Source organism: Bernardetia sp. Wsw4-3y2 (assembly GCF_037126295.1).
GTDB lineage: Bacteria > Bacteroidota > Bacteroidia > Cytophagales > Bernardetiaceae > Bernardetia.
This window is the reverse complement of record NZ_CP147017.1, coordinates 3,166,417-3,224,087: the sequence shown is the minus strand read 5'-3', so window position 1 is coordinate 3,224,087 and position 57,671 is coordinate 3,166,417. Positions and strand designations below refer to the sequence as shown.

General features: G+C 31.2%; 50 protein-coding genes (1 of these 50 running past the window's edge). 26 read left to right on the top strand and 24 right to left on the bottom strand.

All coding sequences use genetic code 11. The features are described 5' to 3' along the window. The first annotated feature begins 69 nt into the window (after positions 1-69). The 3 genes from V9L05_RS13145 (at position 70) to V9L05_RS13135 (ending at position 3,884) form a co-directional block, all read left to right on the top strand. A complete protein-coding gene (locus V9L05_RS13145; protein ID WP_338812346.1) occupies positions 70-1,413 on the top strand; it encodes a dihydroorotase in 1,344 nt (447 codons plus the stop codon). Between the two features lie 137 nt (positions 1,414-1,550). After that, on the top strand, positions 1,551-3,569 hold the full coding sequence (locus tag V9L05_RS13140) for a TonB-dependent receptor plug domain-containing protein (RefSeq protein ID WP_338812345.1): 2,019 nt from the start codon (positions 1,551-1,553) through the stop codon (positions 3,567-3,569). Between the two features lie 75 nt (positions 3,570-3,644). Next, positions 3,645-3,884, top strand: a complete 240-nt coding sequence (locus tag V9L05_RS13135) for a hypothetical protein (protein WP_338812344.1) — start codon at positions 3,645-3,647, stop codon at positions 3,882-3,884. A 123-nt stretch (positions 3,885-4,007) separates the two neighbouring features. On the opposite strand, the gene V9L05_RS13130 is transcribed toward V9L05_RS13135, so the two are convergent. Further along, positions 4,008-6,986: an AsmA-like C-terminal region-containing protein gene (locus V9L05_RS13130; RefSeq protein WP_338812343.1), complete on the bottom strand. Its 2,979-nt coding sequence runs from the start codon at positions 6,984-6,986 to the stop codon at positions 4,008-4,010. A gap of 154 nt (positions 6,987-7,140) precedes the next feature. Between V9L05_RS13130 and V9L05_RS13125 the strand changes: the two genes are divergently transcribed. Together V9L05_RS13125 and V9L05_RS13120 are read left to right on the top strand one after the other, a co-directional pair. Next, positions 7,141-7,557 carry a hypothetical protein gene (locus V9L05_RS13125; RefSeq protein WP_338812341.1) on the top strand — a complete coding sequence of 139 codons (417 nt, stop codon included), beginning with the start codon at positions 7,141-7,143 and terminating at the stop codon, positions 7,555-7,557. A gap of 254 nt (positions 7,558-7,811) precedes the next feature. Then, positions 7,812-8,132, top strand: coding sequence for a hypothetical protein (locus V9L05_RS13120; protein ID WP_338812339.1), 321 nt, complete (start codon positions 7,812-7,814; stop codon positions 8,130-8,132). A gap of 199 nt (positions 8,133-8,331) precedes the next feature. On the opposite strand, the gene rlmN is transcribed toward V9L05_RS13120, so the two are convergent. Beyond that, a complete protein-coding gene (gene rlmN / locus V9L05_RS13115) occupies positions 8,332-9,411 on the bottom strand; it encodes a 23S rRNA (adenine(2503)-C(2))-methyltransferase RlmN (protein ID WP_338812338.1) in 1,080 nt (359 codons plus the stop codon). A 916-nt stretch (positions 9,412-10,327) separates the two neighbouring features. Beyond that, positions 10,328-10,864 carry an O-acetyl-ADP-ribose deacetylase gene (locus V9L05_RS13110; RefSeq protein WP_338812336.1) on the bottom strand — a complete coding sequence of 179 codons (537 nt, stop codon included), beginning with the start codon at positions 10,862-10,864 and terminating at the stop codon, positions 10,328-10,330. Between the two features lie 581 nt (positions 10,865-11,445). Here V9L05_RS13110 and V9L05_RS13105 point away from each other — a divergent pair. The 4 genes from V9L05_RS13105 to V9L05_RS13090 all read left to right on the top strand — a co-directional run bounded on the left by V9L05_RS13105 (position 11,446) and on the right by V9L05_RS13090 (position 14,468). Further along, the gene (locus V9L05_RS13105; protein ID WP_338792803.1) at positions 11,446-11,949 is read left to right on the top strand and encodes a hypothetical protein; all 504 of its coding nucleotides are present in this window, start codon (positions 11,446-11,448) and stop codon (positions 11,947-11,949) included. 105 nt (positions 11,950-12,054) lie between these two features. After that, entirely contained in the window at positions 12,055-12,963 is a 909-nt protein-coding gene (locus V9L05_RS13100; RefSeq protein WP_338792804.1) for a hypothetical protein, read from the top strand. A gap of 153 nt (positions 12,964-13,116) precedes the next feature. Continuing rightward, complete coding sequence (locus tag V9L05_RS13095) at positions 13,117-13,524, top strand: hypothetical protein (protein ID WP_338812333.1); 408 nt, start codon at positions 13,117-13,119, stop codon at positions 13,522-13,524. Positions 13,525-13,628: 104 nt separating this feature from the next. Then, positions 13,629-14,468 carry an MBL fold metallo-hydrolase gene (locus V9L05_RS13090; protein ID WP_338812332.1) on the top strand — a complete coding sequence of 280 codons (840 nt, stop codon included), beginning with the start codon at positions 13,629-13,631 and terminating at the stop codon, positions 14,466-14,468. Between the two features lie 464 nt (positions 14,469-14,932). Here V9L05_RS13090 and V9L05_RS13085 read toward each other — a convergent pair whose 3' ends face one another. Further along, positions 14,933-16,123, bottom strand: coding sequence for a homogentisate 1,2-dioxygenase (locus tag V9L05_RS13085; RefSeq protein ID WP_338812331.1), 1,191 nt, complete (start codon positions 16,121-16,123; stop codon positions 14,933-14,935). Positions 16,124-16,459: 336 nt separating this feature from the next. On the opposite strand from V9L05_RS13085, the gene V9L05_RS13080 reads away from it, so the two are divergent. After that, positions 16,460-17,593, top strand: a complete 1,134-nt coding sequence (locus tag V9L05_RS13080; protein ID WP_338792808.1) for a lysylphosphatidylglycerol synthase transmembrane domain-containing protein — start codon at positions 16,460-16,462, stop codon at positions 17,591-17,593. A gap of 279 nt (positions 17,594-17,872) precedes the next feature. On the opposite strand, the gene V9L05_RS13075 is transcribed toward V9L05_RS13080, so the two are convergent. Together V9L05_RS13075 and V9L05_RS13070 are read right to left on the bottom strand one after the other, a co-directional pair. Further along, on the bottom strand, positions 17,873-19,867 hold the full coding sequence (locus V9L05_RS13075) for a SpoIIE family protein phosphatase (protein WP_338812330.1): 1,995 nt from the start codon (positions 19,865-19,867) through the stop codon (positions 17,873-17,875). A gap of 201 nt (positions 19,868-20,068) precedes the next feature. After that, a complete protein-coding gene (locus tag V9L05_RS13070; protein ID WP_338792810.1) occupies positions 20,069-20,851 on the bottom strand; it encodes a tetratricopeptide repeat protein in 783 nt (260 codons plus the stop codon). Positions 20,852-21,000: 149 nt separating this feature from the next. On the opposite strand from V9L05_RS13070, the gene V9L05_RS13065 reads away from it, so the two are divergent. The 3 genes from V9L05_RS13065 (at position 21,001) to V9L05_RS13055 (ending at position 23,518) form a co-directional block, all read left to right on the top strand. Continuing rightward, positions 21,001-21,420, top strand: coding sequence for a hypothetical protein (locus tag V9L05_RS13065; RefSeq protein ID WP_338812328.1), 420 nt, complete (start codon positions 21,001-21,003; stop codon positions 21,418-21,420). A 125-nt stretch (positions 21,421-21,545) separates the two neighbouring features. Continuing rightward, entirely contained in the window at positions 21,546-22,607 is a 1,062-nt protein-coding gene (gene yihA / locus V9L05_RS13060) for a ribosome biogenesis GTP-binding protein YihA/YsxC (protein WP_338812327.1), read from the top strand. Positions 22,608-22,822: 215 nt separating this feature from the next. Then, positions 22,823-23,518, top strand: coding sequence for a DUF5606 domain-containing protein (locus V9L05_RS13055; RefSeq protein ID WP_338812326.1), 696 nt, complete (start codon positions 22,823-22,825; stop codon positions 23,516-23,518). 89 nt (positions 23,519-23,607) lie between these two features. Here the strand turns inward: V9L05_RS13055 and V9L05_RS13050 are convergent, their stop codons facing one another. Beyond that, on the bottom strand, positions 23,608-24,183 hold the full coding sequence (locus tag V9L05_RS13050; protein WP_338812325.1) for a hypothetical protein: 576 nt from the start codon (positions 24,181-24,183) through the stop codon (positions 23,608-23,610). Between the two features lie 37 nt (positions 24,184-24,220). Here V9L05_RS13050 and V9L05_RS13045 point away from each other — a divergent pair, with 37 nt between their 5' ends. Further along, positions 24,221-25,258, top strand: a complete 1,038-nt coding sequence (locus V9L05_RS13045) for a hypothetical protein (protein WP_338812324.1) — start codon at positions 24,221-24,223, stop codon at positions 25,256-25,258. A gap of 193 nt (positions 25,259-25,451) precedes the next feature. Then, positions 25,452-26,171 carry a metallophosphoesterase family protein gene (locus V9L05_RS13040; RefSeq protein WP_338812322.1) on the top strand — a complete coding sequence of 240 codons (720 nt, stop codon included), beginning with the start codon at positions 25,452-25,454 and terminating at the stop codon, positions 26,169-26,171. 20 nt (positions 26,172-26,191) lie between these two features. On the opposite strand, the gene V9L05_RS13035 is transcribed toward V9L05_RS13040, so the two are convergent. Continuing rightward, positions 26,192-26,530 carry a hypothetical protein gene (locus V9L05_RS13035; protein WP_338812321.1) on the bottom strand — a complete coding sequence of 113 codons (339 nt, stop codon included), beginning with the start codon at positions 26,528-26,530 and terminating at the stop codon, positions 26,192-26,194. Positions 26,531-26,754: 224 nt separating this feature from the next. Here V9L05_RS13035 and V9L05_RS13030 point away from each other — a divergent pair, with 224 nt between their 5' ends. Both V9L05_RS13030 and V9L05_RS13025 read left to right on the top strand, forming a co-directional pair. Further along, a complete protein-coding gene (locus V9L05_RS13030; protein WP_338812320.1) occupies positions 26,755-30,162 on the top strand; it encodes a UvrD-helicase domain-containing protein in 3,408 nt (1,135 codons plus the stop codon). Positions 30,163-30,345: 183 nt separating this feature from the next. Next, positions 30,346-31,284 (top strand): hypothetical protein, encoded by a 939-nt coding sequence (locus tag V9L05_RS13025; RefSeq protein ID WP_338812318.1) that lies wholly within the window; start codon positions 30,346-30,348, stop codon positions 31,282-31,284. 113 nt (positions 31,285-31,397) lie between these two features. Here V9L05_RS13025 and mgtE read toward each other — a convergent pair whose 3' ends face one another. Together mgtE and V9L05_RS13015 are read right to left on the bottom strand one after the other, a co-directional pair. Next, positions 31,398-32,750, bottom strand: a complete 1,353-nt coding sequence (gene mgtE / locus V9L05_RS13020) for a magnesium transporter (protein WP_338792819.1) — start codon at positions 32,748-32,750, stop codon at positions 31,398-31,400. Between the two features lie 132 nt (positions 32,751-32,882). Beyond that, on the bottom strand, positions 32,883-34,727 hold the full coding sequence (locus V9L05_RS13015; protein WP_338812317.1) for a chloride channel protein: 1,845 nt from the start codon (positions 34,725-34,727) through the stop codon (positions 32,883-32,885). Positions 34,728-34,889: 162 nt separating this feature from the next. Between V9L05_RS13015 and V9L05_RS13010 the strand changes: the two genes are divergently transcribed. From V9L05_RS13010 to truA, 6 genes are all read left to right on the top strand, one after another. Continuing rightward, positions 34,890-35,144 (top strand): hypothetical protein, encoded by a 255-nt coding sequence (locus V9L05_RS13010; RefSeq protein ID WP_338812316.1) that lies wholly within the window; start codon positions 34,890-34,892, stop codon positions 35,142-35,144. A gap of 17 nt (positions 35,145-35,161) precedes the next feature. Next, positions 35,162-35,566, top strand: a complete 405-nt coding sequence (locus V9L05_RS13005; RefSeq protein ID WP_338812315.1) for a hypothetical protein — start codon at positions 35,162-35,164, stop codon at positions 35,564-35,566. A 174-nt stretch (positions 35,567-35,740) separates the two neighbouring features. After that, a complete protein-coding gene (locus V9L05_RS13000) occupies positions 35,741-36,973 on the top strand; it encodes a cysteine desulfurase (protein WP_338812314.1) in 1,233 nt (410 codons plus the stop codon). 86 nt (positions 36,974-37,059) lie between these two features. Further along, positions 37,060-37,911 (top strand): MBL fold metallo-hydrolase, encoded by an 852-nt coding sequence (locus tag V9L05_RS12995; RefSeq protein ID WP_338812313.1) that lies wholly within the window; start codon positions 37,060-37,062, stop codon positions 37,909-37,911. Continuing rightward, the gene (locus V9L05_RS12990; protein ID WP_338812311.1) at positions 37,898-38,620 is read left to right on the top strand and encodes a 2-phosphosulfolactate phosphatase; all 723 of its coding nucleotides are present in this window, start codon (positions 37,898-37,900) and stop codon (positions 38,618-38,620) included. The genes V9L05_RS12995 and V9L05_RS12990 overlap by 14 nt, the downstream gene beginning before the upstream one ends. A 78-nt stretch (positions 38,621-38,698) precedes the next feature. Beyond that, the gene (truA, locus tag V9L05_RS12985) at positions 38,699-39,475 is read left to right on the top strand and encodes a tRNA pseudouridine(38-40) synthase TruA (protein ID WP_338792826.1); all 777 of its coding nucleotides are present in this window, start codon (positions 38,699-38,701) and stop codon (positions 39,473-39,475) included. A gap of 2 nt (positions 39,476-39,477) precedes the next feature. Here truA and V9L05_RS12980 read toward each other — a convergent pair whose 3' ends face one another. From V9L05_RS12980 to V9L05_RS12925, 12 genes are all read right to left on the bottom strand, one after another. After that, the gene (locus V9L05_RS12980) at positions 39,478-39,924 is read right to left on the bottom strand and encodes a hypothetical protein (RefSeq protein ID WP_338792827.1); all 447 of its coding nucleotides are present in this window, start codon (positions 39,922-39,924) and stop codon (positions 39,478-39,480) included. Between the two features lie 28 nt (positions 39,925-39,952). After that, the gene (locus V9L05_RS12975; protein ID WP_338812310.1) at positions 39,953-41,617 is read right to left on the bottom strand and encodes a VWA domain-containing protein; all 1,665 of its coding nucleotides are present in this window, start codon (positions 41,615-41,617) and stop codon (positions 39,953-39,955) included. Positions 41,618-41,707: 90 nt separating this feature from the next. Then, entirely contained in the window at positions 41,708-41,992 is a 285-nt protein-coding gene (locus tag V9L05_RS12970) for a hypothetical protein (RefSeq protein WP_338812309.1), read from the bottom strand. Between the two features lie 48 nt (positions 41,993-42,040). Further along, positions 42,041-42,646, bottom strand: a complete 606-nt coding sequence (locus tag V9L05_RS12965; RefSeq protein ID WP_338812308.1) for a gliding motility lipoprotein GldD — start codon at positions 42,644-42,646, stop codon at positions 42,041-42,043. Between the two features lie 281 nt (positions 42,647-42,927). After that, complete coding sequence (locus V9L05_RS12960) at positions 42,928-43,698, bottom strand: NRDE family protein (RefSeq protein WP_338812307.1); 771 nt, start codon at positions 43,696-43,698, stop codon at positions 42,928-42,930. Positions 43,699-43,824: 126 nt separating this feature from the next. Beyond that, positions 43,825-44,712, bottom strand: a complete 888-nt coding sequence (sucD, locus tag V9L05_RS12955; protein WP_338792831.1) for a succinate--CoA ligase subunit alpha — start codon at positions 44,710-44,712, stop codon at positions 43,825-43,827. Positions 44,713-45,073: 361 nt separating this feature from the next. Then, positions 45,074-45,829 (bottom strand): SDR family oxidoreductase, encoded by a 756-nt coding sequence (locus V9L05_RS12950; protein WP_338812306.1) that lies wholly within the window; start codon positions 45,827-45,829, stop codon positions 45,074-45,076. Between the two features lie 90 nt (positions 45,830-45,919). After that, positions 45,920-46,804, bottom strand: coding sequence for a helix-turn-helix domain-containing protein (locus tag V9L05_RS12945; RefSeq protein WP_338812305.1), 885 nt, complete (start codon positions 46,802-46,804; stop codon positions 45,920-45,922). Positions 46,805-46,924: 120 nt separating this feature from the next. Further along, on the bottom strand, positions 46,925-47,548 hold the full coding sequence (gene def, locus V9L05_RS12940) for a peptide deformylase (RefSeq protein WP_338812304.1): 624 nt from the start codon (positions 47,546-47,548) through the stop codon (positions 46,925-46,927). Positions 47,549-47,942: 394 nt separating this feature from the next. Further along, positions 47,943-49,070: an outer membrane beta-barrel protein gene (locus tag V9L05_RS12935; RefSeq protein ID WP_338812303.1), complete on the bottom strand. Its 1,128-nt coding sequence runs from the start codon at positions 49,068-49,070 to the stop codon at positions 47,943-47,945. Continuing rightward, positions 49,003-49,989, bottom strand: a complete 987-nt coding sequence (locus V9L05_RS12930; RefSeq protein ID WP_338812302.1) for a hypothetical protein — start codon at positions 49,987-49,989, stop codon at positions 49,003-49,005. Before V9L05_RS12930 ends, V9L05_RS12935 begins: the two co-directional genes overlap by 68 nt. 95 nt (positions 49,990-50,084) lie before the next feature. Next, entirely contained in the window at positions 50,085-50,693 is a 609-nt protein-coding gene (locus V9L05_RS12925; RefSeq protein ID WP_338792837.1) for an RNA polymerase sigma factor, read from the bottom strand. Positions 50,694-50,986: 293 nt separating this feature from the next. On the opposite strand from V9L05_RS12925, the gene V9L05_RS12920 reads away from it, so the two are divergent. Next, entirely contained in the window at positions 50,987-54,793 is a 3,807-nt protein-coding gene (locus V9L05_RS12920; protein WP_338812301.1) for a SpoIIE family protein phosphatase, read from the top strand. 172 nt (positions 54,794-54,965) lie between these two features. On the opposite strand, the gene cobC is transcribed toward V9L05_RS12920, so the two are convergent. Both cobC and V9L05_RS12910 read right to left on the bottom strand, forming a co-directional pair. After that, positions 54,966-55,595 carry an alpha-ribazole phosphatase family protein gene (cobC, locus tag V9L05_RS12915; RefSeq protein WP_338812300.1) on the bottom strand — a complete coding sequence of 210 codons (630 nt, stop codon included), beginning with the start codon at positions 55,593-55,595 and terminating at the stop codon, positions 54,966-54,968. A gap of 28 nt (positions 55,596-55,623) precedes the next feature. Further along, the gene (locus tag V9L05_RS12910) at positions 55,624-56,103 is read right to left on the bottom strand and encodes a hypothetical protein (RefSeq protein WP_338812298.1); all 480 of its coding nucleotides are present in this window, start codon (positions 56,101-56,103) and stop codon (positions 55,624-55,626) included. A gap of 198 nt (positions 56,104-56,301) precedes the next feature. Here V9L05_RS12910 and V9L05_RS12905 point away from each other — a divergent pair, with 198 nt between their 5' ends. Together V9L05_RS12905 and V9L05_RS12900 are read left to right on the top strand one after the other, a co-directional pair. Then, on the top strand, positions 56,302-57,201 hold the full coding sequence (locus V9L05_RS12905; protein WP_338812297.1) for a mechanosensitive ion channel domain-containing protein: 900 nt from the start codon (positions 56,302-56,304) through the stop codon (positions 57,199-57,201). A gap of 95 nt (positions 57,202-57,296) precedes the next feature. Next, a protein-coding gene (locus tag V9L05_RS12900; protein ID WP_338812296.1) for a phosphatase crosses the window boundary here: on the top strand, positions 57,297-57,671 show its beginning. It continues 567 nt past the right edge of the window; only the first 375 of its 942 coding nucleotides appear in the window; the start codon lies at positions 57,297-57,299; the stop codon falls past the right edge of the window.

Here is a 57,671-nt window from a genome sequence, read left to right as displayed (position 1 = left end):
TTCAAATGAAGCTGTCAACGAGGGTTAAAAAAATAGTTGAGTAACCTATAATTAACTCAAAATAAACACATGAAAAAATCCATTTTAATCCTAAACGCCAAGCTCATCAACGAAGGAAAAATCGAAGAAAAAGATATTTTTATAGAAAATGGAAGATTTAGCCGTATCGAAAATAATTTATCTAATCTAAAAGCTGATACAGTCATTGATGCAAAGGGACAATATGCAATGGCAGGCGTAATTGACGACCAAGTGCATTTCAGAGAACCGGGGCTTACCCAAAAAGCACAAATTTATACAGAAGCAAAAGCAGCTGTTGCAGGGGGAACAACTACTTTTATGGAGATGCCAAATACAAAACCTCAAGCTCTCACTCAAAAATTATTAGCTGACAAATATGAAATTGGTGCAAAAGATTCTATCGCTAATTATTCGTTTTTTATGGGCGTTTCGAATGAAAATTTAGAGGAAGTTTTGAAGACAGACAAGAATAATGTGTGTGGTCTGAAAATATTTATGGGTTCTTCTACTGGCGATATGCTCGTCGATGATAGACAGGTTTTGGAAACTATTTTTAGTCAAACTGATATGCTTATTGCTACGCATTGCGAAGACGAAGCAACTGTAAAAGAAAATGAAAGACTTGCAAAAGCAGAATATGGCGATGATGTTCCGATGCGTTTGCACCCAGAAATTAGAAGTGTAGAAGCCTGTTATAAGTCGTCTAGTTTGGCAGTAGAACTTGCCAAAAAATACAATACTCGTTTGCATATTTTGCATATCTCAACAGCAAAAGAATTAGATTTATTTACTAATAAAATTCCTTTAGCAGAAAAGCGAATTACAGCAGAAGTTTGTGTTCATCATCTTTGGTTTGATGCTGTAGATTATGCAAAGTTAGGTTCTCAAATCAAATGTAATCCTGCCGTAAAAGAAGCTCAAAATAAAGATGCGCTTTGGAAAGGACTTTTAGATGACCGTTTGGATATCATTGCAACCGACCACGCACCCCACACATGGGAAGAAAAACAGGGAAATTATTGGAATGCTCCTTCTGGAGTTCCTTTGGTTCAGCATTCTCTTTTGATGCTTTTGGAAGCGTATAAGCAAAATAAAATCTCTCTAGAAAAAATAGCTGAAAAAATGGCTCATGCGCCTGCAATTTGTTTTCAGGTAAAAGAGAGAGGTTTTGTAAGAGAAGGTTATTTTGCTGATTTAGTTCTTTTTGACTTGGAAAAAGCAACTGTTGTAACAAAAGAAAACTTAGAATATAAATGTAATTGGTCGCCTTTTGAAGGAAATACGTTTGATTCTCAGATTACACATACAATTGTTTCGGGACATTTGGCATATCAAAATGGAGAATTTGATGAGAGCGAAAAAGGAATGAGAATTAGTTTTGATAGAAACTAGAAAGTCATCAGTTAATTTCAGTTATATCGACTTTTAATCTAAACCAAAAAGGAATTTAATTTATTAAGTTCCTTTTTTGTTGTATAAAACAAAAAAATCTTTAAATTGAACGACTATCAAATTTACAGAAGTTGCTCATGAACACTAAATTTATAAATAAATTATTTTTTGCATTTTTATTTTGTTTAACTCAAAACTCCCTTTTTGCCCAACAAACTTCAGATTCACTCAATTATGAACGCTATAAATTTGCCTTAGAAGAATTAGAACAGGATTCGACAGATAATTTGATTACACTTGCTACTCAAACTACACTTCGCTTACGGGATGCGCCTAGTGTGGTAAGTGTGATTACTCGTGCTGATATTGAGGCAATGAATGCAAGAGATTTATCGGATATTTTGCGTCATATTCAAGGTTTTGATTTTGGTGTTGATGTAAATGGTGTTGTGGGAATAGGGTTGCGTGGCAACTGGGCGCATGAAGGCAAAATTTTATTAATGATTGATGGATTAGAAATGAATGAACTTATGTATGGAACTACACAATTAGGTAATCATTTCCCACCTTCTCTAATTGAACGTATTGAAGTTATTCGTGGTGCTGGTTCGGCTATTTATGGAGGCTTTGCAGAATATGGTGTTATCAATATTGTTACAAGAGGAAGTGAAAACTTGAATGGTTTGCAGATTAGTAATACATTAGGAAAAGTAAAAAATAATAATGATAGAAATAGCCCACTTCGTCAAAATCTCACAGCTTCTTTAGGACGTTCTTCTATTGATTGGAAAGCATGGGGAAGTATTTTTAAAGGAAATGCACTGAGAAGTAATCAGTTTTTTATAGATGGCTTAGGTAATAAAGTTGATATGAGCCAAAACTCTCTCATCGAAACTTTTACTGCTCAAGTAGGAATCAACTATAAAAAATTAGAAATAAGAGGTATCTGGGATGATTACAGAAATAATACAAAAATAGGATTTGCTTATGAAGCTCCCAATAGATTTCAACGTATATTTCAAACAGGAATTATAGATGCAAAGTATATAATTAAAGTAAATGAAAAACTGACTATTACTCCTCGTATTTCCTACACATTTTCTCGTCCTTGGGCTTTTCTGAGTAGAGATACTGTTTATTCAGGTGTATTTTCAAGGGAGTATACTCAGCGTTTTCGTTCTAATCTAATAGGAAATTATCGTCCTAGCTCAAATCTAATTTTCACTTTAGGAAGTGAGTTTTGGTATGATGCAGCGTATGATGATATTATTTTTTTTAATGAAAAAAATTATATTGAATTTAATAATGTTGCTTTTTTTAGTCAGATTTTATGGAAAACAAAACTAGTAAATATTACAGCAGGAGCTAGATATGATAATCATAGCTTTTATCCTTCTACTTTTGTTCCTCGTTTTGGACTTACTAAGTCATGGAAAAAACTGCATTTAAAACTCTTATATAGCAATGCTTTTCGTGCGCCAAGTGTACAAAATATCAATTTGAGTATTAATCAAAGCATAAAACCTGAGCGTACTACAGTTCTAGAATCTGAAATTGGATATATTTTCTCCCCTAATTTTTCAACAACACTTAATTTTTATGATATTACTACCAAAGACCCAATTATTTATTTTGTAGAAAGTAATACAATAGAAGGTTATAATAATGAAAAAGAAACTGGAACACGAGGGGCAGAATTAGAACTTCGTTATAAAGGAAAAAAAGGTTTTGTAGAAGTAACTTACTCCTATTATACAGCTGCAGGAAAAACAGTAGTGAATACCTCTGCTGTAAGTGAAGATAAAAATCAACTTTTAGGACTTGCACCTCAAAAACTTTCTATTTGGGCAAATCATTCTATTTACAAAAGTCTAAAACTCAATACTTCTTTAGTTTGGCTGAGTAGTCGTTATGCGTATAATTCTGAAACTCAAGATGGAGAACTACTTTTGAAAAAATTTGATTCAAATACACTTTTCAATATTTCGTTTATGTATAAAGATTTTTTGAGAAGTGGAATTAATGTTTCTATAGGGATTCAAGATTTATTCAATCAATCGCCTCCTTTTATGCAGCCTTATGATGGCGCACATACCCCTTTACCAAATCTTTCAAGAGAGTTTATTTTCAAAATTAATTATGATGTAAATTGGTAGTTTTTGCAGTTACCAGTAAGTAGTAATCAGTTACCAGTTGAAATTCAATAGTATTTAGAATTTAAATAAAAATAGATGGACAATAGAACAAATGAAAAAGCGATATTCAGAACTCTACATTTAATTTTGGAAACACAGAAGATGATAGAGTTTTACGAATCAGATTCAGAATCAGAAAAAGATTATTTTAAAATAAGAGCTAACAAAGATATGCTCAAAAATCTTATCAGAGATATAAATGATGATTTGTTGCCTTATAATGTTGGCTTGTTTTCGTTAAATCTAGATGTTGATACAAAACAAAATAGATATTAAATAACACTACCAATTGAAATTGAATAGTACAGATATTTTTTAGAAAACAAAAATCCATTATTTACTCAAAGAATAAATAATGGATTTTTTCATAAACAATAATTAAATGTTAATCACTAAAAGTTACTTCTTTTTGCCAAAACCTCCCAAACCTTTTAGTTTGTTTTTTAGGTCTTCTTTTGCTTTTTCTATTGGATTTGTTGTCTTGGTAGAATCAGCTTTTGTAGATTTAGTAGAATCAGTCTTCGAATCATTTTTATTTCCAAAGAAATCATTTAATAACTCTTTTCCTGTTTTGGTAGCTTCTTCTTTGAGTGTTTGAGTTACCTTAGATTTGATTTGAGATTTAATAGCCGAATTATCCATGGCTACACTTGGGCTATTGTATGTTCCTCCAATATTGAAAAACAAAGGAATAGTAGAGTTTTCAATATCTTCTGGTTTGATATTTACCAATCCACTTACTAACGAAAGAGCTTCTTCTTTTGGAACATCTACCTTTAAATGAAAATCAAGTCCTCCATCTAGTGCTGTTGTTCCTCCAATAGTAGATTTATAACCTGCAAAGTTCAAATCGAAAGGTTGAATTTTCATTTTTCCATCTTCAATTTTGGTTTGCATCACTACATCTTTTAAACGACTATTTTTGAGTTTTGGCATATTTGCAACAGCAGCTAATTTGTTGATAGAAGGATTATCTTTCATCATTGCATCAACAATTTTCATCATTCCACCTCCTGAAAGTGTTGCCATATCTGGCATCATATCCGATTTTAAAAGTCCTGTGATATTGAAGTTATTAAGAGAGAATTTTCCATCCAAACTTTCTGCTAAAGGAGCAAAGGCTTTTGCTGTAGAAAAAGTTTTGAATGCTTCTCCAATATTTGCCTCAATAATATCCAAATCAAAAGAGAAAATAGGACGAGCCAAATCTTTGCTACTATAAAGTCCACTGGTTCTGAATTTTCCTCCAACAGCATCAAAAGTAAGGTTATCCATTCTGACTTCACCATCTTTTACACGCACCAAACCACGCATATTATTAAGAGTCATATTATCATACAAGACTTTTTCAATTGTTGCATTGAATGTAAAATCAATATCTTTTGGTACTTCTACTACACCTGTTTCATCTTCAACAGTTGTTGGGTCGTCTGTTTCTGTCATCCATTCATCAACATTAAATTGATTTGAAGTAAGATTCATATTTCCACGAATTACAGGCTTTCCTTCTTGAAAACCTGCCATAGCAAGCGCATAAGCAATATAATTTGAAAGTCCACCTGTAAGAGCAATATCACTTTTCCCTAAAAATCCTTGAAAAGAATCCAAAATCATTTGCTGAGGTGTAAAACTCACTTTTGCATTTGTGATTTTCATTCCTTGTGGCAAATCTACACTTGTAAATACCAAATTCTGTACAGACAAATCTCCACTTGTCGGAAGTTGATCATATTTTTCAGCATCTAAAGCAGCCGTTGAGCCTTTTGTTTCGATATCGACTTTTATTAGACCTGTAACAGTCATATCTTCTAAAGGGACAATTTTAGTAATTGTAGCCAAATCTAATTCACCTTTTATCATCAGATCATACACAAGATTTTCAACTCCTTCTGTATGTCCACTAACTGAAAAAGGTTTTCCTTCTACTTGCATTGTGATTTTTTCTAAATCGACACGCATATTTTCCATTTGTCCAGTTGTGTTTTTGGCGTGTGCTTCTACTTCAAGATTTTCAATCGGAATCGGATAAGCAAGTGATTTGACATATCCATTTTTCAATGTCATATCTGCATCAATGGTAGGAATACGGTTTTGAGCTTCATCATAAACTCCTTTTGCAAGTAATTTTAGATTATACAAACCTTTTATTTCTAAGCTGTCCATTGGATAAATTTCTGCCAGCTCAGCAAGATTTACTGTTGCATTTATGTTTGCATCAATATCATATTTTTCTAATCCTTGAATTCTAACTTTTCCATTAATTGGGTTTTTGCCCAAATTCATTCCAAATGTTTTTATATCAATAACTGTATTATTCAAATTTGCTGTAGTGTTTACAACCTGCATATCAACATTTACATTTTCTACTGCCGTTGGAAGTTCTGGGTATTTGAAATACCCATCTTTTATCAAAAGTGAAATATCAAACTCTGGGTATAATTCTTTCTCTGAATTAAATTCTCCTTTTGTCATTCCTTTAAAAACAAACTCTCCTTTTGCTTCCAAACCTTCATAATCTTTCAAAAATACAGGGGGAATCAAAGAAAGCAGACTTTTAAAGTTTGTCTCAGGAGTAGAAAAATTCAAATCCATCAGAATAGAAGCCGTATTTTCAGGCATACTCAACCATCCATCCATTTTCAAAGGCAAATCATTTACTTTAAATTCATTTTCTTTGAAAGTAAATTTCATGTTTTTCATATCCATTTCAAGCGTTGCATCAGCCGAAACAGGTCTATGAGCAATATAAGCCACATTTTCAAAATTAATGTACAAATCATTGATTGTCGTATTTGTACTCAAATCATACTTATCAGTCGTAATGTTTCCACTTCCTGTGTGATTTAAGCCTTCAATAATAGCAATCATTTTCAAGGTATCATCTTGGTAACGGATTCTTCCATCACTAATATTCCATTTTTCTAATCCAATTTCGAAAGCTGCTGTATCTGCTGTTGTGGTTTCTTCGGTTGCTGTGCTTTCATAAATATCGTAGCTTGCTCGTCCATCTTTCAAAACACGAACATTTACAAGAGGTTTGTCTGCATAAATACTATGGATTTCGACTTTATCTTTAAAGACTGACATAAAATTAAGTGCAAGCTCAAAATTATTAGCAGCCAAAAGAGTATCTCCTTCAAAAGGCGCACGATTAATTACACTAATATTTTCTAATTGCACGGTCAGTTTTGGAAAATGACGCAAGATAGAAATATCAAAATCTCCAAATTTTACATCTGCCAACACCTGCTCACTAGCAACTTTCTCTACTTTTGCTTTGAGTTGGTCTTTAAAAAGCACAGGAATAAGAAAAACTGCTCCTACTAGCAAAACTAATAGAACAATTATGACAATGGATATTTTTTTTACTATTTTCATATTTATTTGATTATGGTGTCATTGGTGAGGATACCAACAACAACTATTATATTTACAATAAGGAATTTCTTTTTTACAGAAAAAATATAGAATTTTAGTCGAAAGATAACTTAAAGTTAAGAAAAAAGATAGTGAAATTTATTTAAACTTCAATATGTACAAAGCTATTCCTTCAAAAATTTCAGCAGATAAAAAGCTAAAAATCCAATTTTTAGATTGTGAAGAAATAAATAATGGTAGAATGCTTTGGAAAGTTTCTATATTTTATGAAAATGTAAATCTTGATAAAATTATTTTTCCTCAAGGTTGGAATTATCTAAATTTTGAACTTGATAAATGGACTTTAGAAGATAAAGAAAGTAGGTTTTATTATATTCCTATCGAATCAAAAAGCATTTTGATAGAAGCCAAAACGTTGAAAATCCATTATTTATCAAATCAATCTCTTTCAACAATTTATTTTAAAGGAAATTATTTTGTTGAGCATTTTTTAATAGAAGAATATGGAGATGTGAGTATAAAGACAAGTTTAGAAACATTTGATTCTGAAGAGATTACAACAAAAAATTGATAGTAAAAATCCTTTCTTCCTATTTTTAATTTTATCAAACAATCTATTATCACAAAAGACTTTTAGGTAGTAGAAGATAGACTTATGAATATAGCATAGTATATTTGTCGAAATAGTATTCAATCAAATTAATTGTAAAAAATAGAATGAAATTTTTTAATCGTGTTTTTTTAGTTTTTAGTTTTTTTGTGTGTTTAAGTTTTTTAGTTTCATCTTGTTCTGATCCAAATGCTATAACCGAAAGTGAATTTGACATGAAAGCTTGGAAAATGGACAGAAATGGTTGTGAAAGTGTGCGTACAGGAATGTTAGAAGATTTGGAAAAAATCAAACCTAAACTAGAAGGATTAGACGAAATAGATTTACGAAAAATTTTAGGCAAGCCTGATTTTGCAGAGCTATATAGTCGTAATCAAAAATTTTATACGTATTATATTGATGCTTCTGAAAAGTGTGAAAACTCAAATTCTGAAAAGGTCAAAACTGGAGAACGCAGACTTGTTCAGATTCGTTTTGATGCTATCAACGCTGTCAATGAAATTGTAGTAATTAGAGAAGAACGAAACAAAAAATAATTTCATTATAAATACAGTGTGACATAAATTTGTTTATGTTTTACTATCGTTGGTGGGGACACCGACAGTGGCAGAATTATAAATTGAACAGGGTTTACAAGCAAAGAAATACAGAATAATTTATTTTACGATGGTATTACTTTTCCAAACAATGAGATAAAACTCATTCTTTGGAAAAGTGCTATTTAGTTTTTACGAATTAACCCTTTTTATTGGCAAGTTGCCCACAAGCTGCATCAATATCTTTTCCTCTACTTCTTCTGACAGTTGTACGTACACCTCTTTTAATCAAATAACCTGCAAATTTTTCTATTCTTTCTTCAGTTGGTTTCTTATATTCAGCTTCTTCTATTGGATTATATTCGATGATATTTACTCTACAAGGAACGTGCTTACAAAAACGATACAACTCATCGGCATCTTTCAATGAGTCATTAAAATCATCAAACAAAATATACTCGTATGTAATTCTATTTCCTGTCTTATCATAAAAATACTTCAAGGCTTCTGCCAAAACTTCCAACGAATTACTCTCATTAATATCCATAATTTCGTTTCGCTTTTCATCATTTGCAGCATGTAAAGACAAAGCAAGATTAAATTTGACGTTATCATCGGCAAGCATTTTGATAAACTTTGCAATTCCTGCTGTCGAAACAGTAATTCTTTTTGGCGACATATTTAGTCCATCTGGAGAAGTCAGTCTGTCAATAGATTGCAAAACATTTTTATAGTTCATCAATGGTTCGCCCATTCCCATATAAACAATATTCGAAAGAGGTTGATTAAAATTCTCTTCTGCTTGCTTTGAAATAGCAACTACTTGATCATAAATTTCGGCAGCTTCAATATTTCGTTTCTTACCCATATAACCTGTTGCACAAAACTTACAAGAAAGTGAACAACCCACTTGTGACGAAATACAGGCTGTCATTCTATCTTTAACAGGAATCAAAACGCCTTCTACTATTTTGCCATCATACAATCGAAAAGAAGATTTTACAGTTCCGTCATTACTTTTTTGCTCTTCTGAAATGGTAAGGGCATTAATAGCAAAATTTTCTTGCAACGTTTCTCTAAGTTTTTGAGACAGATTCGTCATTTGCTCAAATGAAGTAACTGATTTTTCCCAAAGCCATTGCCAAATCTGTTTTGCTCTAAATTTTGGTTCTCCTAATTTTTGTAGTTCTTCCGAAATTTCGGCTAAAGTTAGTTTTCGGATATCTGTTTTTTTATTTTCTATCTCTTGAAGCGATACTTTTATAGTTGGCGTATTCATAGCAGTAAATTATTCTTTCAGTTTATTCTTATTTTTTGTTTGATTTTACAAAAATACGAAATTATTAGAGCATTAATTATAATTCGAAGCTCTTGAATATAATTTCCACCTTTTTTATCATAAAAGCTCTATCTCATAACTTAGAAAAAAAATCATTTTTTCAAGTATTAAAACCTTAATTATCAAGAGTTATCAAAAAAATCACCAAAAATAATTAATCACATTAATTACAATTTTGCTAATTAAATGTGATTTTATTATCAAAAATTCAAAATTGAATCTTTTATCAATAAAAATTTGATAAACAACGTACAAAATTTAAAAAAGCATCAATTTTTAAAAAAACTCACACTGTAAATTATTTATGAATTTATGGCTAAAAATTTGGAAATGTAAAATTAACCTGCTTAATTTGTTTAATAATTAACAAAGATAACTACTTTACATAACTAGCTAAGCAGCTACAAAACAGCTTAATAATTAAGCTATATAAAAAAGTATATTGGTTACTTTTTTATTTCTATTAATGGTATGCAGACATACTACTAAGTGAATTAACTTTATTATATTCTCCTAACACACAATTAAAACATTATCAATATCAAAAAAAATAATTTTACCTTACATGGCATTTCTTTTAGTAGTTGCAATTGGATTTATCTTTTAAAACCAAACACTAGAATGGTGTTACTAATGAATTTGAAGCAAAAGATAAATCTACTATATCAGATGACAAGTATAAAGAAAGAAATAACGTTTTGTAAAAATCAAAAATCACTAAAAATATTAAAGAGCAAAGCATCTTTAATACTATAAGAATAATTCTTATTCTTCAATATTAAAGATTGTGTTTTGGTAGTAAAATAGTATTGAAAGAGGTTATCCTAGTTTTAGGATAACCTCTTTTTTCTTTTAATCATAAATTAGATAATCTCATCAAACGCTCATAAATTTTATAATTCTCTTCATCAAAACAAACAAAGATAATTTCTTCTAAGATAGAATTTTTACTTTGATTTACAAACTTATTTACAGTATTTAGAGCAATCTCGGCAGCCTCTTCTTTTGGAAACTTATAAACTCCTGTACTTATATTAGGAAATGAAATAGATTTGATTTGCAACTCTTCAGCAATTTGTAATGAGTTTTTATAGCAATTGGCTAAAAGTTCTCTTTCTCCGTGTTCTCCGTCTTGCCAAACTGAACCTACCGTATGAATAACATACTTAGCTGATAAATTACCTGCTTTTGTATAAACAGCCTCTCCAGTTTTACAACCTCCTTGCTTGTTACGTATTTTAATACATTCTTCTAAAATTTCTTTTCCTCCTGACCTATGAATTGCACCATCAACGCCACCACCACCCAACAGTGATGTATTTGCAGCATTTACAATAGCATCAACAGCTATTTTGGTAATATCTCCTCGTTGTAATAAAAATTTAACTGACATGTTATTTTGGATTAATAATTAAATTTTACTGCATTTTTCTACTATTTTTTTGTCATAAATAGTGTATTTTAAAAAATAATGACTATGTTTGGGACATTATAAGGAAAACAAATACAATTCTGAAAAAATTGTTTTGGAGAATTAGCAAAGAACCTGTTAAAAGCAGTTTTTACTTCTTTCTAAAAAGCTCAACAATTGATTTTGTAGCCATTTTTAGGGAAAGTAGTAAACAACTAAAAGCTATTTTTTTGACTCCTACTTTTTCACAACTAATTACTTTTTGCCCTTTTTGCTCTTGCAGTAAGAAGGGTTTTTTGTTGTATTTTATTAGCTTATAGTTTAAGAATCAAACTTTAAAGCAGAATGAATAGAGTTTGAAATTTTAACTTTTTCCGATTATTTCAATCAAAAATCAACAAAAATTATTCTAATTCTGAATGATAATTTGTACATTGAGGTAAATAATAGAATAATTAGAGAATTTAAGATAGAATAAGATACCAATTTCTATTTCTTATATTCAAAGATTTTCTAGGTTTTAAAGTTCATTTTATCACTAAATTTCACCTTATATTATGCACATGCAAAAATTTCGTATTTCGTTATTTGCCCTATTACTAAGTTCGGCTTTCCTCTTTAGTTGTGGAGGAAAGAAACAAACTAACACAGAAACAACAACTACAATAGATAATGGTTCGACTGCTACCGAAGAAATGCCTAAAGAAGAAGTTGAAGGAGGTGCGCTCAATAAATTTTTCCCACAAGAGGAAGGAGCATACAAAGTTATCTATAATCAAGAAAAAGATGGATTTGTACAAGCTAGTTTAGAAAAAGATGGAATAGAAGTAGCTACTCTTGCAATTAGTGATTTGAGTACTAATATGGATACAAAAGCAAAATATGCAGACGCAACGATGTACATTGCATCTTACCCTGCGCTTACAAAAGGTTCTAAAGGAACTACTATTTTGGTTGCTGACCGTTATCAAATCAGTATTCGTTCGAAAGAAGATAGCTTTGATGATAAAACTCGCAAATCTTGGTTCGAAAAATTTGATCTTGCTGGACTTGCCAACTTAAAATAATTTTTCAACTCAATTATCTGTCTAAATACTCTAAAAGTATCTTGACAGTTTGAGAAACTCATTTTTTCTTAAAAAACCTTTTCAATTACTTAAATATACAACTATATGTTTTTTGGTTCTGACGACAAACCAGTTTCTATTGTAGATGCTGTAAATAACCTACCTGAATCTGGGGTTACTATTTATGCGCTGAAAGCGTTAGATTTTGTAGTTCCAGGAGAATGGAATAATCCGACTGATTTTGATGCCTTAATGCGTGATGTTACAGGCGAAACAGATGAGGAGTTTTTAGGAGAAGTAAAAGAAAAAGCAATAGAGCTTTACAATGACGATTCGCAAGGCTATCAAACGGCTATCAAAATTTTTAAAATGGTAGATACAGCCGATACAGCTCTTGGAGCTGCTGCAATGGCTGATAAATTGGCTGATAGTTTTAGTATGCTTTCTTTTATGAAAGACCTTACTCCAAAAGCTGATACAATTCAGAGTATTGATTTGGCTATCAAAATTACGGCTGAACTTCTAGCTTTTACAAAAATAAATGGAATCCCTGGAGATAGTTTTGGTGATTTTGTGGGTGCATTAGGCAATTATGCAGGAGAAAGCAAAATGCGTATGGCAGGAATTGTAGCCTTTGATGGTGTGCTTCCTCTAGGTCCTGATTTTGCCGAAATTGTAATGAACAAACTTCAATCGGTAAGTGTAGATAAAGTAGAAAATAGTAGTGTTTTCCAAAAAATGGCACAATATATACCAGGAAGTGGTGCTACCGACAAACTAGAATTTGTAAAAAAAGCATTCGGACACACAAAAGGCTGGATTAGTAATTTTCAATCTGAGAATAATATCAATTCAGAAAAAGTAATTGCAAGCCTTTCAGAATATATTTCTTTAGCTGATACAAAACTAGATTATGTAGCTGCTTTCTTAGATGCTTCGACAAATTATTTTGAGCATACAGGAACTCAAACTGTTGCTAGTCGTTTGATTGAGCGTGCTGTAAATGAAGTTTAAAAGTCCAGAAGTTCATTTTTTAATTATTTCAATTCAAAAAAATCCGTTTTTATTTCTTTAAAGATGGATTTTTTTTTATATTAACAACGTATAAAAAAACTCTGCAATATTTTAAAACTAAACACATTTTCTTTTATCTCAAAAAATGTCTTTATGAATCAAAAACTTAAAATTAAAGAATTTAAAAATGAAACAGGTGAAGTTTTCTTAGAATTAGGTTATGATCCAGAACAAAACTGGGGATTGACAAACTGGATTGGCTGGGTAAATGAAGACAATATTAAACAAGGTGGCGTAGCCATGATTGAATTAGTCAAGAAATATAAAATAAAAAATTGGCTTAATGACAGTAGAAATAACGAAGGCTCTTGGGATGGAGCAAATGATTGGATTGCTAACTCATGGATGCCACAAGTCGTTGTAGCAGGACTTAAAAAATATAGTGTTATACTACCTAAAGATTTGTATTCTCAATTATCTGCAGAATTTATGGCTGACAATGCTGAACAAACAGGTTTACAAGTGGTAAATTGGGATAGTGAAGAAAAAGCTAAGGCTTGACTGATGGAGTAACTTTATTTTTTTATAAAAAACAAAATTCCTATTTTGGTTCTTGTACCTAATATAGGAATTTTTCATTTCTCTTAAAACCAATCTCAAAAAAAATGACTTTACATACAATAGATACAGGACTTTTCAAATTAGATGGTGGTGCAATGTTTGGTGTTGTTCCAAAAGTAATGTGGCAAAAACTCAATCCTGCTGATGAAAAAAATATGTGTACGTGGGCAATGCGTTGTCTTTTGATAGAAGATGGAAATAAACTTATTCTTATTGATACAGGAATAGGAAATAAACAAGATGAAAAATTTGTCAGTCACTTTTATTTGCATGGCGATGATTCTTTAGAAAAATCGTTGAAACAAAAAGGTTTTTCAACTTCTGATATTACAGACGTTTTTCTTACTCATTTGCATTTTGACCATTGTGGAGGCGCAATAAAAAGAGAAAAGAACAAACTTATTCCTGTTTTTGATAATGCAACATATTGGTCAAATACAGAACATTGGAACTGGGCTATCGAACCCAACCCAAGAGAAAAGGCTTCATTTTTAAAAGAAAATATACTTCCTATAAAAGAAAGTGGACAACTAAAACTTCTTTCTAGCAATCAAAAAACAGATTCTTTGCCGTTTGATTTGCGTTTTGTGGACGGACACACCGAAAAACAAATGTTACCTCAAATAAAATATAAAGATAGAACAATTATTTTTTGTGCAGACCTTATTCCATCAGTACATCATGTACGCCTGCCTTATATTATGGCGTATGATATGCAGCCTTTAAAAACACTCTCTGAAAAAGAAGAACTGTTGAATGAAGCTCTCGCAAATGATTATATTTTATTTTTCGAACACGACCCAGTTAATCAATGTTGCACCTTGCAGAAAACAGAAAGAGGAATTATGCCAAAAGAAATTGGAATGTTGAGTGATTTTGTATAAAAAAATGAAACATTTAATACTTTTTTTTGTTTTTTGAAACCTTTCTGAGTATGATTCGTAGTCAGTCTACTTTTTTGACAAAAATATTTTTCATTTTGATAAGCAAAAAAAATTTAAGCAAAACAATAAAACTTTAAACATCTAAAAATCAACACCTTATAAATAAATAAAATAAAAACAAAGGTTTGGATTCAATTTTGGCACACTTAAAATAGATAAGATAAAATTCTTTATAAAAAATATTATTTTCCTATTTCTATGCTAATTTATCTACTTTTCTTTATTATTGGTCTTGCCATGATGTTTAGTTTCTTTAAAGGACTAGAATTTATTTCTCGTTACAAAAATCCTAATAAGAAAAGATAAATAAGTAGTTAAGGTTATATATAAAAATGTCAATTCGAATGATTACCACATTTCGAATTGACATTTATTAGTTTTAAAGGGTAGAAAAACAACTATTTTTATTCTAACCAACTATACGCATAATTGGTATCTACATACTCTAATGCTTGTTTTGTTAGATATAGAGGACGGAAAGTATCAACCATTACGGCATATTCGTGTGTTGCTTTTTTACCTATACTTGCCTCATACGTTCCAGGATGAGGACCGTGAACAATTCCCCCAGGGTGAATGGTAAAAGAGCCTCTGTCAATTCCTTTTCTACTCATAAAATCTCCTTCTGCATAAAAAAGAACTTCATCAGAATCAATATTTGAGTGATTGTAAGGTGCAGGAATAGAATCTGGATGATAATCAAAAAGACGAGGAACAAATGAGCAAATTACAAAACCACCCTCTGATTGAAAGGTCTGATGAACAGGTGGTGGCTGATGAATACGTCCAGTAATTGGCTCAAAATCATAAATTGAAAGTGTATAAGGATACAAACAACCATCCCAACCGACAACATCTAAAGGAGAGAAATCATAAACATGTTGATGTAAAAAATTTCCTTTTTTTGTTTTGATAAGTGTTTCTTTTGGCTCTTTTTCTGTAACTAATTCTTGAGGGCCATGAATGTCACGTTCACAATAAGGCGAATGCTCTAAAAGTTGCCCCATTCGATTACGATAACGATTAACTGTTTCGATAGGCGCACGAGATTCAGTAATCATCATTCTGACTTCTACTTTATTTCCATTTTCATCTACTTCATTTTCGTCAAATTCCATTTTATAAACTGTAGTTCTTGGAATGACTACATAATCGCCTTTTTTCACTCTCAATTTTCCTTGTGGGCAATATAAATATCCATTTCCATCGTGCATATAAATTACTTCATCCTTTTCGCCATTTTTATAAAAATAATCCATTGTATTTTTACTTGGGTTGCAAATTGACAACACACACTCATTGTTGGCAAGCAAAGGGATACGAGCATCTAAAAAATCTCCACCTGTTCTTTCAGAAAGAGAAGTTTTGAGGTGCATAGGTTGCAGAGGATAATCTGTAAGCAATTCCGTTTTTACAGGAATAGGCTCAAGCATTTTTTTGATTTTTGTGGGTGGATTGATATGATAAAGTATTGTGTAAATACCATCAAATCCACGAGAGCTGACAAGTTGTTCGTGATACAAACTACCATCTTCTTGTCGGAATTGGGTATGTCGTTTGGGTGGAATCTGACCCATTTTCTGATAATAACTCATTGCGTTATGTTATTTTATGGTTGGATTGTGTGATTTATTTTAATTTACTTTTTTTCTTTAAAAACAGAACTCTACTGGTCTGTTTTAGTTTACAGACAAACTACTCAAATTATGAGAAGATTATACATTTTGAGGGTGAAAAAATTATAATCTTTTCTCAAAATGGAAATTTACATAAAATTAGTCCAATATCTTTATTAGGTAGGCATTTTTTTGTGTTATCTTTGTGTGTTTTTTGAGTTTCTTTTCAATACTGCTTTTTAGAACAAGCCATTTTTTGTTTTGTGAGAAAGATTTTTTTTTATAAAATGTTACTAAAAATAGAAATAAATACCAATGTCTTCTACTTCCAATCCTAACCCTAAATTAAATTCTAAGAACGTAACTGCTAAAGCTCCTGATGAAAAAGAAGTTTTTAAGACACTCAACACGAATAAAATTTATATTCCCGTTTTGATTGGATTAGGTGTTGCAGTTTATTTTTTCTTAGAAAAAGTTGATATTCCTATTTTTTTAGATGCTTTAGGCAAATCAAACTGGCTTTGGTTTTTAGCTGCCTTAATTATGCTGTTGGCTAGAGATGCAGGTTACATATATCGTATTAGAATGATTAGTGATGAAGAGCTTTCTTGGAAATCTAGTATGTATATTATTTTATTATGGGAATTTGCGTCTGCTGTTACTCCTTCTGTGGTGGGTGGAACGGCCGTTGCTATTTTTATTCTGAATCGGGAAGGATTATCCTTTGGAAAATCGATGGCATACGTCATGATGACTGCCTTATTAGATAATTTCTTTTTTATTGTTTTTTCTCCTTTAGCTATTTTTGTTTCTAACTCATTTGATTTTATGGTTTTCCCTGCTATTTCGGCAGATATATTCAACGAATTTGTACAACAACAAGGTTTAAAAGGAGCTTTTTATGTAAGTTATGGTTTGACAGTGCTTTATGCGATGTTTTTTGCCTATGGTCTTATCATAAATCCAAAAGGTTTTAAATGGCTTTTGATAAAAATTACATCCATCAAATTTCTCAAAAGATTTCAAGAAGGCGCAATAAATACAGGCAACGAAATGATAATTGCTGCCAAGGCATTACGTGGAAGTGGAATATCATTATGGATAAAAGCTATTTTTCTAACCTTTTTTATATGGATAGCTCGTTATTTGATGCTCAACTGCTTGATATCTGCTTTTACTCCTCTTGATGCTGTGGATCATCTTTTCGTATTTGCTCGTCAGATAGCGATGTGGATTGTCATGCTTCTTTCTCCAACCCCTGGAAGCAGTGGAACAGCAGAAGCTGTTTTTTGTCTGTTTTATGCAGAATATTTGCAAAAAGAGTTTTGTGCAGCAGTAGGTATTTTGTGGAGACTTTTCTATTATTATCCGTATCTATTTATAGGAGCATTAGTTTTACCTCGTTGGCTAATTAGAGTAAATAAGAACAGAAAAAAGAAGAAGAAGTAAGAAAATATATTTAGAAAACTGTCACTAGCCTAATACAAATTTAAGGTAATGAAGTCGTTTAAGTACAGGAAGCAGAGAAGTTAATAGGCTGTGTGTTTCTGTGTCGTTGGTGAGACACCAACAATGGCAAAAGCGTTTCGTTCAACTCTGGGGAGTTGAACGCACAAAAAACATTGCAAAACTTTTGAAAATAGTGCAATAGACTGTATACAAATCAGAGTTATTTTAGATTAGCAAAAACTATTGACAAGATTTTTATGAAGATGTTCTGTATCAATATTATATCTTCACACCCACAATTGTAATATCATCACGCTGTTCTACTCCCCAACTGTGCGTTTGGAGTTCATCATTTAGTTCTTGTTTTTGAACAGGAAGTGCCAAACTAGCATTTTTTTCTAGCAACTCTAAAAGGCGTGTTGTTCCAAACTTTTTGTTATCGGAATTTTGTTGATCACTAAAACCATCTGTCATGAGATACAAACAATCTCCTTTCATCAAATACAAATCTTGTGTTGTAAAAGGTTTTTCTTTTCTATCTCTTCCACCAATAGATTTTACGTCTCCTTTTAAGCTCTGTAAAAATGAATTTTGAAAATAATAAAGAGGGCGTTTTGCACCTGTAAACTGCACATGAGCTGTTTCATCAGAATTAAAATGAATGGTGCAAATACAAACATCCATTCCATCGTCATTTGACATATTGTTCTGTTGTAATGACTTTTTTACACCTTCATGCAAACGTGTCAAAATTTGGGCAGTATCAAATATTTTTTCTTGATTTACAATTTCATTCAAAAGTGTATTTCCAATCATTGACATAAATGCCCCAGGCACTCCATGACCTGTACAATCAACAGTTGCTAACACTGTTTTTTGTCCATCTAATGTATATTGATTTGTCATCCAGTAAAAATCTCCTGAAACCATGTCTTTAGGTGAGTATAGCACAAAGTAATCTGCAAATGCTTTTTCGAACTCTATTGCAGCAGGTAGAATAGCTTCTTGGATAGTTTGGGCATAACGAATTGAATCAGTAATCTTTTGGTTTTTTGTAGTGACTTCTTTATTAAGTGTTTCAATTTGTTCAATTTTGGTTTCTAGTTCACCTTTTGTTTGATTGAGGTCATGATTTGATTTTTCCAAATCTTCATTTTGCTTATTAATTTTACGAGAAACAAAATAAGCACCACCAGCAACTACTAAGAGAAGTAAAGCGACAATACCTACAACAATCATTTGAAGACGAGCCAATTCCTTTTCAGCCTCTACTTCTTCTATTTTTTCTGTAAAGGCTGTTGTAATAGAATCTTTTTCATACAAAAGTCCTCTAATTTTATCCATTAGTTTCCGTGTTTCAGCTTGTGCTGCTTCAAAAGCAACTTCATTTTCTATAAGTTGTTTTGAGAGTGCATCAAGCTCTCTTCTTAATCTACTTTTTTCTTGTGCCGTAATGTTACTGCTATTGAGTTCTTCAGCTATTTCTTCCATAGCTCTACGTATTTTATAACCTTGTTCTGCAAGCAAACTTTTCTGCATTTCAAGATCATTTACTACCTTTTCTAAATTGACTCGCTCTTTTACAGTTGTAGTATCTTCTTCTAATTTTTCTTCTACCTTTTCTTTAATCTCTTCTTTTTTTGGTTTCTCAGCTTTCAAAACAGGATTAGATAAATCTCCTGAAAGCACTATATTCACTTCATTCAATTTGTTGTTATAAGAAAAAAATCTACCATTTATTTTTTTTCCATTAATTATAAATTCTGAAGAAGAAGTTACCGTTTTTCCATTCGGAATTTCCATATAAAAATTCCCAACAGCATCAGCCTTAGTTACTTTTTCATAGTTTACACCCTTCCAAATTATTTCTGCACCAGCCAAAGGAGTATTTTTTTGTGCAAAAACTTGTCCTTTCAAAGTCTTATCTAATTTCCTTAATGTAATAGAAAGACCATTTCGTCCCATATCATAATCTACCAAAGAATATCCTTCTTTCTCTATATTTACTTTTTTTGGATATCCTTTTGAAGCTGGATACTCTATTGTAAATCCACCATTGCTATTACTGACTCCTTTACCAATGTTGGGCATAATGACGGTAACACCTTCGACAGAATTACCTTTTGTATCACTAGTCGTTCCCATAATAATTTTTGTTTGTGCCATAACTGCATTGGAAAAGCAAAACAACAAACCGATTACAAAGAAAGAACGAATAATAAAACGAGTACAAAAAGAGAGCTTTATTTGAATATTTATTAATTTGGATAACATACGTAAAGTAGAATGGACAAATTCTTAGTTTCAACTTTTATCATTTCTTCAAATCTAGTTAGTTACTTAAATAACATCTTACTTAATTTTAAGTAAACTAGATTATAGACCATTCTCCAAATATATAAAATCTGTATCTATCTACCTACAAAAAAAACAAAAAGGCTACTTTTAAATTAAAAAACAGCCTTTGTTACTATCTTACTTTTTAAAATAAACATCTCTAGCCTTTTTTAGTGCATTACTAAAAGCTTCTTTTGAAGAAAATATTTTTTTAAATGCTCCTTGATAAGTTGTAGGATTTTGATTTATTTCACCTTTAGAATCTTGACTTAATACGGTCTCATTTCTTACTTCTACTTCTTTTTTACTTTTATCTTTAGCCTGATTTTCTTCATTTTGGCTAATTTCCGAATCCATTTTCTTGGTTAGCATTTTATCTTCCTTGCTTTGCTCTTCTCTTAGTTTATCAGCTTTTTCAAAATGCTTATTTGCTTTTAATTGATAACCTACTTTTTCTTCTAAAAGTCCTAAATTATTATGAGCAATCGCATCCTCTGGGTCTAGTTCTACTGCTTTTCTGTAATCTTGCATTGCCAAAACAGTCATTCCTGCTGCTGCACGAATATAAGCACGGCTAGAGTAACGATATGGATTATCAGGTTCTAAATCTAAGGCAATGTTCATATTTACTAAGGCTTCTGCAAGTTTTCCAACTGTAAAGTAAAGCACTCCTCGTTCACTATACGCATTTGGGTTTTCAGCTTTCTGAATAGATAAATTGTAATCTTCTAATGCCTTCTTAAATTCTTGTAGTTTGAAATAAGCATAGCCACGACGAAATAAAACTTCCCCTTCTGAAATAAATTTTAATTCCTCTTTTTGAGGATTTTCAGCAAAATCATTCAATAAATTGGTAGAAACTTCGACAGCTTTTTCGAAATTTCCTTCTTGAATAGCTATATTTATAGTTTGAATGTTCATTTTTTAATGGTAATTATTTTTAGCGATTTAATTGTCAATCACAAAGTTATTTTTAAAATTATTTGAGTTCTATGAATAAGATACTATTTGTGCTACTAATTTGCTGTTTTTGCTCTTGTAATTTGTCAGAAACAAATAAAAAAGAGACGATGGATAAAGACCAAGTAGCAATCAAAACTGAGGATAGTAAAAAACTAATCAATGACCCCCGTTCGCCTAACCCTAGCAGTGAATTAGCTGTTCTGATGCGTGATATGTGGGAATATGCTGATACACTAAAAACAGCTATTGTCAATAAAAACACAAAAGAATTGCCCGATTATTTACCTCATTTTGAAAATATTTTAGGAGCAGAACCAACAGACGAACATACAAAAAGTCCAGCCTTTGATGCTATGGCAAAGATAATGCTTCAAAAATTGGAAAACGTATATCAAAATGCTTCTAAAGGTAAAGAACACAGTCTTCAAGTAGAAGGTTTTAACTTATTTGTAAAAAGCTGTTTGCAATGTCATGAACAACAATGTCCAGGACCTGTTTCAAAAATATCTAAGTTGGTAATAAAATAATTCGTTCTAAAATATAATTGAGAAAACAACTTTTAATTTTCATCATTTTTGACAATGAGTAGAAAATTAGCGACCTTTGTATTTATTTTTTACCTGTTTTATACGATTTTATTCTTCATTAAGCTATGCAAGTCAATACTGCCAAATTTTTAGAAAGCAATCCGTCTGTAAAGACTTGTCCTTCACCTCACATGCCCGAATACGCTTTCATTGGGCGTTCGAATGTGGGTAAATCTTCTCTTATCAATGCAATGACAAACCGAAATAGTCTTGCAAAAACTTCTTCTACACCAGGTAAGACTCAATTAATAAATCATTTTCTAATAAACGAAAATTGGTATTTAGTCGATTTGCCAGGTTATGGTTGGGCAAAAGTGAGTAAATCACAACGAAGAGATTTTGAAGGCTTAATTACAGAGTATCTTTCTGAACGTAAAAATTTAGTAGTAACGTTTGTTTTGGTAGACATTAGGCACGAGCCACAAGCGATTGATTTAGAGTTTTTTGAATGGTTGGGAGAACATCAAATTCCTTTTGCTATCGTTTTTACAAAAGCTGACAAACTCAATAATAGTAAATTGGTCGCTTCTTTAGAGCGTTATGAAACAGTTTTGAAATCTCGTTGGGAAGCATTACCTCCTAATTTTATTACTTCGTCAGTTAAAAATGAAGGAACAGAAGATATTTTGGTTTATATAGAAAAGTATAATAAGGCATTAGAGGAAAAATTTTCTCAAATTCAGCCTATTAAAGTTACAAAAGAAGAGCTTCCACAGCCACAAAAACCAGTTGTACAAAGAAAAAAATACAATCAACATAAACCGTATAAAAAAGAAGAGGAAGCAAATGAATTGAATGATTTTGAGAAAAAAACATTTGATGCAACCACTCCAAAACCAGTAAAGCCTTCAAAATATGCTTCTCCTAGAAAGACAAACTCAAAATATACTGTTCCTTTTTCTGATTCAAATAACAGTGACAAACCTGCTAAAAACACAGGAAAAAGACCTGTAAAGAGTACAGGAAGAAACTCAAAAGCAGTAGCAAAAGCAGGAAAAAAAGATTTTGGAAAAGATACGCCTAAAAAAGATTTCAAATCTACTCCTAAAAGTTCAAACTCTTCTAAAAACAAAACCAATCCGAAAGCAGCACCTTTTAAAGGAAAAACAGGGCGACCTAAAAAGTAAATCAATAGCTTAATTAAATGTAAATCAAAATTCTATTTTATTTTTACTATTTTTGCGCTCTTGCATTTATTGTAATTTAAAATATACTTATAGGCTTTAGCCTTCGAATAAAATTTTATTTCATAAAAAACGTTTATCTGAATAAGCTAATTTTTGTACGAAAATCGAAGCATAAATCCTTATAAAACTAATCAACAAAACTCTACATAGTATATATGAAACTTAAAGAAGTAGCCGTTATTTCGGGCAAACCAGGACTGTATCAAATTCTTAAACCTACTCGCAACGGAGTAATTATTGAAGCTATCGGAGGAGGTCGCTCCAAAATTATGGCAGATGCAAGCCATCGTATTTCTATTCTAAAAGAAATTTCTATTTATACAACTACTGAAGAAGGTTCTGTTCCTTTGCAAGATGTATTTCATAAGATGTATGAGAAATATGCTCTCAAAATGGACATCAAAACATCAGACAATGATGCGCTAAAAGGACTTTTAAATGATATTTTGCCAGAATGGGACAAAGATCGTGTTTATACTTCTGACATCAAAAAATTAGTAATGTGGTACGGTATCTTGGCTGAACATGCTCCTGAACTAATAGACCCTGCTCAAAAAGAAGAAGAGGAAGAAGAAGAAGAAACGCTAACAACTGAAACAAAATCGGAAGAAAGTGCTGAAGAGCCTAAAGCAAAAACTAAAAAGGCAACTAAAAAAGTTGATGCAATGGTAGAAGCTGAAACTACTGCAACAGAAGAAAAACCTAAGAAAAAAACGTCTAAAAAAGACGACAAAGAAACAAAAGCAAAGAAAACAGTTGCTAAAAAAACTGATAAACCATCAGCAAAAACACAGAAACCAACTTCAAAAGCAGCTACCAAAGCTGTAAAAGGTAAAAGAGGAGATAAGTAATTTTTTATCTTTCTTTAATCAACAAAAAATCCTAAATAGAAGAGAATCTATTTAGGATTTTTTGTTGAAATCTAAAAAGTATGACTTTTTTAGTGTTTATGTTTTTTCTTAGACTTTTTATGGCTCTTCTTATGAGATTTTTTGTGCGTTTTCTTATGTGTATATTTTACATCTATAATATGAATATTTCGTTTCTTATTAAATAGAATCAAAATAGCATCATACGAATTATAAAAAGTTATATAACGAATAATAGTAATTTGCTCCTGTGGAATTTCTGCATACCAAACATTATTTTGATAAACATAGTGAATAGTTTCTTCACGAACATCTTCTCCTACAAAAATTTTGATTTTATAATCTGCTGAAGTTTCCAAAACAGTACGGTCAATAATTTCTACCTTTACTTCTTTCTTTTCTGTGTTTAGTTCTTGGTATTTTTGAGTGTCTTTTATCACAACATCTAAAACTTTTTGAGTTTCAGGAGTTACATAAGTTTTAGCTGTTTCAAAGTCTTGTTTTTCAAGGGCTGTAAAAAATGCTGTTGTGCGTTCGTCTAGTTTTTCTTTACTTGCTTCTTCTGCCGATTTACAGCCAACTAAAGAGAAAGTCAATAAAACCAAAATAGTAAGTAGAGCAGAGGAAAGGGTACTGAGTTTTTTCATATTTTTAAAAATTAAATTTGTTTAACAGTTAGTAAAGATGAGAAATAAAATTACCAAAATCAAAATTCTGTTCTGTATTATAATATCTTTATCTTCTTGCATTTCAAAAAATACAGAAATAACTACCCCCCCCACTAAAGGAATATTTGAAGAGGATTCTGTAATGAATCTTACTCTAAAAATCAACCTCAATAAATTATTGACTGATATAGGAGAAGACAGAAAATGGCACAAAGGAAGTTTGATATGGAACGAAAAAAGTATCCAAATTGAGGTAAAAACAAGGGGTAATTTTAGAAGAAATCCTGAAAACTGTAATTTTCCTCCTTTATTTTTAGCTTTTGATTCTCTTAGTCGAATCGGAACACCTTTTGAAAAATATGATAAAATACGTTTGGTTTCACATTGCCAAAAAGATTCAGCGACTTACGAACAAATTGGTTTGGAAGAATATAACATTTACAAAACCTATTCACTTTTTACAGATAAAAGTGTTATTACAAGATTGTGTAAAATTACCTACCAAGACACAGAAAATAAAGAACCCACAAGCACAAAAATTGCTTTTTTTGTAGAAGGAACAGACTATTCAGCCAAACGTTTGGGTGTGAAATTAGTAGAACAAACCGATACTATTCAATATTTAGAAAGCAATAGTTTCTTGACAACACAATTAGCTGTTTTTCAGTTTATGGTCGGAAATGCAGATTGGTCTATCAGCAACAAACACAATCTTAGTATTTTAGAAATGCCTAATCAAGATTATGTAGCCATTCCTTTTGACTTTGATTTTGCAGGAATAATTGATGCCCCTTACGCAGGAACAGACCCAAATCTAGGAACAGAATCAGTTACAGAACGTGTTTATAGAGGTTATTGCCAGAGTGATGCAGAATTATTATTAGTTTTAGAAAAATTCAAAGAAAAGGAAAAAGAAGTAAAACAAGTTTGGCAAAATTTACCTTTTCAAGAGCCACAACGAAAAGCAAAAAGTCTAAAATATATCGACGGATTTTATACCATTATTCAAAATAAAGATTCTATTGATTATTATTTTTTAAAAAATTGTCGTTGATAGGTTTATATAAAAAAACTGGCTCTTCCGACAATTTAGCGAAATTATAAAATCGTGTGCGTTCGTTTTCTCAAAAACGACTGAAACGCTTCCTTAGAAGCGTGATTCAAGCTATATCACACTTCTGAGGAAGCGTTCTTTTCAGTTCTGAGGAACTGAACACACGGTATTTCACTAAAAAGTAGAAAATACTATGCACCAAAAACACATCAAAATAGTAGAAAAACCAAAAGGTAGAAGATTTGTAATTAGTGATATTCACGGTTGTAGCAAAACTTTCAAGGCTTTAGTAGAAAATAAAATACAACTTACAAAAGATGATCATTTATTTCTTTTGGGAGATTATATCGACAAAGGAATTGACAGTGCAGGAGTAATTGACTATATTTTGTATTTGAAAGAAAATGGCTATAAAGTCTTTCCACTAATGGGCAATCATGAACTTAATCTTTTAGAAGCTAGTCAAGAATATAATGAACGTATGTTTCGGCTTTTTCTAAAGATTAATAAATGCAAAGGAATAGTAGATGAGCAATTAAAAATAAAACCACACTATTTAGACTTTTTTGAATCACTACCTTATTATTATGAGTTAGAAGATTATCATTTAGTTCATGCAGGGTTTGATTTTCGCAACGAAAAACCTTTTCAAAATTATAAAGCAATGTTAGAAATTAGACGTTTTCAAGCTGATACAGAACTTTTGAAAGGTAAAAAAATAATTCACGGTCATACGCCAACCAATCTTACAGATATTCAGAAAAATATAACTAACAATTCTCTTGTCATTCCCTTAGACAATGGCTGTGTATATACAAAACCTCATAAAGTTTTAGATTACAAACAGCTTGGAAATCTTTGTAGTTTGAATTTGGATAGTTTAGAGCTTATTTTTCAGAGAAATTTCGAATAGATCCTCTTTATATAGTAGAGTTACTTCATAAATTTATGTAATTTCTCTTGTTCATTTTCTATAGGAATTCCATACTTCTCTTTCTTATAAACATCTTCTACAGTTATTCCTCCAAACGCTTGAACTGGATGTATAGAAACCGATTTAATACTACCATCATTTTTGTCAATAACCATACAACCATCTCCTAAAAACACATCATGAGAGCCACTCAAAACACATGTTTCTGTGTTGTAATACAGAATATATCCTAAATCAAATTCTCTTAATTTAGTTTGCACTATCTTAGTCTTATAGACTTTACTCAAATCATTAAGACACTTATCTTTTAAAATTTCTACTTGTTTGAAGGAAATCATAATTAATCTTTTTTGATTAGTTTACATAAAATTTGACTACTAGAATAATAAACGGAATTTTAATACTATAGTATTTTACTTTCTATATGTTATAATTTTTAATTACTGTACTCAAATATAACAAAAACTAACTAAAATAAACACATCAAATCATTAGCAAAACACTAAAAAATAAAGTAATTTTAATTCACAATTCATAATTTACCATTCACAATTCAAACAAGATGCTTTTTTCCATCTACCGTTCGTCAGCAGGTTCTGGCAAGACTTATACGCTTACTAAAGAATATATCAAGATTGCTTTAGCGAGTCCAAATCCTGAACTTTTGGGCGAATTTGATGTGCATTATTACCGTCATATTTTGGCTGTAACTTTTACAAATGATGCAGCAAAGGAAATGAAACAGCGTATTGTGAGCAAATTAGATGCTTTTTCGGTCTTGGAAACAGCAGAAGAAGATTCGATGTTTCATGATATTTTGAAGGAATTGAAAGAAGAATATCCACAAATAGAAATTACAAAAGATGAGATTGTAAGGCGTTCGAAGGCATTGCATCAAACTATTTTGCATCATTATTCCGATTTTGCAGTCAGTACGATTGATTCTTTTTCGAAACGAATTGTTCAGGCTTTTACCAAAGATTTGGATTTGCCACCCAATTTTGAGATTCAATTAGACATTGAGGAAGCCTTAGAGGAAGCTGTCAGTCGAATGTATTACAAAATTGGAGAGCGTGGCGACCATCATTTGAGCGAAGTCATGAAAGAATTTGTCTTGAAAGAAACACAAGATGAAAAAAGCTGGAACGTAGATAGAGGACTTTTAGATTTTGGGAAAATTATTTTTGAGGAAGCCAAAAAACATTCAGTAGAAAAAATCAAAGCTCTTACCCAAACACAGCTAAAGATGGTAAAAGCAGATTATCTAACCTATATTGAAAAGGTAGAAAATGAAGTTATTCCACAAGCAGGAGATTTTGGAAGGATTCTGTTAAATGCTTTCGAAGAAAATGGACTTGTGGCTAAAGATTTTCATTATTCTACTAGAGGAATTTATAATCATGTTCTGACGTATGCTACCAATGAAGATAAAATAAAAGAAGAGTGGGACAAACAAAAACCTCTTAATTCTTATATCGCTAATGATGGGTTGAAGCTCAATAAATGGGCTGCAAAAGCTACAAAAGGCTCAAGTTTGGAAGCAATTAAAGAACTTTCTCCTATTATAAAGGAAATGATTTTGAAAATTGAAGCATTAAAAAATGAATATCAAGAGAAATATGCATACAGTCGAATGATGCGACGTTTTATTTTTCAGATGATGTTTTTGGAGGAAATAGCAAGTCAAATTGAGTATTTTAAGGAAAAGAAAAATCATGTTTATTTGAGTGAATTCAATGAAAAAATCAATAAAATAGTTGAAAATGAACCTGTTCCGTATATTTTCGAAAGGATTGGAGAAAAATTCAAGCATATTCTGATAGATGAATTTCAAGATACTTCAAAGATGCAATGGCATAATTTGATTCCTTTGGTTTCCAATAGTTTGGCAAACGGAATGCGTAGTATGGTAGTTGGAGATGCAAAACAAGCAATTTATCGCTGGCGAAGTGGAGATGCAGACCTTTTAGTAAACTTGCCAAATGTTCCAAGCGCAGACCCAGATTCTATGCTTGCCGAACATACAGATATTTTTCAAGAACACGCCAATCAGCAAATTTTGGGTACAAATCGTCGTAGCGACCCTAACATTGTAGATTTTAATAATAAATTATTTCATTTTATAAGAAAGCGTTTTGATTCTGTTTGTCCAGATTTGTCTTCTCATTATGCTGAGGTGATTCAAGAAACTGTCTTTAAAGAAGGTGGGCATGTATCGGTTCGTTTTGTAGAAAAAAGCAGTAAAGACTCTCAAAAAATCTATCAAGAACGTACTTTTGAGTATTGTTTGGACTTAGTGAAAAATCTTTTAAAACAAGATTATAAGTTAGAAGACATTACTATTTTAGTCAGAACAAATGGAATGGGGGCATTTTTGGCAGAAAAATTTATCGCACAAAAAATCCCTGTTATTTCGGGCGATTCTTTGCTTTTAGTTTCTTCAAAAGTGGTTCAGACAATTATTAATTTTATGTTTTTGTTGCAACAACCTGATGATGCACCCCGAAAACTAGAAATTATTGAGTTTTTAGAAAATCATTTGGAACAGAAATATCAATCTGAAAATCCTCCTTTTGATTTGGCTGATGAAGTAAATAATGAAGACGAAGAGAATTTTACCAAAATCATAAAAGAACAGTTCAAAAAAACACTTTCAATGCCTGTTCTTCGCCATCTTTCACTGTATGAAATTGCAGAAGAACTCATCAGAGAATTAGAACTTTATCGTCATCATACCGAACAACTTTATATTCAAAAATTACTTGATGTGTTGTTTGAATTTAGTCGAAACAAGAATGATAATTTACTAGACTTTTTGGAACATTGGGAGCGCAAAAAAGGAAGAATTTCTATTTCTTCCCCTGAAGGTGGAGCTGCTTTGCGTGTCATGACGATTCATAAAAGTAAAGGTTTGGAGTTTCCTATCGTGATTATGCCTTTTGCAGATTGGAGTGTAAAACCGAGAGGTTCTAGTCAGCTTTGGGTAGAATGGGAAGACAATCCGATTGCTCCTGAGCTTTCAACTATGATTTTGTCGATGCGTGAAACTATGAAAGATGGAATTTTTTCAGAAGATTATAAAAAAGAATGGTCACTGAATTTTATTGATGCAATTAATAATTTGTATGTTGGTCTGACACGTCCTACCGAAAAGTTGTTCATTCTGACAAAACAAGTTTCCAAATTGGAAGATAAGAAGCCAGTCAAAACAAAAGCTGTTGATACTACAAAAGAAGATAATTTTGGAATTGATAAGGTCAAAGATATTGCTGATTTATTAGGATTATTTCTGCTAAGAGAAGCAGGTGTTAAGAAAATCAATGCTCAAGAATATTTGCTCTTTGAAGATAATTCAAACAAAAAGCACAAGACAAAGGTTAATAATAAGGAAACGCTCACTATAAAAGAACTCGTCAGTACAGAAGCTAGAAATAAAATCAGAGTCAGAAAAAACAATCTGCGCTATGATGAAAGCTACCTAACAGTAGAAGATTTTTATGATTCTAGGAAAGATGGTCTTTTAATGCACTATGCTTTTGAAAAAATTTTTACAATAAATGATACTTCAAAAGCTGTTCAAAGCCTTATTAGTGAAGGGCTTATTGCAGAAGATGAGCGAAACAGCTTAGAAACCAAAATGAAAAATGTCATGATGCTGCAACAGATTGCAGAATTTTTTCGTCCTGATATTGATATTTCTCAAAAAGAGAACGCAAACAATCCGAATGCGTATCAAATCTTAAACGAACAAGAAATTATTCAAAAGGGAAATCGTAGAGTCTTACGTCCTGACCGTATGATGATAAAAGGCGATACTGCCATTCTTATCGATTACAAAACGGGACAGATAGACCCCAAACATCAACAACAAATCAATGGTTATGCAACTGCTCTCTATCAAATGGGCAAACGCAAAGTCAGACGTTTTTTGGTTTATACTGAAAAAATGAAAGTTATAGAAGTAGATTAACATATATGACACTTTCGACAAACTTTTGTAATATTTCGGTAAACTTGGCAATACTTTTGATTAACCTATGCTTTGATATTTAATTTATACATTTTTTATCAAATCAGAATTATCAAATTTATACCAAACAATTTTTTATTTCACTATTTTTTTTATTCAATTTCAAACAAAATTTTCTCAAAAATGAAAAAATCAATTTTTTCTTATTTCTCGTATTTAGTTCTTTTGCTTTTAGCAGTAGGCACTCTTTCTTCTTGTGGTGATGGTACTGAAGATCCAAGTGCAGCACCTTCTATTACTGTAAACCCTGAAAGTGCTACTATTGATGTAAATCAAAGTGTAGATTTTACTTTTCAAGTAATTTCAACTGAGAGTGAACTTTCAGAAGTACGTATCATTTATACAGGACAACCTGATCAAGTATTTACTCCTGCTACAGATACTTTTACAGATAATAATACTCGTTTTTCTGGTGTTTATACATTTACAGGAATGCTTGCAGATGCTGCTAGTTCAGTTACTTTTACTATTAAAGCTACTGATATGGCAGGTCTTACATCTTCAAAAGATGTGGTTGTAACTATCAATGAAGCACCAGATCCTATTGCTTATGAAACTTTCCCTGTTATCCTTTTAGGAGCTCAAGCTAACACAGCTAATGGTAGCTTTTTAGATGCAAGTACCTCAGCTATTTATAAATTAGCTGAAGCTAGAACAAATTCAGCACTTATTGATATCGCTTATTTACAAGGATCTCAATCTGCGGGGCAAGGTGCAGTAATTGGTTCATTGAGAGATGCTTCTATTGAACAAGTTTATAGCACTAGTGATTGGGGAACAAGAAATGATACTCGCTTCAGAAACACTACTCTTACAAAAGCAGATTTCACAGCTATATTTGATGGTTCTCAGCTTACTACTGCTTATACTAATGGTTCTGAACCTAGCATTGGAGAAACTGGAGACATTAAAGAAGGTTCTGCTTCTCGTGTAAACAAACTTGCTGTAGATGATGTATTTGCGTTTAGAACTGCTGATGGAAAAGACGGTTTAGTTCACGTACAACAAATTGTAACTGGAGAATCTGGTTCTATTACTCTTAATGTATCAATAGTAAAATAAATAATAAAATTTTATCATTCTAGATAAAACTTATTTAAATAAAAAAGGTCAATTCATAAATTTATGAATTGACCTTTTTTTATCGAAAAATAACCTCTCTGTCTTATTTTCACTCAAATAGCCATTGAATAGAGTAGTTTAGCTATTGAAAAATAAATAGCCAATCCTAAAAGGTCATTGGCTGTTGTGATAAAAGGCCCAGAAGCTACAGCAGGATTTACTTTAAATTTATTCAAAATAAGTGGTGTTATAGTTCCCATAATAGAAGCAATAATAACGACACAAAAAAGAGCAAAAGACACTACCAAAGAAAGAACAATATCACCTTTTGTAAGAAGAACATTTGCTCCCAAAACAAAAACACCAATTACAAAGCCATTGATAAGAGCAACCAAAAAGGATTTTAAAATTCTTCTCCACAAACTTTCTTGCAAACCTCCTGTGTCTGCCAGAGCTTGTACTACTAAAGTAGAAGACTGAATACCTACGTTTCCACCTGTTGCAGTAATTAGAGGAATAAAAAATGCCATAGCAGGAACAATTCTTAACTGTTCTTCAAAAAGACCTATAAAATTTGCCCCCAACATTCCTCCTACCATTCCAATCAAAAGCCAAGGCAGTCTGGCACGAGAAAGCACCCATACACTGTCATCTTCTTCTACATCTTCTGAAATACCTGCCATTGCCTGAATATCTTGCTCAGCTTGTTCGGTTATTACATCTAAAATATCATCAATCGTAATTCTGCCCAAAAGCTGTTTATTGACATTAATTACAGGAATAGCTTCTAAATCATACTTTTGCATAATATTCGCTACTTCCTCTTCATCTTGATAAGAATAAACTGAGATAATGTCAGGCTCATAAATATCAGCCACTTTAGTATTGCTACGATTCAAAACTAATTTTTTTATTCCTACTCTTCCTAAAAGAACATTATTATCATCAATTACATAAATTGAATAAATTTTTTCTACATTCTCAGATTGTCTTCGTATTTCTTCTACACACTGCACCACTGTCCAATTTATATTGGCTGTAACCAATTCTTTTGCCATCAAACCACCTGCACAGTCTTCATCATAATGCAATAAATCCATTACATCTTGGGGCTCTTCCACATAAGCAATGACTTCTTCCCTCATCTTGATAGGAAGTTCATTCAAAATATCTGCTGCATCATCAGAATCAGCATAATCCAAAATTTCTGCTACCTCTGAAGGCTCATAAGTTTGCAAAAAATCTGAACGAATATCTGTATCTAAATCACTAATAATATCAGCACGCACTTGTTCAGGAAGCAGACTCAAAATATAATGACATTCGTCTGTCTCTAGTTCGTCTAAGATAGTTGAGATATCAGCCGAATGAAGAATGTTAGTTTGAGATATTATAAAATCTGCATTTTGAGTTTGTGCAGCCTCTGAAAATTGATCTAGATATTCTTGGGTAAGTGTAAAATTCAAGCAGTAGATAATTTAGAGTGGAAAATATTTTCTTCAAAGTTAGAATTACTTATTACAACTCACAACAAGAAGCAAGGTTTTTTAAAATTTCACTTTATCAGATACAAACTTAACCCTAACAAATAGACAAATTTACCAAACCTCTTCATTCTCTTCTTGCATTCCTTCTCTATATTTATTAAAAATATTTGATTTGGATACAAAACCTAAATACTTTCCATTTTTGATAACAGGTAGATTCCACGCCTGACTACTTTCAAACTTTTTCATTACTGTATCCATTGTTTCTCCATATTCTACAATTTCGGAAGGACGTTGCATCAAATCACGTAAAGCAATAATTTCATATTTTTCAGCTTCAAACATCAGTTTTCTAACATCATTGAGCATTATCATTCCGACAAACTCTTTTTCTTCATTTAAAACAGGAAATAAATTACGATGGCTAAGTTTGATTACATTTACAAGGTCTTTTAATGTTCCTTTTTCGGGAAGAGTTTTAAAATCTTTCTCTATCAATTTATTGATTTTGAGCTTACTAAGCACTTTTTTATCTTGGTCACCTTTGATAATATCTCCTTGAGCAACCAACTCACGAATATAAGGAGAGTGAGGTTCAAAATAGGTAACTGTAATATAAGTAATAGCAGATGTAAGCATTAAAGGCACAAATAATTCGTAGCCACCAGTAAGTTCTGCAATCAAAAATATAGCTGCTAAAGGTGCATATTGAACTCCACAAATAGCAGCACACATTCCAAAAAGAATAAAATTACTTTCTGATAGACTTTCCCAACCTAAAATATTAATTACTCTTGCAAAGGTAAAACCCAAAACACCTCCCAAAAATAAAGAAGGGGCAAACGTTCCTCCACTTCCTCCTGCTGCAATTGTGATAGCAGAAGCTACACATTTAAACAACAACATAACTAAAACATATCCTAAAAACAGAGCTTGAGGGGGCAATTCTTTAAAGATAATACTATTAGCAAAAATTACTATTTCACTTCCACTCAAAAGTGATTTCAAGAGCATTGTTCCTTCTCCATAAACAGGAGGAAAAACAACAATCAAGGTAGACAAAAATAAACCTCCAATAAGAGCTTTTAAATAAGGATTAGGTATTTTATTAGCTAATTTGTTTATTCTTTTGACTACTTCCATAAAATAAAGCGACAAAAATCCACACAGAATTCCCAAAACAATACAATATGGAACATCAATGGTTTGAAAAGCATCTTTTAGTCGAAATGTAAAAAGAGCATCATCTCCACCCAAAACCAAAGCTGTAAGTTTTGCAGCCACAGAAGCCAGTAAGATGGGAACAATATTGGCAATACTGACATCAAATAAAATTACTTCGGCAGCGAAAATAACTCCTCCAATAGGTGCATCAAAAATAGCTGCAATCGTACCTGCAACACCACAAGCAATTAATAAAATTCGTTTTTTCTTGGCAAAAAGCATTGCTGTAGAAACATTTGAGCCAATAGCACCACCTGACATAACAATAGGAGCTTCTAAACCAGCCGAACCACCAAAACCTACCGTGAAAATTGCTCCTAACATACGAGAATAAATATTACTGAAATCTATTTTTCCATCTTTCTTTGAAATAGAATAAAGAATATCAGTAAAACCGTGTCCAAAATCTGTTTTAAAAACTACATTTGATAGAAAAGCTGTTATAAGTAATCCAATAGTAGGATAAATAAGCAAACCATAATTATAGCTTTCAGAAAACTGACTTGAAGAAGCCAAATAATGTTCTACCCACAACACAGTTGTACGTAAAAACATGGCTGCCATACCAGCTAAGACTCCTATAAGAATACTGACAACTAGCAAAAAGTTTTTATCAGATAAATATTCACTTTTCCAAATCAAAAAACGAATAATGTTTCCGTTTAATTTTTTGGAATAACGAAGAAATAAGTTGTGTAATTTGTCAGAATAAGTTGAAAAAAAATTAGGCAAAATTAGCGTAGGTTTCTAAGGTAGCTGTCTGGTTTTGAGAAAGAAACAAATTTATTAATATAGTTTTAATAAATTATTTAGTCTAGCAAAAATAAGCGAAATATACTATACTTGTATTGAATTACAAATTAAAAATTATAAAAATACCAATAACTTTACATTATGAAACACATCTACGACACACACAGATATTCTTATCTTATTTTTTCTCTATTTATTGCCTCCATTTTATTTTTATCATCCTGTGGAATGAGCAAAGAAGAAAAAGTAAATGATGCTTTTTTGAAAGATAGTTTACAATATGAACAAACAAAGCTACTAAAACAATCAAATACAGAAGTTTTGGAGATTGATACAGCAATGAACAATCCGAATTCGAAAGACCCTGCAATTCCTGTTTTTGATGATGAAAATTAATTTTTAAATGAATCAAAATGAAAAAAAATATAGCTCTTTTCTTCTTTTTATTTTCTACAAATTTTGCTTTTGCTCAAAACTGTGATAGAATCTACTTGTTGGTAGATAGCACAGCTTATTATGGACAAGCTGAGAATAAAGCAAAATCAATGTTTGACTTTTTGGACGAAGAAATCATACCTGTTTTCAAAAATTGTATAGATAAAGAAAAACGTTATCCAAGTCGTTTATTTATAACTCTTATAATTGATAAACAAGGAAATGTAAGAGAAATAAAAAACTTAGTCATCAATTTAGAAGAAAATTGTAAACAGAAACTTTCCGAATCTCTATTAAAAACCAAATGGAATCCTGCTATTTTTCAAGGACAAAAAGTGTGTAGCGAATTACATATTCCTTTTAATTGTTTGCGATGGGAATAATTTTTATCTAAAACAAAATCCTTATTCACTTTCTTAGTTCAATATCAGACTAGCTTGTTTAAAATCAATCTAAATTGGCTATATTTGTATTACAGTATCACAGACTTCCTAATCTGTGCAGAAAATGAAACTCAACAGACAAGATGTCTGTTTTACATAGAAAACCAGACTATTATGCTTACTGCAACAAAATTCGACATAAATAAAATTAGAGAAGAATTCCCAATTCTCAATCAAGATATACAAGGCAAAGCATTAATTTATTTTGACAATGCAGCCACAACACAAAAGCCAAAGTCAGTAATTGATGCACTTTCAAATTATTATTTAAAGATAAATTCGAATGTTCATAGAGGAGCGCACACACTCGCAGAACGTGCCACAGAAGCCTTTGAGCAAACAAGGAAATCAGCACAACAATTCGTAAATGCTCCTTCTGAAGAGCAGGTCATTTTTACTCGTGGAACAACTGAAAGTATCAATTTGGTTGCTCAATCGTATGGCAGAACATTTTTGAAAGAAGGTGATGAAATTATTATTTCTAGCTTAGAACATCATTCTAATATTGTTCCTTGGCAAATTGTAGCTTCTCAAACAGGCGCAAAAATAAAAGTGATTCCTGTTTTTGATAATGGAGAATTGGATATGGAAGCCTATCAAAACTTACTTTCTGAAAAGACTAAAATTGTTGCAGTTGTTCACGTTTCGAATGCACTTGGAACAATCAATCCAGTAAAAGAAATTATCCAAAAGGCGCATGAAGTAGGTGCAAAAGTAGTCATTGACGGTGCACAGGCAAGTCCACATTTAGAAATTGATGTACAAGATTTGGATGTAGATTTTTATGCGCTTTCAGGTCATAAAGTCTATGCACCAACAGGAATTGGTCTTTTATATGGAAAAAGAGAACTTTTAGACGCAATGCCTCCGTATATGGGAGGAGGAGAAATGATAAAAGATGTTTCTTTTGATGTTTCTACATATAACGTACTGCCTTACAAATTTGAAGCAGGAACACCAAATATTGCTGATACAGTTGCTTTGCGTTTGGCTTTTGAATTCGTAAATAATCTTACCAAAAGTGATATTATTGCTCACGAACAAATGCTTTTGGATTATGGAACAAAACAACTTTCTGCTATAAAAGGTCTAAAAATAATTGGAACAGCTAAAGAAAAAGCGAGTGTAATTTCTTTTGTTGTCGATGGTGTTCATCATTACGATATGGGTTTGATGCTTGATGCAAATGGAATTGCAATCCGAACAGGTCATCATTGTACTCAACCTCTTATGAAAAGATTGAGTTTAGAGGGAACAGCTCGTGCTTCTTTTGCACTCTACAATACTAAAGAAGAAATTGATACCTTTGCAGAAACACTTGAAATGGTTATTGAAAGACTTCGTTAAAAGTAGTAATCAGTTAAAGATGAATTAAAGAGAATAATTTTTTCAAGCGATTATTCTCTTTTTTATATTCGAAATAAAAAACACAAATGGTCATTACAAAATCATTCAACTATGAGGAAGTTTTAGGAATTAAATTTGGCTATCAAATTCTTGGGCTGCCTACTTTATTTACACATATTTATTTTGTAGATGGATTATTGATAGATACAGGACAAAGCAATGCAAAAGAAAAAATACTAGCAGAAACTAAAAAGCTAGACATAAAGCAAATATTTATTACGCATCATCATGAAGACCATACTGGAAATATTACAGGGCTGCAAAAACAGCATAATTGTAAAGTATTTGCTTCAAATTTATGTTGTCAGATGATGAAAAACCCTCCTAAAATTAGCCTTGCGCAAAAAATAACATGGGGAAATCGTCCTTCTCAAAATCACTTGAGTCCAATAGCTGAAAGTATAGAAACTGATAATTTGTCGTTCCAACTAATTCCTATAGCTGGACATGCTTCTGATATGGTTGCTTTATATGAGCCTTCGAAAAAATGGTTATTTTCAGCAGATTTATATATTAATTCCTATATTGATTACTTTTTGGAGAATGAAAGTATTTTAGAGCAAATAAATTCTATAAAAAGAATTTTAGAGCTAGATTTTGAAGTAATGTTTTGTGGACATAAACCACAACTAACAAATCCAAAAGAGAAACTAAACAAAAAACTGAATTTCTTAGAATCATCTTTTAATGATGTTTCTACTCTTTATGAAAAAGGTTATTCAGCTAATCTGATATTTAAAAAATTAAACTTAAAAGAAAATTGGTTTGTCAGAATACTCTCTAATGGAAATTTATCTAAACTAAATATGATAAAATCAATAGTTAGAGATTTAGAAAATCAAAAAGCCAATTCCGATTACTTATATGAACGAAAATAAAAAACCAACTTTAGAAATCTGTCTTACTCCTGATGCAGTTTCTTTTATAGATTTAACAGGAAAAATTGCTGTTATAGTAGATATTTTTAGAGCAACTTCATGTATGGTGGCAGGTTTGGCAAGTGGTGTAACTCATGTTGTTCCTGTAGCAAGTGTTGAGGATGCGCTAAGTTATAAATCAGAGGGGTACGTAACAGCAGGAGAAAGAAATGGAGAAAAAGTAGAAGGTTTTGATATTGGAAATTCTCCTTTCGAACACATGGAACAAGAGTTTAAAAAAATCGTCATGACAACCACAAACGGAACACAAGCCATTGAAGCCGTAAAAAATACAGCCGAGCAGGTGGTCATTGCAGCTTTTTTGAATTTGAAAGCTGTTACTTCTTATCTTAAATCTCAAAATAAAGATGTCGTAATTGTGTGTGCAGGTTGGAAAAGTCGTTTCAATGCCGAAGATTCTCTTTTTGCAGGTGCATTGGCTCTAAAACTGAAAGGTGATTTTTGGTGGGAAGGTGATGAAATTCTTTTTTCTACTCATTCTTATAGTTCTGTCAAAAATAATTTATCCAAAATACTGAAACACTCTTCTCATTATAAGCGACTTAAAGAACATGGAGTAGAAAATGACATGGATTTTTGTTTAGAAATTGATAAATTTAAAAATGTTCCTATCTTAAAAGGAAATATTTTAGAGAATTTAGCAAAATAAATGTAAAATATATTTCAGTATATTTCAAATCCTAATTATCACTTGAACAGGGTTTTAACCCTGTTTTTGCTTATTATTATGCGTTATTTTTTAGAAGTGGCTTACGAAGGCACAAATTATCATGGTTGGCAATCACAAAACAACACGCCAAAAACCATTCAGGCTATTGTTGAAGACGGTCTATCAAAAATTTTGAGAACACCAACTCCTATTGTCGGAAGTGGCAGAACAGATACAGGTGTTCATTGCAAAAAACAATTTGCTCATTTTGATACGGAGAATGAAATTAATGTAGTTGATTTGAAGTATAGAATGAATAGTTTTTTACCTCCTCAAATCGCTATTTTGAAAGTTCTTCCAGTTACTCAAACGGCACACGCTCGTTTTGATGCTTTTTTGAGAACTTATCATTATCATGTAATTCTTGAAAAAAGTCCGTTTTTGATAAACCATGCTCATTTTCACAGAAAAGGATTAAACGATACCAGTTTTGAGAAAATGAATCAAGCAGCCGAATATTTATTAAAACACACTAATTTTGAATCATTCAGTAAAGTAAAGACACAAGTAAATAACTTTGAGTGCGATATTAGTAAAGCTATTTGGACAAAAGAAGGCGAAAATAATAATGGGCAATCAGATTATTGGCGTTTTACCATTTCAGCAAATCGTTTTTTGAGAGGAATGGTTCGTGCTGTTGTGGGTTCGCTTTTTTTGGTGGGAGAAGGAAAAATAGAAATTAATGATTTTGAAAAAATTATTTTAGATAAAAATAGAAAGTCAGCAGGTGTTTCTGTTCCTTCGCAAGGACTTTTTTTGGTAGATGTAAAATATCCTAGAGAGATTTTTTTATAAAACTACTCTATTCTTGTCCATCTAGCTGTATGGTCGTATTTGCTTTCTACCATTTCTTCTATTCTAATAGAGTTAGAGTCTATGGCGTGTATTTTAAAGTTTCTATCTTTCAGCTTTTTACTATCGTACTTTATTGTCAGAGTAGAATCTTCTGAATTTATTTGCCAAAAGCCATATTTTCCAGCATACATTTTTTTAAGTTCGCTTTTTCTTCTCCAATATGTTTTGTCTGCCGAGAAGAGCATGTAGTTTCTATATATTCGGTTGCTCCCGAAACCAGAAATAGAAGACCACCATCTTCCAACAATTTGTTGCTCTAATGGATTAAGGTTTTCTATTCCAACTCTATGTTCAGCAAGACGCTTTTCTTCAGTTATTTCGAAGTGAGACGCAATAAAATATACACTCACAAAAAGAACCACGACAATCAAATAATAATATTTTCCCATAAACGAATATAAAAATAAATTAGCATTTTTAATCTTCCAACGTTTGTAAATCTTTCCAAATGCGTTGAATTACATTGTCTTCTTTTGGATTATAGACCCAGTTGTGGTCAAAAACTTCTAAAATTTCAGCATTTGCATTTTGAGCAATCGCTAAACTATGAAAACGAGTATCTTTTTGGCGTTCGGTTTCCATTCGTTTAATAAAATCTTCTCTAAGTGAATACATTACAAAATCAGAAACCATCAAAACATCAGCATCTTTAAAATCGTTTTCTTTTAAAAGTGTCAAAGTTTCGGAAAGAGCAGGAGTTGCATCTGTTCCACCATCAAAAGACATAGAAAGAAAATCTACAATTCTGTCCAACGATTCAGCAATATCATCCAAACGAATTTTCTTTATTCCTACCGAAAACGAAATCAAATAAGCCTTTCTACTTTCCTTTGCAGCCATTTTCATAATAGCAAAACAAAGCGTTTTGGCAATCTGTGAAGGCGTTCCTTGCATTGAACCACTTGTGTCAATACAGACGATAAATGCACCTTTTTCTTTCTTTTTTTGATGTTGGTGCGAAAAAGTTTCTTCTTCCGAATTAAAAATAGTCTTTGTTCCCTCATACTGAAAAGATAATAATTGACTATCGGCATATTTTTTCAAAAACATCCATTCTGTTTCTGGATTTCCTAATAATGCAATTTCGGAAGGCAAAACGGTATTCAAATCATTGCTCATTTGTGTTCCATTTATTTCAGAACGCAAATGTGGGTCTTTTACTTTTGATTGATAAACGACAACTTCTTTGTATTCTTCTTCTTCGGTTTCGATTTGTGCCTCTCGCATTTTTCCTAGTAAATCTACCAGTTCTTGAATAGCTGTTTCATTTTCTAAAATAGAGGCATACTTTTCTAGTGCTTCAAAACCTGTTTTTTTCCAAAGAGCTTGAGACAAATCCCAATAACGCCCTACTTCCATTGCAAAAGGAGAAATTAGTTTACCTAATTTTTCCAAATCATCAGCTTTTTGATAGAGTTTTTGAGAAAAATCTTCACTTGCTTCTTCCAAATATTGCGCTTGAAATTCTAGCCATTTTGCAGTAAGCAAAGCATCCCATTGCCCCAAAAGGTCAGCAATCAAAATATCTAAAGGAATCTTTTTCTCTGCTTGTGGGTCATATTCTTTTGATAAAACAAATTCTTTGCTTTGAGGAATAAGGTCTTTAAATTTTTGAGTATAGAAATTTGCATCTAACTCTTCTCTATCATAACGAATAGAAATATAATTGATAAGATTATCCCAATCGGTCAAATACAAATGTGTAGGTTTGTGCGCCCATGCATCAAATTTATCTTGTTCTTCTTGAAATGGATTTTTTGCATTTATTTTTTTATCGGTATCTTTTATCCATTTTATCGTATCATTTATTATTTGACCCGTCAAAGATTCATTTTCTTTGGCAAGTTTGATGATAGTTTGATTTTCAAAAATACGGTCTAAGGTCTTTCTAAGATAAGAAAAATAAGAGGCTTGAAACTCTTCATTCTCAATTCCTAAATCATTGTTATTACCGTCTCCCTTCAAAATAGAATAGAGATAAAACACCAAAAACTTACGTGTAGGCTTATCTAATACTTTTCCAAAATCTATAAAACGGCTAAAGGTAAGTTCTAATTCTTCGAAGGAAATCATTTTCTTCATTTTTTTCAGTTATCAGTTTTTCAGTAAACAATTATCACTTGAATACCTTTTGTGGTTTGGAATTGTTATAGCATTTTGACCTATTTCTAACTAATCACAATAAGCTATTAAATCAGACTCTTGTAAATGAGCTTTCATAATAATCTCAAATAGTATTTGTTGATCTTGATCAGTATTGTCTTTGACTTTTTCTATTATTTGGTCTATTGTATTCGAATCCCACCGAAAATCTGAGTAATAATCATAATTATTAGGAATAACACCTTTTCTCTGTAATCTTTCAAAAATGTTAAAATCCAAACCTCCTGCAAAATTTAAATTTTGTGGATTTTTAGGCATCTTGTGAGAATCTTCTATTAGATAAAAGTCTAACATTTTACGTTTTTAAATTTATCAGATAATAATTTGTATAGATTAAATTTCTTACTTTTTCCACTCAAAAGTCTCCAACATGTGCATCATATCGTCTTTTGTATATTTCAAAATAGGAGCAAGTGAATCATTTTGGCTAGAAGTCGGAACATACATCGCTGCTCTCAAAAAATGTGTAGAAGAGTCAGAAACCCAATAATTAAAAACAGTAGGAACTTCCCCTTCCGAAATTGTAAAGACAATTCCGTTACCATTTTTCGAATCAATTACTTGGTCAATGGCAGACGAACGAGCCGTATTTATTTCATTAAAAGTAATTTTGTGAGCATCATTTACATATTCCATAAAAAGTTTAGGCTCATTTTTAACTTCTTTATAGGTAATATGAATTTCGGCTACACTTATCGGTTCATATTTTAGAGTAATCCAATACTCTTCAGCGTTTTGGCTTGTGTTTTTTACAACTTTGGCATATTTAGAATGCTCAAAAGAATACGGAAAATCGCCTTCTAGTTTTGTATAACTCTTTTCAGGAAGCTCAATTCTGAAATAACCAAACGGTTTTGGAATAAAATTATCTTCTTCACTCTGACAAGAAGAACAAAATAAACTTACTGATAAAATAATGACAAATAGGAAAGGAATAGTTAATTTCATTTTGCTATGTTGAGGTTCTCTAAATAATTGCAGGATTGTGTTTAAATCTATATAACTAGAAAAAAATATTTTTGGTATAAATTATTTCTCATTCAATTTATAAAAAAATAAACAATTACGACCTGCCAAAGCAGCGAAGCTAATTACAAATTAAAAAATACGATTTTAATTAATTGATAATCAATTAATAAGTCAAAAGTAAGCATTTATTTAATTCTCATTCTTAAGCTAAGAATTAAATAATTCTTTTATTTAAAATTAATTTTTATAAACTGTATATTCTATTTTACTAACATTTCATCAAAACTACTTTTTAGTGTATTTAGATTGTAATGCTTCATTGTGAGCTTATCTTTTGTAGATTTTGAGTTAAAGTAAGAAATAATTTGTGTCAAACTGACTGTTCCTCCATGTGGGTCTTGCATCAAAATTTGTTCTCTAGGAGTTGCATTTTGTTTTTCGCCCCCTTTTACATGAAAATGCCATAGAATTTGAGAAATCGTATCTATTTTTTGTCCTTTTTTTAGATAAAACTCTGTCCACTCTTCAAACCATTCTTCTCGTTTTTCTGCTATTTCAGAAGTATAAAGCGTTGCTGAAGACCAAATATAAGCATATTTTGTATCTACATTCTTTTTGTATAGTTTATTTTCTTCTTCTACCCAGCGATATTCTGTGAGCGAAACAGCATTATTTTTTTTCTCTATCCAAATCAATGTAAAGGATTCTATTTTATCAAAATTATAATTTTCAATCTCATTTTCAGAATCCATAGCCAAAAGTTCCATCAAAATAATTCCTCTACTTTTTCTGTAAGGCGTATTTCTGACATGTTTCTGAAAAGCACCATTCAAAAGACAAAGTGTACGACCTGTTTGAGTTATTCCAATCCAAGAGCCTCCTGCATCGCCATCAACAGGACGAAGAATTTGTTTATTATTTAACTTTGTAAAAGAAGGCAATTCTGAATTTTTGCGAGTTTTTTGCTCGTCTCGGCTAGAAGTGAGAAGGAAATTATTGTTTTCTAAAGGAACAAAAGTAAGCGTACACATATAAGAATATTTTTTGATAAAATCTATAAAATGCAAAATTACATCAAAATTGCGTATAAAATAAAAAAAATGGATTCAAGCATTAAAGTTTGAATCCATTTTTTTAATAAAATAATTTTTTAAAAACTAAGCATTCGCTGTTTCCAAAACTTGTTTCATTGTAAGTCCAATATTCGCAGGAGAATCTACTACATGGATTCCACATTCACGCATAATACGCATTTTTGCTTCGGCTGTATCATCTGCACCTCCGATAATTGCACCTGCGTGTCCCATACGTTTTCCTTTTGGAGCTGTTTGTCCAGCGATAAAACCAACAACTGGTTTTTTGTTTCCTGTTTCTTTAATCCAACGAGCAGCATTTGCTTCTAAGTTTCCTCCAATTTCACCAATCATGATAATTGCTTCTGTCTCATCGTCATTCATTAAAAGTTCTACAGCTTCTTTTGTAGTTGTTCCGATGATTGGGTCTCCACCGATTCCGATTGCAGTAGAAATACCTAAACCTGCTTTTACTACTTGGTCAGCAGCTTCGTAAGTCAATGTTCCAGACTTAGAAACGATTCCAATTTTACCTTTTTTGAATACAAAACCAGGCATAATACCTACTTTTGCTTCTTCTGGTGTAATTACTCCTGGGCAGTTAGGACCTACCAAACGACAATCTTGTTTGTCCATTACATACGCCTTTGCTTTTACCATATCCTGAACAGGAATTCCTTCTGTAATAGCAATAATTACTTTAATTCCAGCATCAGCAGCTTCCATGATAGCATCGGCAGCAAATGCAGGTGGAACAAAAATAATTGAAGTATCAGCTTTTGCACCTTCTACTGCATCAAGAACTGTATTGAAAACAGGCAAACCTAAGTGAGTAGTTCCACCTTTTCCAGGTGTAACTCCACCTACTACATTTGTTCCGTATTCGATCATTTGTTCAGCATGAAAAGAACCTTCTTTTCCAGTAAAACCTTGAACAATAATTCTAGAATCTTTATTTACAAGTACGCTCATAGTCTGTATATTGATTTTTTGTGAGTGTAAAAAATGATATAGACAAAAATACCTTTTATTTTGATAAAATAATAATCTTAGAAATAGAATTATTGAAAATATCGTTGATAAGGACACCAACAACAAAGGATATTCTTATATTCAAATTATAAAAACACTCATTTCAAGGTTACAAGTCAAGTTAGAAATTTTTCTTTTTTAGTTTATTTCTTTTGGAAAAACTAGTTTTTCAATTCAAAAAATCATTGAATCTGTTTAAAGTTTATCAATGGTTTAAATTTTACTTTAACTATTGTCAGAATTTACTTTGATAAAAACTACTTATAAAGTTTTTTAATTGAACATAAAAATTTAAACATTATTAATTTCTTCCTGCCATAACTCCACCATCAATATCCCAAATAGCTCCTGTAACCCAAGAACTTTTATCTATAAGTAAAAAATAAATGGTTTGAGCAACTTCCTCTGGTCTGCCAACTCTTCCAATAGGGTGGAATCCATTAAAACCTTGCAAATTTTCTTCAATTTTATCTTTTTCCATAAATGCACCATAAATAGGTGTCACTACAACAGCAGGTGAAACAGCATTTACTCGTATGTTATGATCAGCTAATTCCATTGCCAAGTGTTGTGTGAAGCTATGCAAACCTGCTTTTGCCATTGAGTAAGCTGAAGAGGGAGTAGCTTTAATTGCTTGTCTTGCCCACATAGAACCAATATTTACGATAGAGCCTTCTCCATTTTTTGCCATTACTTGAGCTACTGATTGAGTAATAAAGAAAAAGGCTTTATTAAAATTATGATAAATCTCATAATCTTCTTCTTGATGCTCTAAAAATGGCTTTGGACTAAAATAACCTGCTGCATTGACTAAGTATTTTAAGTTTGGATACAGGCTAGAAATATTTTTTGAAAAACCAGTTACTTTTTCAAAGTCTGATAAATCTAACTCTACACCTTTTACACTTCCTAATTTTGATAATTCTTTGATGGTTTGGTCTAGTTGTTTGTCAGGTCTGCCAATAATGATAACTTCGTTTCCATCTTTTAACAATAGTTCTGCTGTACTTCTACCCATTCCTGTTGTTCCACCTACTATAATTGCTTGCTTTGTCATATTTGAATTGATTTAATGGTTAATAATATGACACAAAGTTGAGGCTTTCAGTGCAGAGAAAATGGTAAATTAGGGAAAAGGAATGATAAATTACAGAAATTGCTTTTGAAATTCTTTTGGAGTAAGAGAAGAGTGCTTCTTAAAATATTTAGTGAAATAAGTAGCTTCTTCAAACCCTAATTGATACCCAATTTCTTTTATACTCAAATTTGTATTTGAAAGTAAACGTTTGGCTTCTAGTATCTTTCTTTTATGGATAAAATTAGCAGGTGTTTCATGAAGATATTTTTTTGAAATATTTGTCAGTGTTTTATCACTAATTCCTAATGACTCACTAAAATAGGAGACTGTTTTAAACTCATTTTTAGACTCTATAACCATTTTTTTGAAGCGCATTACTAGCTCAAAATTATAATCTATTTTTAAGTCATTCAAATCTATCTCTTGGTCTGACTGTGACCATTTCAGTCTTTCAAGATTTAGTAAAAACACTTGAAAGTAATGATAAATTTGCTCTTTATAACCTCGCTTTTTAGTTTCTATTTCATTAATTAACTTCTTTGTCAGATATTCAAAATCATGTATCTTATCTTCTGAAAGAATTATGAATGGTTGTCCTGACTCATTGAAAATTTTATATTGAATTAGATTAAAAGAGTCTTTTTCTTCTTTATTTAGAAAAAAATCATTAAAATGAAATAGATAACCATCATTTTCAGAATCTTTACAAAAATAATGTACTTGTCCTTCCGAAATGAAAAAAATAGAATTTTTAGGATGTAAATATTCCACATAATCCACAAAATGCTTTCCTTTATTTTTAAACCAAATCACTTGAAAAAAAGTATGTACATGTGGCTTAAAGCAATGTTGTATATTTTTTTCACAATATAGTTTGGAGGCATTAATATCAAGTTGCAATTTAGAATAATTGTCTTTGTGTAAATGATATTTTTTGAGTGGATTCTCATTCATTGACTAGTTTATTGTAGTTTTTAATTTCTTTCTTTAAAATGTTCTTCAATCATATAAAGAAAATCATTAAGATTCAAGATTATGTTCTAAAGTAAAGCATATTAATTTTAGTAATCGACCTCACTCATTCTTCAAATGGTCTAAATACAATATTCCATCAAGGTGATCTATTTCGTGTTGAAAGATAACAGAAGTAAAACCATAGACAATTTCTTGATGCACTTTTCCGTCTAAAGTTTGGTATTCAATCGTTGTTTTGTCTGGACGAATTACTTTTTCTCTACGGTCTGGAATAGAAAGACAACCTTCCATTGTTTCTTTTACTTCTTCACCATATTTGATGATTTTTGGATTGATATAGACTTCAAAAGGCATTTCTTCTTCCTCTTTATCAAAACGTTTGACCCAAATAATGCGTTTATTTATGCCTACTTGTGGCGCAGCAATTCCCACACCCATCGAACTAGGATGACGAACAGTTTTGAAAAGTCGGTGTACAAAATAATGAATTGTTGTGTCTGTGGGGTTAAATTTTACTTCTTGACAATTCTTTCTCAAAAATATAGAATCCTCTTTATTGGTAATTTTCCAAACACGCATCGCTTGACTAGAATCTTGCTCATAAATCAATTTTAGTTCTTCTTTTGAAAAAAATGAAGTGCTAGAATTAGATGGCAAACTCGTCTTACAAGAGTTGAAAATAATTAACACTAACAGAAAAAGGAAAAGGTAATTTGATTTCATTGTAATTGAATAAATGATTTGCATATACGAACAACTACAAATTTCTGTAAATTACTTGTATAAACGAAACCCACAGTTTTAATTGTGGTAAAACAGCATGTTTTATTTCCCATAACTAACTTTATGGGTTTCGTTTTTTAATTACGTCAGTAAAGAGTACAAATTTAAGAAACTACTAGCATCAAAGTAAAGTAAGAAACAAAAAAATAAGCAACTACAAGATTATTGTAATTGCTTATTTTTAATTAATTGGAAGAGATATTTGTTCGATTATTTAATTTATAGCTGGTTTTTAATAAATTTAGATTTTAGAAGTTAGAGAGAAATACAAAATTTTAAAAATACAATTCTAAAATCTACCTTGTTTTTAATTCTAACTTCATAAAATGGTTTTTTAAAGTCTTACTCCAAAGCTAAAAGCATTTAGTTTTGGTAAATCAGAGTTTTCTGTAAAAAGCGTATTGATGTCATAATTAAAGAAAAGACGAAGTCCACTATCAAATTTATCTTCTCCAATTCCAATTTCAGCTCTTACACCATATCTCCAATCGTTTAAACGAAAGTTAGAGTGCTCTTTATCTTTCTGACGGTCACCACTTTCGTGATAAACAATTTTGGTATAACTTCCCACTCTATATCCTGCATAACCACCAAATGCTAATTTTAAACCTCTCTTATTATTTTCTGCAAAATCCAAATGAATCATGAGAGGAATATTAACATAAGCAGCAGTTAGTTTTGACTTATCCAAAGAACTTTCATATTCAGGAAACTCCACTCCATCTCTTGTTTCTAAGGCATAATTATCTCCTGAAAACATAAAATTGTTCCAAGATGCTTCTAAGCCATATTGTACTAAAAGAGGACTTTTCTTTCCACCAATTTGAGTTTTGAACATTGTTCCGAAAGCAAAGTAGCGAGAACCCCAAGAGCGTAATTCGTATGGTTTTCCTGTTGGTGTTTCCCCAAAATTTCCATTTTGAAAGTAGTTATTCAATCCAAAATCAATTGGAATTTGATGACGAGTTCTTGTCCAAAAAGTATTTTTGTCATCTTTGTCATCATCATCTCTTTCTATACGAATTCCTCTTGAACCAATAATGATAGTCCGTGTTTTGGTCTTTTCTTCTACTTCAAAAGAATCTTCTTTATCTTGAGAATCCACTTCAATTTCAGTTTCTTCTTCACTTGTTGTTTCGATTTTACCATTATTTTGATGTGCTTCTTCAAGATAATTGGCTGTTCTTTCCATAATCAGATTCCAGTCAAGATTACGAATTTCTTTTGCATCTTTTGGATTCTGAATATAGACAGTTACCTTACTACTATCACCAAAATCAATAAGTACAGTGTCAGCTTGAGATTGAGCAGAAGAGAATGAAACACTAGAGAGTGTAAATATTCCAACTAATAAAACCCATAGAGAGGTTCTCTTTAAAGTAGAACTAAACGAATTAATCTGCTTGCGTTTCATTGTTCTGATCGGATTGATTAGTAGTTGTTTTTTGGGTTGCTTTTTCATTTTCATTATTCGGAAGTATATTTTGTAAATTAACTTTTTTGCCAGATTTCAAATTCCAAACTTCTTTCAATACCGTTTTTGCTTTATCAAACTGTGAAGGATTCTGATTTGTATCAAATCCTGTTGCTTGACTTGTAGCATTCATCATATTTTCGTTCTTCCCTACCTTAATAGTAATGGCAACAGTCTGATTATCAACATTTAACCTGTGAATATCTGAATTTTGCTTTTCTTTTTTAAGAGATGAATTTGAATTATGAACTACAAAATCACTTGCCCAAACATTCTCTGAAATGTGTGTACTTGGATTTGTGAATGCTTTAGTATTCATTTTATCCTGTGAGTTGTGATTCTTGATTTTAGTTTGGTCTTTTTCAAGACTAGCTACTGCTTTTTCAATATGATTTTGAGGAATAATTCCTTTTATCTTTTGAGTTTTAGAAACAGTATTTATTTTATTAATTGTTGGGGGTATTTGTTGCTTCTTAGATGCGACTACATTTGAAGAGGTTGCTTCTGTATGTTGAATTTTCTCATTATTTTTTTCTAACTCTTTTAATGAGGAATTAACAGACGCTATACCTTCTGTTTTATCAAAATCTGTTACAATTTCTGCTTTATCAGAATCTGCAATACTATTTGTATTTATATTGTTTGAATCAGAAGGGGTAAAAAAGACAGCCCAAATCAAAAGTGATGCAGCTACACCACTTACAGCTGACCAGATAGGAAGGTAAGAGCGTTTTGTAATTGTTTTTGTAATGGGAGTTAAAGTTTCTTCTTTTTTATCTGCTAACCCGTGCTGAACTCTTCTCCAAATATGGTCTTCGGTAGGAACAGCATGATTTTGCAGAGCTTCTCTAAAAAGAAGATCTAAATCAGAATCATTTCCAGAAAAATTATTTTTTTGATTGTCCATAGGACTTATATTAGTTAAAAGGTGTTTTGAAAACCTTATGTAAAAGACTAATTTTTTATTGTTGTATTTTTATTTCTGTCATCCGTTTGAGCAATTTAAAGCACAAAACTTTGAACAGATTGATTATTTTGAGTTGTGTTATTATCTATTTGTTCCAACCATTTTTTTAGTAATGCTCTTGCTCTGCTAAGTTGAGATTTTGACGTATTTTCAGAAATACCCAATTCTTCGGCAATTTCTTTATGTGAAAATCCTTCAATGGCGTACATATTAAAAACAGTTCGGTATCCGTCAGGTAATTGTCTTACTAAAGTGAGCAAATCATTGGTTTCTAAAGTTGTAGAAGCTGGATTATTTTTTCCTTTATAATCTGCATTTTCTATTTCTTCCATAAACACTTTTTTGCGTTTTCGGATAAGCCCTAGAGCTTCATTACTGACAATTCTTCTAATCCAACCTTCAAAACTTCCTTCGCCTTTAAAGCTATCTAAATGTTCGAACACTTTCATAAAAGCAGACACTAGCACATCTTCGGCTTCATGATGATTGCCTACATAACGCAAAGCGACACCGAACATTTTGCCAGAATGCTGTTCATAAAGTTGTTTTTGAGCTTTACTACTGCCATTTTTACAGGCTTCTATCAGTTCGCTTTCTGATAAATCTTGAGTAGAGCGTTCTTTATTGCGAAGAAATCCGAACATAAAATTATTTCATAAAAAAGGTTGAATGCGTATTTATATTTTTCAAAAAAATACGTCAGATTAAGTTGTTTTTGTTTCTTGCTTAATTAGATACCGAATGTTTTGAAAAGGTTGCACCAAGAATAAAAAATTTAATAAAAAAGGTAAAATAACTCCATCCCGTTTTTTGGACATAGCAATATTTTAACCTTGCAAAGACAGAAAAAAACCTACTCAAATAAATTGGAAATTTAACTAATTTTATGTAGTTTGGAGGTAGATAAAATTCTCCTTTTTATGCACCTTTTTATTTTATGATAAAAGTACCCCATTTTCATTCTTTTTTTAAGTTTATTATAATTTCACTTCCCCTTTTAGCTTCCCTAAACTATAATAAAACCTATGCACAGACTGATATAGGCTTTAATGCAATGCCTTTTACCCGTTTTTATTCTCCCAAAGAATATCAAGCGGGGGTAGTAAATTTATCTGTCAAAATAGACAAAAAGGGAATTATCTATTTTGCTAACACATCAGGAGTTTTACAGTTTGATGGAAAAAAATGGCGTACTATTGAAATCCCTAAAGTAAGTTTTGTCAGGACATTAGATATTAATGATAAAGGAGATGTATTTATTGGTGCTATTAATCAAATAGGTAAGCTAGAAGCTGATTCAACAGGGAAATTAGAATTTGTCTCTCTTATTGAGTTACTAGAAGAAGAAGAACGAAACTTTGGAGAAGTCTGGAAAGTAAAATCTACTTCTAAAGGTACTTTTTTTGTCACCGATAAATATATATTTCGTTATAAAGATGGAAAAATTAATAAATGGCTAACAAAAGGAAAGGCTTTTTACTCCGTTTATTATGTAAATGATGAAGTCTATATATTGGATAAGGGTTTTGGCTTGAGAAAATTAGAAGGCGATAAATTAAAACTTATTACTAACGATGATTTGATAGTCAATAATGGTATTAGCTTTTTACTTCCTTATTCAAATCCAATAGAGAAAACAGAAAATGATGAAATATTAGTAGGAATAAAAGCCTCTTCTCTTCTTATCTATACGCCTAACACAAATCAATTTAGGGTTTTCGAAACACAATTGACAGAGAATGAAATTAATTCTATGTACAATGGCACAATGGGAAAAGATGGTAATTATTACATATCTACCCTTCGATATGGACTCATTTGTATAAATTCATCAGGTAAAAAATTATTCCAGTTTTCACAAGCTGAAGGATTAGCTGATAAAGTGTATGAAATGGAATTTGATAGTCAACAAAATGCGTGGGTAGCTCTTGCAAAGGGAATGTCTAAACTAGAAATAGGTTCTCCATTTACTAAATATGGCGAGGACAGAGGAATATCAGGTATTGTGACTGATGCAACTACATACAATAACCAATTCTATATAAGTTCTACAAATGGTGTTTTTTATTATGACACAGAACAAAACTATTTTCTTCCTTTAAAAGGAAACTCATATCAAACATGGATCATGAAGACATTGTCTTTAGATGATGATTCTTTATTTTTAGCAGCTACTAACGTAGGAATTAATCAAATCACAAAAACATCTTGGAGTGAGTTGGAAAGTACAGAGAGTTCTATCAACCATTTCATTACATCTCCCAATATATCCAATAGGATGTACATAGGACTTTCAAATAGTAAAGGAATCTATAAGTTAGACTTTTTACCAAAGAAAAAAGGCATTTTAAAACAAGTAGTTTCTAATTTAACAATATTAGGTTTAGAAGCTCAAGATGATTTATTATTTGCAATTGATGGAGAAGATAAATTACATATTTATCAAGAAAAAGACACATTAGAAGAAAAAAGTATAGAGTTTAATCATACCGTACATAACCTAGAAAAACATGACAACAAAATTTATGTTGCTACAGATTCATTAGTTTATGTATGGAAAAATAATACCTTTGAAATACATCAAACTATCAGTAAATTAGTAAAAGATAGCGAATATGTAGTAGAAATAAATGATATAGATAATGAAAATATTGTACTAAGAATAGGGGGAATAGACAAAACAGATTATTATTTGTTCAATACAAAAAATAATACTTCAAAAAAACTACCTACTAACAGACTTACAGATAATTCTATTTCTATTTATATATTTATAAATGCAGGGGGAACGATAAGTGAAACAGGTAAAATAGCCATAGGAACATCTGAAGGGTTATTCTATTTAGATGTAAAAAGTGAAAGTTATCAGAAAGCAGAGTTTAATGTATTTATCCGAAAAATAATGCAAGCTGATTCTCTACTTTTCATTGAAAATTATACAGAAAAAAATAATAACCCAGTATTAAATTATGATCAAAATTCACTCACTTTTTTTTATAGCTCAAATAATTCGTTAGATGAACAAAATACAGTCTTTAGATATAGATTAAATGGTTATGACAAAAAATGGTCAGAATGGACAACAGAAACGAAAAAGGAATATACTAACCTAAATGCTGGAAAATATTCGTTTGAAGTAGAAGCAAAAAATACCTACGATACAAAAAGTAGACTCACAAAATATGATTTTACAATCAAACCTCCTTTTTATAAAACACCTTTAGCTTTTATTTTATATTTTATTTTTGGTTCATTATTTATTTCTATTATGATATATGGAGGTATCCGTTATAATACAAGAAGATTAAAATATAAAAATCAAAAGCTAGAAGAAACTGTAAAAGAAAGGACATCTGAGCTTCAGCTTGCCAATAGTGAATTAGAACAGCAGAAAGAAGAAGTTTTGATGCAAAAACAAAATATTGAAATTCAGAAAGAAGAATTAGAAAAATCATATCAAAATATTCAAACACTTGCAGATATAGGACAACAGATTACAGCTACACTAGATTTAACAGAGCTTATTAGCATGCTTTATTCAAGTGTAAACAGCTTAATGCCAGCAGAAGGATTTGGAATAGGAGTTTTTAATTCTTATCGCCAACAGATTGACTTTAGAGGTTTTGTAGAAAAAGGTCAAATACTTCCTTTTAATTCTGACTCATTAGAAGACACTCAAAAACTAGCTGTTCAATGTTTTTTACAACAAAAAGAAATTTCTACAAATAATTTTGAAAAAAATTTTCCTGCTTCTCATACTCAAGAGGTAGAAGTAGGGGAACTTCCTCAATCATTGATTTATATACCTTTAATAGTACAAGAAAAATCTATTGGGGTACTAACTGTTCAAAGTTTTTCTAAAGACGCTTACCAAACTAATCATTTTACTATTTTGCGTTCTTTAGCTTCTTATGCTGCCATTGCTGTTTCTAATGCTCAATCGTATGCAACTATTAATGAAAAAAATCAACATATTACAGACTCCATTCGATATGCTAGAACAATACAAGCAGCCATTTTACCTTCAAAAAAACTTATAAAACAAACTATAAAAGATTTTTTCATTCTTTATCGTCCGAAAGACATTGTTTCAGGGGATTTTTATTGGTTTACAACCATTTTCGATAAAGATACAAATACAAAAAAAATAGTCATTGCTATAGTAGATTGTACAGGACATGGAGTGCCAGGTGCTTTTATGTCGCTTATTGGAAACACCTTTTTACATGAAATAATAAATGAAAAACACATTACAAACCCTGCACAAATACTTGAAAATTTAGATGAAATACTTAAAAGTTCCCTTCAAACTGGCGAACAAACTAATAAAGATGGAATGGACGCAGCTATTTGTACACTACAAATAAGTGAAGATGAGACTACCAAACTCAGTTTTGCAGGTGCAAAACGACCACTTTGGTATTCTTTACCTGATTCGTCTTTAGCAACTATTTCTGGAACACGCCGTTCGATAGGTTCAAATCGTACTAAAGGCAAACCTTTCGAAAATAATGAACTTGTTTTAGAAAAAGGAACAAACGTCTATCTAACTACTGATGGTTTTGTAGATCAATCTAATAAAAAAGGGGAAAAGTTTGGAACTCCTAATTTGTGGCAATTAATAGAACAAAATATAACTCTAAAAATGGAAGAACAATGTCATCAAATTGAACAGGCTTTAGATATTCATCAAGGAAAAATAGAACAACGTGATGATATAACAGTATTAGGTTTTAAAGTTTAAAATCCAATTCTCTTTTAATTACAAGAACAGTAAAAAAAATAATTTATATCTAAATCTAAAGTATAGGACATTGGAAATATTGTTATGGGTGGAGACACCAACAACGGCAAGATTGTATAGGAGGAAAAAAGTTTTTAAAAAAAAGCGAAAACTATTCAATTAAAACAAAAAACTACCCATTCAGAAAATCTATTTGTATGTGTGTTTCGAACACTTTCAATTTACTAATACTTCCATAATCAATAGAAACAGAAAAAGCATTTTGAAGAGGGATTTGTAAAGCATGACATAAAATAGAGCGAATAACTCCTGCATGACAAACAATAAAAGCAATTTTGTCCCTTTGAGGTTTTACATTTTTTTGCCAAAAATCAATTACACGTTCATTCAAGACCTCAAAACTTTCTCCATTAGGGACAAACTCTATTACAAAATTATTTGTCCAGATTTTTAATTGATTTTCATTTATTTCGTCCCATTTTTTGAGTTCCCAATCCCCAAAATTCATTTCTTTCAAACTATCATCCTTTTTCACTTTGAAATCAAAATAATTCTGAATATTATTTTTCAAATCTTTAGCTAAAACAGAACAGCGTTGTAGTGGGCTTGTATAAATTACTATTTCTTCTTTCTTTGATGGCTCTTTATTTTTCAAATACTGTTTTTGAAGTCTATGAATTAATTTTTCTGATAAAATATTCAATTCTTCCCCATAAGAGTCAGCAACTTCTAAATCTGAAAAACCATAACAAACTCCTTTTTCTATTTTTGGGGTGGTATGACGAATAAGATAAATTTCCATAATTATTTAATACCCATTTGTTATAAAATTATTCTAATGTTTTGATAAGTTCCCATTTATCATATTCTTCTTCCATTTCTTCATACACTTCTTTTCCATAAAAATCTACTTTATTATCTTTTTTAATAGCATAAAAATTTTCGCCTGCACCTGCCCACCAACATTTACACGCCCAAGTTGCCTCAGTCGGAACTTTCATAGATTCATACTCTTCTTTTTCTACTGCATTACAATTTGTTGCTCTAGTAACTTCTATATTTTTTCCATTTATAACTGCTGTAATTGTACTTTCATTTCCATTAATATCATCTTCTACATTGGAAATCATAAAGGTAATTTCTGTCTTCTTTTTTTCATCTGCAATTCTGATTTCTTGATTTTCAGTTGCATTTGCTTCTGTCATATTTGTGTTAGAGTTGGTATTTGACTGACAAGAAAAAAGACCTACACAAAACAATAGAATTGAAAAAATAACGATTTGAATAGATGTTGAATGAGTCGTTTTCATAAGAGTAAATTTTGAGTGGAAGTTCTAAATAAAGAAGATTTAAATAACGTCTTTCCAAAAATACATCTTTTTGTTTACATCTTCAAAATCTGCTCACAGAAAATATTAAGTCAAACAATCTACTTAAAAGAGCTGTTTAGTTTTTTTATTTCTAAAGAAATTCTATTTTTTAATCTTATACTTTTACTACTCTACTACATGGATGCAGCTCAAGAAATACAAGAAAAACTAACTTCTTATTGGCATATACTCGTTGAAAGTGTTCCCAGAATTGCCCTTTCTATTATTGTGACAACTGTTTTTATTCTCATTGCTATCGGAGTTACGAAACTTTTCCGTAAAAGAATGATGCAAAAAGCAGAGAATAAATTGGTTGTTGATTATGTTGTGAAGCTGGTAAAATTCTTACTTATTTTAGCAGGAATTATTCTAGGTTTACATACAATGGGACTTACAGGGATTGCTGGAGGACTTTTAGCAGGTGCAGGAGTAGGTGCAGTAGTTTTAGGTTTTGCCTTCAAAGAAATTGGAGAAAACTTTTTAGCAGGAGTAATCTTAGTTTTTGACCGTCCTTTTAATTTGGGCGATACTGTAACTGTTGAAGGAAATATGGGAAAAATAACAGCCCTCAATTTTAGAACAACACAAATGAAAACTTTTGATGGAAGAGATGTTTATATTCCCAATATTTTGGTAATCACAAATGAGGTATATAATCATACTCAAGATGGTTTTTTACGTTTAGATTTTTTGATAGGAATTGATTATGATGATGATATAAAAGAAGCAATTAGAGGAATTACAGAAATTGTAAATGCAAATCCAGAAGTATTGAAGAATGAAAAAACGCTTGTTTTAATAGACGAATTTGCAGCAAGTACAGTCAATTTGAAAGTGATGTTTTGGGTAAATACCTTAGATTATAAAGTTTCAGCTTTAGAAACCAAAACGGAAATTATGCGAACTGTCAAAAACTTTCTTCTTGAAAACAAATTTGGTCTTCCTGCCAATATTCAAGAAATTAAGATGTATAAACCTGAACCAATTCCTATTATTCTCAAAAGAGAAAGTGATGCTATTTCTCTTTCGAAAGAATAAATAAATGAGTTATATAAGAGTCAGAAAAGTCAAAATAATTACTAATCTTCAAAAAATAATTAGCAAAAACCCTTAAAATCTATTTTCTTTGAACTATGATTGATACCTCCCCACAAGATTTGCGTTTGGCAGCCATAGATATTGGCTCAAATGCACTTCGTTTGCATATTAGTAGAGTTCGTTTTTCTGAAAAAGATGGATTTCCTAGTTTTAAAAGAATCGAACAAATTCGTTTTCCTCTTCGCTTAGGAACGGATGTTTTTAGCCTTTCTCACGAGATTAGTCCTAAAAATGAAGCAAAATTTCTAGAAGTAATGCATGTTTTCAAAAATGTAATGGATGTTTTTGAAGTCAATGATTATATGGCATGTGCCACCTCTGCCATGAGAGAAGCCAAAAATGGGCAGCAACTTGTGGAACGAGTCAAAGAAGAAGTAGGAATTCCAATAAATATTATTAGTGGAGATATG

What these genes read in the sequence shown, in the direction of transcription:
- V9L05_RS13135 (WP_338812344.1), top strand. Translation starts at nt 3,645, where the DNA reads ATGGACAATAGAACAAATGAAAAAGCGATATTCAGAACTCTACATTTA.
- yihA (WP_338812327.1), top strand. Translation starts at nt 21,546, where the DNA reads ATGCAAGTCAATACTGCCAAATTTTTAGAAAGCAATCCGTCTGTAAAG.
- V9L05_RS12920 (WP_338812301.1), top strand. Translation starts at nt 50,987, where the DNA reads ATGATAAAAGTACCCCATTTTCATTCTTTTTTTAAGTTTATTATAATT.
- V9L05_RS12910 (WP_338812298.1), bottom strand. Translation starts at nt 56,103, where the DNA reads ATGAAAACGACTCATTCAACATCTATTCAAATCGTTATTTTTTCAATT.
- V9L05_RS12960 (WP_338812307.1), bottom strand. Translation starts at nt 43,698, where the DNA reads ATGTGTACGCTTACTTTTGTTCCTTTAGAAAACAATAATTTCCTTCTC.
- V9L05_RS13005 (WP_338812315.1), top strand. Translation starts at nt 35,162, where the DNA reads ATGAAAAAAAATATAGCTCTTTTCTTCTTTTTATTTTCTACAAATTTT.
- V9L05_RS13050 (WP_338812325.1), bottom strand. Translation starts at nt 24,183, where the DNA reads ATGAAAAAACTCAGTACCCTTTCCTCTGCTCTACTTACTATTTTGGTT.
- V9L05_RS12995 (WP_338812313.1), top strand. Translation starts at nt 37,060, where the DNA reads ATGGTCATTACAAAATCATTCAACTATGAGGAAGTTTTAGGAATTAAA.
- V9L05_RS12975 (WP_338812310.1), bottom strand. Translation starts at nt 41,617, where the DNA reads ATGAAGAAAATGATTTCCTTCGAAGAATTAGAACTTACCTTTAGCCGT.
- V9L05_RS13140 (WP_338812345.1), top strand. Translation starts at nt 1,551, where the DNA reads ATGAACACTAAATTTATAAATAAATTATTTTTTGCATTTTTATTTTGT.
- V9L05_RS13145 (WP_338812346.1), top strand. Translation starts at nt 70, where the DNA reads ATGAAAAAATCCATTTTAATCCTAAACGCCAAGCTCATCAACGAAGGA.
- V9L05_RS13065 (WP_338812328.1), top strand. Translation starts at nt 21,001, where the DNA reads ATGGATAAAGACCAAGTAGCAATCAAAACTGAGGATAGTAAAAAACTA.
- V9L05_RS13095 (WP_338812333.1), top strand. Translation starts at nt 13,117, where the DNA reads ATGAATCAAAAACTTAAAATTAAAGAATTTAAAAATGAAACAGGTGAA.
- V9L05_RS13030 (WP_338812320.1), top strand. Translation starts at nt 26,755, where the DNA reads ATGCTTTTTTCCATCTACCGTTCGTCAGCAGGTTCTGGCAAGACTTAT.
- truA (WP_338792826.1), top strand. Translation starts at nt 38,699, where the DNA reads ATGCGTTATTTTTTAGAAGTGGCTTACGAAGGCACAAATTATCATGGT.
- V9L05_RS12930 (WP_338812302.1), bottom strand. Translation starts at nt 49,989, where the DNA reads ATGGACAATCAAAAAAATAATTTTTCTGGAAATGATTCTGATTTAGAT.
- V9L05_RS13070 (WP_338792810.1), bottom strand. Translation starts at nt 20,851, where the DNA reads ATGAACATTCAAACTATAAATATAGCTATTCAAGAAGGAAATTTCGAA.
- V9L05_RS13130 (WP_338812343.1), bottom strand. Translation starts at nt 6,986, where the DNA reads ATGAAAATAGTAAAAAAAATATCCATTGTCATAATTGTTCTATTAGTT.
- V9L05_RS13110 (WP_338812336.1), bottom strand. Translation starts at nt 10,864, where the DNA reads ATGTCAGTTAAATTTTTATTACAACGAGGAGATATTACCAAAATAGCT.
- V9L05_RS12925 (WP_338792837.1), bottom strand. Translation starts at nt 50,693, where the DNA reads ATGTTCGGATTTCTTCGCAATAAAGAACGCTCTACTCAAGATTTATCA.
- V9L05_RS12905 (WP_338812297.1), top strand. Translation starts at nt 56,302, where the DNA reads ATGGATGCAGCTCAAGAAATACAAGAAAAACTAACTTCTTATTGGCAT.
- V9L05_RS13120 (WP_338812339.1), top strand. Translation starts at nt 7,812, where the DNA reads ATGAAAGCTTGGAAAATGGACAGAAATGGTTGTGAAAGTGTGCGTACA.
- V9L05_RS13045 (WP_338812324.1), top strand. Translation starts at nt 24,221, where the DNA reads ATGAGAAATAAAATTACCAAAATCAAAATTCTGTTCTGTATTATAATA.
- rlmN (WP_338812338.1), bottom strand. Translation starts at nt 9,411, where the DNA reads ATGAATACGCCAACTATAAAAGTATCGCTTCAAGAGATAGAAAATAAA.
- V9L05_RS13010 (WP_338812316.1), top strand. Translation starts at nt 34,890, where the DNA reads ATGAAACACATCTACGACACACACAGATATTCTTATCTTATTTTTTCT.
- V9L05_RS13040 (WP_338812322.1), top strand. Translation starts at nt 25,452, where the DNA reads ATGCACCAAAAACACATCAAAATAGTAGAAAAACCAAAAGGTAGAAGA.
- V9L05_RS13080 (WP_338792808.1), top strand. Translation starts at nt 16,460, where the DNA reads ATGTCTTCTACTTCCAATCCTAACCCTAAATTAAATTCTAAGAACGTA.
- V9L05_RS13090 (WP_338812332.1), top strand. Translation starts at nt 13,629, where the DNA reads ATGACTTTACATACAATAGATACAGGACTTTTCAAATTAGATGGTGGT.
- cobC (WP_338812300.1), bottom strand. Translation starts at nt 55,595, where the DNA reads ATGGAAATTTATCTTATTCGTCATACCACCCCAAAAATAGAAAAAGGA.
- def (WP_338812304.1), bottom strand. Translation starts at nt 47,548, where the DNA reads ATGAAATCAAATTACCTTTTCCTTTTTCTGTTAGTGTTAATTATTTTC.
- V9L05_RS13100 (WP_338792804.1), top strand. Translation starts at nt 12,055, where the DNA reads ATGTTTTTTGGTTCTGACGACAAACCAGTTTCTATTGTAGATGCTGTA.
- V9L05_RS12945 (WP_338812305.1), bottom strand. Translation starts at nt 46,804, where the DNA reads ATGAATGAGAATCCACTCAAAAAATATCATTTACACAAAGACAATTAT.
- V9L05_RS13075 (WP_338812330.1), bottom strand. Translation starts at nt 19,867, where the DNA reads ATGTTATCCAAATTAATAAATATTCAAATAAAGCTCTCTTTTTGTACT.
- V9L05_RS13125 (WP_338812341.1), top strand. Translation starts at nt 7,141, where the DNA reads ATGTACAAAGCTATTCCTTCAAAAATTTCAGCAGATAAAAAGCTAAAA.
- V9L05_RS12980 (WP_338792827.1), bottom strand. Translation starts at nt 39,924, where the DNA reads ATGGGAAAATATTATTATTTGATTGTCGTGGTTCTTTTTGTGAGTGTA.
- V9L05_RS13055 (WP_338812326.1), top strand. Translation starts at nt 22,823, where the DNA reads ATGAAACTTAAAGAAGTAGCCGTTATTTCGGGCAAACCAGGACTGTAT.
- V9L05_RS13085 (WP_338812331.1), bottom strand. Translation starts at nt 16,123, where the DNA reads ATGAGTTATTATCAGAAAATGGGTCAGATTCCACCCAAACGACATACC.
- V9L05_RS13105 (WP_338792803.1), top strand. Translation starts at nt 11,446, where the DNA reads ATGCAAAAATTTCGTATTTCGTTATTTGCCCTATTACTAAGTTCGGCT.
- V9L05_RS13000 (WP_338812314.1), top strand. Translation starts at nt 35,741, where the DNA reads ATGCTTACTGCAACAAAATTCGACATAAATAAAATTAGAGAAGAATTC.
- V9L05_RS12935 (WP_338812303.1), bottom strand. Translation starts at nt 49,070, where the DNA reads ATGAAAAAGCAACCCAAAAAACAACTACTAATCAATCCGATCAGAACA.
- V9L05_RS12990 (WP_338812311.1), top strand. Translation starts at nt 37,898, where the DNA reads ATGAACGAAAATAAAAAACCAACTTTAGAAATCTGTCTTACTCCTGAT.
- sucD (WP_338792831.1), bottom strand. Translation starts at nt 44,712, where the DNA reads ATGAGCGTACTTGTAAATAAAGATTCTAGAATTATTGTTCAAGGTTTT.
- V9L05_RS12950 (WP_338812306.1), bottom strand. Translation starts at nt 45,829, where the DNA reads ATGACAAAGCAAGCAATTATAGTAGGTGGAACAACAGGAATGGGTAGA.
- V9L05_RS13025 (WP_338812318.1), top strand. Translation starts at nt 30,346, where the DNA reads ATGAAAAAATCAATTTTTTCTTATTTCTCGTATTTAGTTCTTTTGCTT.
- V9L05_RS13035 (WP_338812321.1), bottom strand. Translation starts at nt 26,530, where the DNA reads ATGATTTCCTTCAAACAAGTAGAAATTTTAAAAGATAAGTGTCTTAAT.
- V9L05_RS12970 (WP_338812309.1), bottom strand. Translation starts at nt 41,992, where the DNA reads ATGTTAGACTTTTATCTAATAGAAGATTCTCACAAGATGCCTAAAAAT.
- V9L05_RS12965 (WP_338812308.1), bottom strand. Translation starts at nt 42,646, where the DNA reads ATGAAATTAACTATTCCTTTCCTATTTGTCATTATTTTATCAGTAAGT.